Annotated in this window: 51 protein-coding genes (2 of these 51 running past the window's edge); 33 read left to right on the plus strand and 18 right to left on the minus strand. The window is 49.8% G+C overall.

Annotation, left to right across the window (positions count from 1 at the left end):
* Window positions 1-502 carry the 3' portion of a sensor histidine kinase gene (locus tag FAES_RS25290; protein ID WP_015334047.1) on the plus strand. It extends 290 nt beyond the left edge of the window, so 502 of the gene's 792 nt are visible here — the last part of the coding sequence; its start codon lies beyond the left edge, outside the window; the stop codon is at window positions 500-502.
* Between the two features lie 36 nt (window positions 503-538).
* A complete protein-coding gene (locus FAES_RS25295) occupies window positions 539-1,219 on the plus strand; it encodes a response regulator transcription factor (RefSeq protein ID WP_015334048.1) in 681 nt (226 codons plus the stop codon).
* Window positions 1,220-1,277: 58 nt separating this feature from the next.
* Here the strand turns inward: FAES_RS25295 and FAES_RS25300 are convergent, their stop codons facing one another.
* Window positions 1,278-2,267: a T9SS type A sorting domain-containing protein gene (locus tag FAES_RS25300; RefSeq protein ID WP_015334049.1), complete on the minus strand. Its 990-nt coding sequence runs from the start codon at window positions 2,265-2,267 to the stop codon at window positions 1,278-1,280.
* 311 nt (window positions 2,268-2,578) lie between these two features.
* On the opposite strand from FAES_RS25300, the gene FAES_RS25305 reads away from it, so the two are divergent.
* The 4 genes from FAES_RS25305 (at window position 2,579) to FAES_RS25320 (ending at window position 7,866) form a co-directional block, all read left to right on the plus strand.
* Window positions 2,579-4,576, plus strand: a complete 1,998-nt coding sequence (locus tag FAES_RS25305) for a sensor histidine kinase (protein WP_015334050.1) — start codon at window positions 2,579-2,581, stop codon at window positions 4,574-4,576.
* A 61-nt stretch (window positions 4,577-4,637) separates the two neighbouring features.
* On the plus strand, window positions 4,638-5,324 hold the full coding sequence (locus FAES_RS25310; RefSeq protein ID WP_015334051.1) for a response regulator transcription factor: 687 nt from the start codon (window positions 4,638-4,640) through the stop codon (window positions 5,322-5,324).
* A gap of 133 nt (window positions 5,325-5,457) precedes the next feature.
* Window positions 5,458-6,447 carry a porphobilinogen synthase gene (gene hemB, locus FAES_RS25315; protein WP_041258390.1) on the plus strand — a complete coding sequence of 330 codons (990 nt, stop codon included), beginning with the start codon at window positions 5,458-5,460 and terminating at the stop codon, window positions 6,445-6,447.
* 69 nt (window positions 6,448-6,516) lie between these two features.
* Window positions 6,517-7,866 (plus strand): dihydroorotase, encoded by a 1,350-nt coding sequence (locus FAES_RS25320; RefSeq protein ID WP_015334053.1) that lies wholly within the window; start codon window positions 6,517-6,519, stop codon window positions 7,864-7,866.
* A 53-nt stretch (window positions 7,867-7,919) separates the two neighbouring features.
* On the opposite strand, the gene FAES_RS25325 is transcribed toward FAES_RS25320, so the two are convergent.
* From FAES_RS25325 to hisH, 6 genes are all read right to left on the minus strand, one after another.
* The gene (locus tag FAES_RS25325; RefSeq protein ID WP_015334054.1) at window positions 7,920-8,255 is read right to left on the minus strand and encodes a phage holin family protein; all 336 of its coding nucleotides are present in this window, start codon (window positions 8,253-8,255) and stop codon (window positions 7,920-7,922) included.
* An 84-nt stretch (window positions 8,256-8,339) separates the two neighbouring features.
* Window positions 8,340-8,939 carry a bifunctional phosphoribosyl-AMP cyclohydrolase/phosphoribosyl-ATP diphosphatase HisIE gene (gene hisIE, locus FAES_RS25330; protein WP_041258391.1) on the minus strand — a complete coding sequence of 200 codons (600 nt, stop codon included), beginning with the start codon at window positions 8,937-8,939 and terminating at the stop codon, window positions 8,340-8,342.
* 98 nt (window positions 8,940-9,037) lie between these two features.
* Window positions 9,038-9,799 carry an imidazole glycerol phosphate synthase subunit HisF gene (gene hisF / locus FAES_RS25335; protein WP_015334056.1) on the minus strand — a complete coding sequence of 254 codons (762 nt, stop codon included), beginning with the start codon at window positions 9,797-9,799 and terminating at the stop codon, window positions 9,038-9,040.
* Complete coding sequence (locus tag FAES_RS25340; protein WP_015334057.1) at window positions 9,799-10,218, minus strand: GNAT family N-acetyltransferase; 420 nt, start codon at window positions 10,216-10,218, stop codon at window positions 9,799-9,801. The genes hisF and FAES_RS25340 overlap by 1 nt, the downstream gene beginning before the upstream one ends.
* Complete coding sequence (gene hisA / locus FAES_RS25345) at window positions 10,215-10,946, minus strand: 1-(5-phosphoribosyl)-5-[(5-phosphoribosylamino)methylideneamino]imidazole-4-carboxamide isomerase (protein ID WP_015334058.1); 732 nt, start codon at window positions 10,944-10,946, stop codon at window positions 10,215-10,217. Before hisA ends, FAES_RS25340 begins: the two co-directional genes overlap by 4 nt.
* A 114-nt stretch (window positions 10,947-11,060) precedes the next feature.
* On the minus strand, window positions 11,061-11,645 hold the full coding sequence (gene hisH, locus FAES_RS25350) for an imidazole glycerol phosphate synthase subunit HisH (RefSeq protein WP_041259476.1): 585 nt from the start codon (window positions 11,643-11,645) through the stop codon (window positions 11,061-11,063).
* Between the two features lie 283 nt (window positions 11,646-11,928).
* Between hisH and FAES_RS25355 the strand changes: the two genes are divergently transcribed.
* From FAES_RS25355 to FAES_RS29790, 4 genes are all read left to right on the plus strand, one after another.
* A complete protein-coding gene (locus tag FAES_RS25355; protein ID WP_015334060.1) occupies window positions 11,929-12,903 on the plus strand; it encodes a GDP-mannose 4,6-dehydratase in 975 nt (324 codons plus the stop codon).
* Window positions 12,904-12,975: 72 nt separating this feature from the next.
* Window positions 12,976-15,360 (plus strand): SLBB domain-containing protein, encoded by a 2,385-nt coding sequence (locus FAES_RS25360; protein WP_015334061.1) that lies wholly within the window; start codon window positions 12,976-12,978, stop codon window positions 15,358-15,360.
* 7 nt (window positions 15,361-15,367) lie between these two features.
* Entirely contained in the window at window positions 15,368-16,432 is a 1,065-nt protein-coding gene (locus FAES_RS25365) for a Wzz/FepE/Etk N-terminal domain-containing protein (RefSeq protein WP_015334062.1), read from the plus strand.
* A gap of 219 nt (window positions 16,433-16,651) precedes the next feature.
* Window positions 16,652-18,100 (plus strand): lipopolysaccharide biosynthesis protein, encoded by a 1,449-nt coding sequence (locus tag FAES_RS29790; protein ID WP_229364533.1) that lies wholly within the window; start codon window positions 16,652-16,654, stop codon window positions 18,098-18,100.
* 207 nt (window positions 18,101-18,307) lie between these two features.
* Here FAES_RS29790 and FAES_RS25370 read toward each other — a convergent pair whose 3' ends face one another.
* Window positions 18,308-18,994, minus strand: a complete 687-nt coding sequence (locus tag FAES_RS25370; protein WP_148289447.1) for a hypothetical protein — start codon at window positions 18,992-18,994, stop codon at window positions 18,308-18,310.
* Window positions 18,995-19,777: 783 nt separating this feature from the next.
* On the opposite strand from FAES_RS25370, the gene FAES_RS25375 reads away from it, so the two are divergent.
* From FAES_RS25375 to FAES_RS25395, 7 genes are all read left to right on the plus strand, one after another.
* Window positions 19,778-20,503: a glycosyltransferase family 2 protein gene (locus FAES_RS25375; protein WP_041258392.1), complete on the plus strand. Its 726-nt coding sequence runs from the start codon at window positions 19,778-19,780 to the stop codon at window positions 20,501-20,503.
* A gap of 20 nt (window positions 20,504-20,523) precedes the next feature.
* Entirely contained in the window at window positions 20,524-21,456 is a 933-nt protein-coding gene (locus FAES_RS30240; protein ID WP_015334064.1) for a glycosyltransferase family protein, read from the plus strand.
* Window positions 21,457-21,938: 482 nt separating this feature from the next.
* Window positions 21,939-22,673, plus strand: coding sequence for a hypothetical protein (locus tag FAES_RS25380; RefSeq protein ID WP_041258393.1), 735 nt, complete (start codon window positions 21,939-21,941; stop codon window positions 22,671-22,673).
* On the plus strand, window positions 22,661-23,356 hold the full coding sequence (locus FAES_RS29795) for a glycosyltransferase family 2 protein (protein ID WP_083891510.1): 696 nt from the start codon (window positions 22,661-22,663) through the stop codon (window positions 23,354-23,356). The genes FAES_RS25380 and FAES_RS29795 overlap by 13 nt, the downstream gene beginning before the upstream one ends.
* Before the next feature lie 19 nt (window positions 23,357-23,375).
* Window positions 23,376-24,305 (plus strand): glycosyltransferase family 2 protein, encoded by a 930-nt coding sequence (locus FAES_RS25385; protein ID WP_015334066.1) that lies wholly within the window; start codon window positions 23,376-23,378, stop codon window positions 24,303-24,305.
* A 501-nt stretch (window positions 24,306-24,806) separates the two neighbouring features.
* On the plus strand, window positions 24,807-26,468 hold the full coding sequence (locus FAES_RS29800; RefSeq protein ID WP_015334067.1) for a tail fiber domain-containing protein: 1,662 nt from the start codon (window positions 24,807-24,809) through the stop codon (window positions 26,466-26,468).
* A 131-nt stretch (window positions 26,469-26,599) separates the two neighbouring features.
* Window positions 26,600-27,886: an autotransporter outer membrane beta-barrel domain-containing protein gene (locus tag FAES_RS25395; RefSeq protein ID WP_193790488.1), complete on the plus strand. Its 1,287-nt coding sequence runs from the start codon at window positions 26,600-26,602 to the stop codon at window positions 27,884-27,886.
* 99 nt (window positions 27,887-27,985) lie between these two features.
* On the opposite strand, the gene FAES_RS25400 is transcribed toward FAES_RS25395, so the two are convergent.
* Window positions 27,986-29,362 carry a right-handed parallel beta-helix repeat-containing protein gene (locus FAES_RS25400; RefSeq protein ID WP_148289448.1) on the minus strand — a complete coding sequence of 459 codons (1,377 nt, stop codon included), beginning with the start codon at window positions 29,360-29,362 and terminating at the stop codon, window positions 27,986-27,988.
* 1,435 nt (window positions 29,363-30,797) lie between these two features.
* Here FAES_RS25400 and FAES_RS25405 point away from each other — a divergent pair.
* The 7 genes from FAES_RS25405 to FAES_RS25435 all read left to right on the plus strand — a co-directional run bounded on the left by FAES_RS25405 (window position 30,798) and on the right by FAES_RS25435 (window position 39,734).
* Window positions 30,798-31,985: a bZIP transcription factor gene (locus tag FAES_RS25405; RefSeq protein ID WP_229364534.1), complete on the plus strand. Its 1,188-nt coding sequence runs from the start codon at window positions 30,798-30,800 to the stop codon at window positions 31,983-31,985.
* Between the two features lie 130 nt (window positions 31,986-32,115).
* Window positions 32,116-33,645: a capsule assembly Wzi family protein gene (locus FAES_RS25410; RefSeq protein WP_015334071.1), complete on the plus strand. Its 1,530-nt coding sequence runs from the start codon at window positions 32,116-32,118 to the stop codon at window positions 33,643-33,645.
* A gap of 186 nt (window positions 33,646-33,831) precedes the next feature.
* A complete protein-coding gene (locus tag FAES_RS25415) occupies window positions 33,832-35,178 on the plus strand; it encodes a sugar transferase (RefSeq protein ID WP_229364535.1) in 1,347 nt (448 codons plus the stop codon).
* 187 nt (window positions 35,179-35,365) lie between these two features.
* Window positions 35,366-36,619 (plus strand): serine hydrolase domain-containing protein, encoded by a 1,254-nt coding sequence (locus tag FAES_RS25420; protein WP_015334073.1) that lies wholly within the window; start codon window positions 35,366-35,368, stop codon window positions 36,617-36,619.
* A 36-nt stretch (window positions 36,620-36,655) separates the two neighbouring features.
* A complete protein-coding gene (locus FAES_RS25425) occupies window positions 36,656-37,573 on the plus strand; it encodes an alpha/beta hydrolase (protein WP_015334074.1) in 918 nt (305 codons plus the stop codon).
* A 341-nt stretch (window positions 37,574-37,914) separates the two neighbouring features.
* On the plus strand, window positions 37,915-38,736 hold the full coding sequence (locus tag FAES_RS25430) for a M57 family metalloprotease (RefSeq protein WP_015334075.1): 822 nt from the start codon (window positions 37,915-37,917) through the stop codon (window positions 38,734-38,736).
* A 179-nt stretch (window positions 38,737-38,915) separates the two neighbouring features.
* Complete coding sequence (locus tag FAES_RS25435) at window positions 38,916-39,734, plus strand: M57 family metalloprotease (protein ID WP_015334076.1); 819 nt, start codon at window positions 38,916-38,918, stop codon at window positions 39,732-39,734.
* Window positions 39,735-39,817: 83 nt separating this feature from the next.
* On the opposite strand, the gene FAES_RS25440 is transcribed toward FAES_RS25435, so the two are convergent.
* On the minus strand, window positions 39,818-42,166 hold the full coding sequence (locus tag FAES_RS25440) for a S8 family serine peptidase (protein WP_041258395.1): 2,349 nt from the start codon (window positions 42,164-42,166) through the stop codon (window positions 39,818-39,820).
* Window positions 42,167-42,260: 94 nt separating this feature from the next.
* Here FAES_RS25440 and FAES_RS25445 point away from each other — a divergent pair, with 94 nt between their 5' ends.
* Window positions 42,261-43,055, plus strand: coding sequence for a DUF547 domain-containing protein (locus FAES_RS25445; protein WP_015334078.1), 795 nt, complete (start codon window positions 42,261-42,263; stop codon window positions 43,053-43,055).
* A gap of 80 nt (window positions 43,056-43,135) precedes the next feature.
* Here the strand turns inward: FAES_RS25445 and FAES_RS25450 are convergent, their stop codons facing one another.
* Window positions 43,136-45,106 carry a sensor histidine kinase gene (locus FAES_RS25450; protein ID WP_148289449.1) on the minus strand — a complete coding sequence of 657 codons (1,971 nt, stop codon included), beginning with the start codon at window positions 45,104-45,106 and terminating at the stop codon, window positions 43,136-43,138.
* A 199-nt stretch (window positions 45,107-45,305) separates the two neighbouring features.
* Between FAES_RS25450 and FAES_RS25455 the strand changes: the two genes are divergently transcribed.
* Together FAES_RS25455 and FAES_RS25460 are read left to right on the plus strand one after the other, a co-directional pair.
* Complete coding sequence (locus FAES_RS25455; RefSeq protein WP_015334080.1) at window positions 45,306-45,887, plus strand: thioredoxin family protein; 582 nt, start codon at window positions 45,306-45,308, stop codon at window positions 45,885-45,887.
* A 156-nt stretch (window positions 45,888-46,043) separates the two neighbouring features.
* Window positions 46,044-47,234: a glycosyltransferase family 87 protein gene (locus FAES_RS25460; protein ID WP_015334081.1), complete on the plus strand. Its 1,191-nt coding sequence runs from the start codon at window positions 46,044-46,046 to the stop codon at window positions 47,232-47,234.
* 47 nt (window positions 47,235-47,281) lie between these two features.
* Here the strand turns inward: FAES_RS25460 and FAES_RS25465 are convergent, their stop codons facing one another.
* Window positions 47,282-47,959 carry a GNAT family N-acetyltransferase gene (locus FAES_RS25465; RefSeq protein ID WP_015334082.1) on the minus strand — a complete coding sequence of 226 codons (678 nt, stop codon included), beginning with the start codon at window positions 47,957-47,959 and terminating at the stop codon, window positions 47,282-47,284.
* Window positions 47,960-48,007: 48 nt separating this feature from the next.
* Window positions 48,008-49,216 carry a hypothetical protein gene (locus FAES_RS25470; protein WP_015334083.1) on the minus strand — a complete coding sequence of 403 codons (1,209 nt, stop codon included), beginning with the start codon at window positions 49,214-49,216 and terminating at the stop codon, window positions 48,008-48,010.
* Window positions 49,217-49,337: 121 nt separating this feature from the next.
* On the opposite strand from FAES_RS25470, the gene cysS reads away from it, so the two are divergent.
* From cysS to FAES_RS25495, 5 genes are all read left to right on the plus strand, one after another.
* A complete protein-coding gene (gene cysS / locus FAES_RS25475; RefSeq protein WP_015334084.1) occupies window positions 49,338-50,843 on the plus strand; it encodes a cysteine--tRNA ligase in 1,506 nt (501 codons plus the stop codon).
* Between the two features lie 5 nt (window positions 50,844-50,848).
* Window positions 50,849-51,277, plus strand: coding sequence for an element excision factor XisH family protein (locus tag FAES_RS25480; RefSeq protein ID WP_041258396.1), 429 nt, complete (start codon window positions 50,849-50,851; stop codon window positions 51,275-51,277).
* On the plus strand, window positions 51,256-51,606 hold the full coding sequence (locus tag FAES_RS25485) for an element excision factor XisI family protein (RefSeq protein ID WP_041258397.1): 351 nt from the start codon (window positions 51,256-51,258) through the stop codon (window positions 51,604-51,606). Before FAES_RS25480 ends, FAES_RS25485 begins: the two co-directional genes overlap by 22 nt.
* A 114-nt stretch (window positions 51,607-51,720) precedes the next feature.
* Entirely contained in the window at window positions 51,721-52,773 is a 1,053-nt protein-coding gene (locus FAES_RS25490; protein WP_015334085.1) for a M28 family peptidase, read from the plus strand.
* Window positions 52,763-53,158 carry a hypothetical protein gene (locus FAES_RS25495; RefSeq protein ID WP_015334086.1) on the plus strand — a complete coding sequence of 132 codons (396 nt, stop codon included), beginning with the start codon at window positions 52,763-52,765 and terminating at the stop codon, window positions 53,156-53,158. Before FAES_RS25490 ends, FAES_RS25495 begins: the two co-directional genes overlap by 11 nt.
* A 100-nt stretch (window positions 53,159-53,258) precedes the next feature.
* On the opposite strand, the gene nadD is transcribed toward FAES_RS25495, so the two are convergent.
* Both nadD and gmk read right to left on the minus strand, forming a co-directional pair.
* Window positions 53,259-53,846: a nicotinate (nicotinamide) nucleotide adenylyltransferase gene (nadD, locus tag FAES_RS25500; protein WP_015334087.1), complete on the minus strand. Its 588-nt coding sequence runs from the start codon at window positions 53,844-53,846 to the stop codon at window positions 53,259-53,261.
* Between the two features lie 21 nt (window positions 53,847-53,867).
* Window positions 53,868-54,467 carry a guanylate kinase gene (gmk, locus tag FAES_RS25505; protein ID WP_015334088.1) on the minus strand — a complete coding sequence of 200 codons (600 nt, stop codon included), beginning with the start codon at window positions 54,465-54,467 and terminating at the stop codon, window positions 53,868-53,870.
* Window positions 54,468-54,811: 344 nt separating this feature from the next.
* On the opposite strand from gmk, the gene FAES_RS25510 reads away from it, so the two are divergent.
* Window positions 54,812-55,108: a hypothetical protein gene (locus FAES_RS25510; protein WP_148289450.1), complete on the plus strand. Its 297-nt coding sequence runs from the start codon at window positions 54,812-54,814 to the stop codon at window positions 55,106-55,108.
* A 454-nt stretch (window positions 55,109-55,562) separates the two neighbouring features.
* On the opposite strand, the gene FAES_RS25520 is transcribed toward FAES_RS25510, so the two are convergent.
* From FAES_RS25520 to mreC, 3 genes are all read right to left on the minus strand, one after another.
* Window positions 55,563-56,186: a sigma-70 family RNA polymerase sigma factor gene (locus FAES_RS25520; RefSeq protein ID WP_015334090.1), complete on the minus strand. Its 624-nt coding sequence runs from the start codon at window positions 56,184-56,186 to the stop codon at window positions 55,563-55,565.
* Between the two features lie 235 nt (window positions 56,187-56,421).
* Window positions 56,422-56,928 carry a hypothetical protein gene (locus tag FAES_RS25525; RefSeq protein WP_015334091.1) on the minus strand — a complete coding sequence of 169 codons (507 nt, stop codon included), beginning with the start codon at window positions 56,926-56,928 and terminating at the stop codon, window positions 56,422-56,424.
* 72 nt (window positions 56,929-57,000) lie between these two features.
* A protein-coding gene (mreC, locus tag FAES_RS25530; protein ID WP_041258399.1) for a rod shape-determining protein MreC crosses the window boundary here: on the minus strand, window positions 57,001-57,671 show its 3' portion. Its footprint extends 166 nt past the window's final position; only the last 671 of its 837 coding nucleotides appear in the window; its start codon lies off the right edge, out of view; its stop codon occupies window positions 57,001-57,003.

Genomic DNA, 57,671 nt, shown 5'->3' on the forward strand with positions numbered 1-57,671 from the left:
TGCGCCGCCTTCCGATGCGTCGCGCCACCTCACCAGCCAGTTTAAATACGTCATCGACAGCACCATCGACAACGTACGGCGGATTTCGAACGACCTGCTGCCACAAGGACTCGACGAACTCGGCCTGACCTATGCGATAGAAGGCCTCTGTGAAAGCGTGATGGCGCTGGCCGATGTAAACGTGGAACTGACGGTGGCGCCCGACCTGACTCTACCCACCCGCGCTAACCTCATTGTGTACCGGCTGGTGCAGGAGTTGCTTAACAACGCCCTCAAGCACGCCGACGCCACCGACATCCGGCTGTCGCTGCTGCGCGAAGCCGATACGCTCGTGCTGCGCTACGCCGACGACGGCAAAGGCTTTGATTTTGAGCAGGCCTATCAGCAGCGCAGCTTCGGCCTGAAAAACATTGAAACCCGCGCGCAGATGCTGCAGGGTCTGGTTGCGTTCGACACCAGCCCCGGCGAAGGGCTTCGGGTTGAGGTGACGTTCCGCCCCTAGACGCTATCTTCCACTCCCTATTGCCCGAACGCTGTTATGTCCAACCCCATCCACGTAGCCATTGCCGACGATCAGGTTTTGTTCCGAAAGGGCATGATCGGGATCGTCGATAGCTTCGATGGCATGCACATCAGCCTCGAAGCCGATAACGGCCGCAGCCTGCTCGACGGCCTTGCCACGGCTTCGCCCCTGCCCGACGTAGTGCTGCTCGACCTCTCGATGCCCGAGTTGAACGGCGTTGAAACTACCAAGCTGATTCACAAACAGTATTCAGGTGTCAAAATCATCATCCTGTCGGTATACAGTGAAGACCGGTTTGTGACCCACCTGATGGACCTGGGCGTGAATGCCTACCTGTTCAAGAACGTAGAACCCGAGGAAGTGGAGCGCGCCATCCGCGATGTCGTGGAGAAAGAGTTTTATTTCAACGAAGCGTTCCTGCGGGCCATGAAAAACCGGATGGCCACCCGCAAGCCCCGCCGCGTGCTGACCGAAGCGGCCCCCGCCACCCTGACCCCGCGCGAAATCGACGTGCTGGGTCTAATCTGCAAGCAACTAACGGCCCCCGAAATTGCCGATCAGCTGTGCCTGAGCATTCGCACCGTGGATGGGCACCGGGCTAACCTGCTCGAAAAGACGGGGTCGCGCAACACCGCCGGTTTGGTCCTGTACGCCATTAAAAACAGCCTGATCGACCCATCAGAACTACTGAGCTAGCCTACAGCGCACAAAAAAGGGGTGGATCAGTTGCCACCCCTTTTTCTGCACATTAACCTCACTTTGAATTTTCTTCGGTTTTCAGGACAACCCGGCGAACAGCGCCATCGTCGTTTTGGGTGACCGTGACGAAAAAGACGTCCTCGGCTTTGCGGCCAACATCGACCTGCCCCACAAACTCACCGCTGAAGTCTTTCAACTCGCGCCGGGCCACCTCTTTGCCTTTGGTGTTGGTCACCACAATCTGCACGTCACCCTTCTTGGGGGCGCTGAAGCGCACATTGAGCAGGTTGCGGTCGGGGTTATTCGGGTACACGTCAAGGCCGCGCACGGTCGAGGGTTGCGCGCCCCCATCAACCCAGACGTTGAACGGGCGGGCAAACTCCCGCTGCCAGTCACGGCTTTGGAAAGCCCGGTTCATGCGGTCGGCCATCGGCGCCAACTGACGGCGCAGGGTAACGTCCATATCACGGCCCAACCGGCGCATGTTGCGCGACAGCGAATCCAGCTGCCGCCGCTGAAGCCGGAATTCCCGCGTGCGGCGTCCACCGCGCGTAGTATCGTCATCGTCGGCGTCGTACCGGAAGTGCAGATCAAAATCGGCATCCCCCGGTGCCATCGGCGCGATTACTACGTTCGGCGCAGCAGGCGGCATGGGCGGTGTTGGCGCCATAGCCAGTGCTTCACCATCCAGAAACCGGTCTTCGACCACCCGGTTCCGGCGGCTCGTGCGGCTACCACCCGAGGCCGGCCCCCGGTACGAATCTTCGATAATGACCGAAATATTGCTGTCGCCCTTGCCTTTCCGGGCTGCCCGCAACGAGTCGATGAGCCGATTGACGAGCGCATCCCGCTTTTCGTCGGTCATGCCGTCATTGCGGTAGGTACGTTCGATGGTGCGCGTGTCTTTGCCGTTGCGTTCGGTAATTTTTACGCGCATCTGACCCGGTTCATCGAGTTCACGTTGCGCCATCGTAACCGATGAGAGGCCGCCCAGCAAGCCAAGGCACAGGGCGAACCGGAGAGCGGTGGTGGTTGTTTTTTTCATAGGAGTCAGTCAGGAATTTATCGTACGTAACGGAGCGACGGCCATTGCTACACGTTAAAAGTTGTTAAGCAGGCAATGTCTTTTTCGTCTGGTTGGTTGTTTGTGTACCTTACCTCTCCCCCGGCCCCTCTCCTTAAACCAAGGAGAGGGGAGTCTTACGGTCAGGCTTCTGATTGTCGTACGTGGTCAACCAGAAATAAGCAAGACGTTAAGGTCCCCCTCTCTTTGGTTTAAGGAGAGGGGCTGGGGGTGAGGTAATCAAACAGATAAAGAACCCGTTCGCTCCGTTGCATCGAACGCCAAAAAAATAAATGTCAACGAAACGCATCCGCTGGATTGTTCTTTCGATGGCCATCGGGCTGCTGGGTTTAGTTGGGTTTCAGCTATACTGGATCAGCACGGCCCTGCATTTGCAGAAAGAACAGTTCGATTATAAAGTTACTGACGCGCTACAGGAGGTTGTCCGCAGCCTGGAGCGCCAGGAAATTCAGTATCAGGCCCGGCAGCAATTGCAGCTTCAGCACCAGCAGCAGCAGTTGATGGCTATTGGGCGGAAAAATGGCAAAGCCAACACACCCCAGACCACGGCTCCTTCCAATGCGCTCGATGCCAGCCCGGACCGGATCGCTGCCAACCAAACCCAGCCCCGGCAACGTACCCAAGGAGCTACCCAGCGAGCCACCCAACCCCATTCGGGTCAGGCAGGTACGTCGGTAGCGGGGCGCGATATGCCCGGCCCGATCGTGGTGCAATCCGACGCTCTGCATCCACGCACGCAAACGCTGACCCTGGAACAAGCCCAGGTGGTCGAAGCCTTCTTCCGGCAGCAGGAAGAGCTTATGGCTATGGGTGACTGGCAAACACAACTGGCTCAGCAACAGCGCTTCGAACGCTGGATCAACGAAATTGCGGCCAACCCGCTAAATCAGTTTCACGATGGCGAGCTCACGCTGGTCATGCCCGATTCGGGTACGCACCGCAGCGGACCCACCCGCCCGCGCAAAACACGTACCTACAAGGCCGCACCGCTCGCCAAAACCGCGCCGACCAACGTACCCAAACCAAGCCAGGAACAGGGCATTACGGCCGTTAATTCCATGACCCACGCCGAGCAGGCGCAGATGATCAAAGATGTGCTGAAGGGTCTGCTCATGTCGGATCGGCCACTGGAAGAGCGCGTCGACCGGTTTACGCTCGATACGTTGCTACGTCAGGCCTTGCAGGAGCGCGGCATCACCATTCCGTACAACTTCGCCGTTCGGAGCAAAGGGCAATCGCGGTTTCTGTTTGCGTCGATGCTGGCCAGCCAGGCGTCGATGAACCGACAGTTTGATGATTACGGCTACAAGGCGGCGCTATTTCCGAACAACATTCTCGAAACGGGCAATTATGTCTACCTCTTTTTTCCCGACCAACGCTCGTTTATCCTGAGCCGCATGACCGCCACGCTGGCGGGGTCGGCGTTGCTCATTCTGGTCATCATGGGTTGTTTCTATGTCGCCATCACGACCATTCTTCGGCAGAAGAAAATGGCCGATATCAAGAACGACTTCATCAACAACATGACCCACGAGTTCAAAACGCCCATTTCGACCATCTCGCTGGCGGTGGATATGGCCCGCGAACAGCTCCGGTCGGCGCAGATGCCCTCGTTGGTGGGTGCTGCTGGCAGCCCTCCCCCCACCAACGAGCTCCCCGAACGACTGGGCCGCTACATGGGCATTATCCGCGACGAAAATCAGCGGCTGGGTTCACACGTAGAGAAGGTGTTACAAATGGCTTTACTCGACAAGGGCGAGGTCAAACTCAAGCTCAGTTCGGTCAATGTGCACGACGTGATCGAGAAAGTGCTCAACACAATGAGCCTGTCGATCGAGCAGCGACAGGGCGACATTGAGCTGGAATTCGACGCCACTGACGAGATTGTGCAGGCCGATGAGGTACACCTCACCAATATGCTCTACAACCTCATCGACAACGCCATCAAATACTCGCCCGAGCGGGTGGCGATCCGTATACGTACCCGCAACACGACCCTGCCCGACCCCAAAACCGGTGCCCCGCGCCCATCGGTGGCCATCTCGGTAGCCGACCAGGGGCTAGGCCTGACCAAGGAGCAGCAAAGCCGCATCTTCGACACCTTTTACCGCGTCCCGACGGGCAACCGCCACGACGTAAAGGGCTTCGGGCTGGGTCTGAGCTACGTGAAAAAGATGGCTGAAGAGCACCACGGTCAAGTCACCGTGAGCAGTACCCCCGGCCAGGGAAGTGAATTTGAAATCGTTATACCAACGTCTACTAATGAGTGAAAGAGATAAAGAGTGAATCGTTCGACTTATCACTCTTTATCTCTTTCACTCTTTACCACCTATGCCCTCAATCCTACTCGTTGAAGACGACCCTAACCTGGGCCAGCTTACACAGGAATACCTAACGCTGAAAGGATACCCGACCGACCGCGCGACCGACGGCAACGCGGGCCTGCAACAGTTCATGGCCAACACGTATGACCTGTGCATTCTCGACGTGATGATGCCGAAAAAAGACGGGTTCACCCTGGCCAAAGAGCTGCGCATGGCCAACCGCGACGTACCCATCATTTTCCTGACGGCCAAGTCGATGCAGGACGATGCCATTCAGGGTCTGCGCCTCGGGGCTGATGACTACATCACGAAGCCGTTCAGCATGGAGGAATTGCTGTTGCGGATTCAGGCCATTTTACGGCGGTATCAGCGCACCGAGAACGTACCTGAAACGGGCATTTACCAGATCGGCACGTTCCAGTTCGACTACCCGCGCCAGACCCTCACCCGCAACGGCGATGGAGCCGGCCAACGCCTGACGAGCAAAGAATCGGAATTGCTGAAGTTGCTGGCGCAGAACCTCAACCAGCCGCTTGGCCGCAGCTTTGCTCTGAAAATGGTCTGGGGCGACGACTCGTATTTCAACGCCCGCAGCATGGACGTGTACATTACCAAGTTGCGCAAATACCTCAAAGACGACGAGCAGGTGCAGCTCGTAAACGTGCACGGCGAGGGATTTAAATTAGTGGCGTAGGGGAATTGTCGGTTAGTGTCATTGGTTGTCATGGGTAGTCATTAGCCTTCAGCGTCATTGATGCGGTCCGCCGCTGCGAATCTCTCACAATGAATGACGCCGAAGGATAATGACTACCCATGACGCGAAGCAAATGACTACTTCTTTTCAACCTCGTCGGCCGCGCCGGAACCGGCAGTCGGCGGCTATTCGGGAGATGGTGCAGGAAACTCGCCTGCACGTCTCTGACTTCATTTTTCCCGTTTTCGTGATGGAGGGCGCTGGCCAGCGAACCGAAGTCGCGTCGATGCCCGGCATTTTCCGCTACTCGCCCGATCTGCTGCTCGACGAAATCGGCCGCTGCCTCGACCTGGGCATCACCACCTTCGACCTGTTTCCGAATCTGCCCGAGGCGAAGAAAGACAAGTACGCTACCGAGAGCCAGAACACGGAGGGCCTGTACCTGCAGACCATTCAGCGGATCAAAGCCAAATACCCGGAAGCCTGCATCATGACCGATGTAGCAATGGACCCCTACAGCTCTGACGGTCACGACGGGCTGGTGGATGACGGCCAGATCCTAAACGACGAAACGCTTGAGATTCTGAGCAAGATGGCCGTAGCACAAGCGCAGGCCGGTGCCGACATGCTCGGCCCTTCCGACATGATGGACGGCCGCGTGGGCTACATGCGTCAGGCGCTCGACAACGCTGGCCATAAGAACGTGGCGATCATGTCGTACACGGCCAAGTATGCCAGTGCCTTTTACGGCCCGTTCCGTGACGCGCTCGATTCGGCCCCGAAGTTTGGCGACAAGAAAACGTATCAGATGAACCCGGCTAACCGCCGCGAAGCCCTCATCGAAGCCGAACTCGACACCGCCGAGGGCGCCGATATCCTGATGGTGAAGCCTGCGCTGGCCTACCTGGACATCATCAGTCTGTTGCGGCAGAACAGCCAGTTGCCCATTGCCGCCTATAACGTGTCGGGCGAATATGCCATGATCAAAGCCGCCGCCCAAAACGGCTGGCTCGACGGCGAACGCGCCATGATGGAGTCGCTGATGGCCATCAAACGCGCCGGTGCCGACGTCATTCTTACCTATTTTGCCAAAGAAGCCGCTCAGTTGCTAGCCAACGCATAACCGTCAGGTACGTTCCCAACCGTACCTTTGCTGACCCGCCCAACCCTTGCGTTGGGTGGGCCAACTTGTATGGCAACTTATGTAATTCGGAATGCCCGCGTCGTGAATGAGGGGCAGATTCAGGAACGCGACGTTCGAATCGAAAACGGTTTTATTGCTGAGCTGGGTACGTCCGTAACGGCAAAGGCGGGCGATGAGGTTATCGATGCGACGGGCCACTACCTGATGCCCGGCGTAATCGACGATCAGGTGCATTTTCGGGAGCCGGGCCTGACCCACAAGGCCACCATCCGCAGCGAATCGCGGGCGGGCGTGGCCGGGGGCGTCACCACGTTTATGGAAATGCCCAACACCGTGCCTAACGCGCTGACGCAGGCGCTGTTGCAGGACAAATACGACATTGCCGCCCGCACCGCTTTTGCCAATTACTCGTTTTTCATGGGCGCCTCCAACGACAACCTCGACGAGGTACTGCGCACCGATCCACAGTCGGTATGTGGGGTGAAAGCGTTCATGGGTTCATCAACGGGTAACATGCTGGTCGATAATGAGCAGACGTTGAACGCACTCTTCTCGCAATGCCCCATGCTGATTGCCACGCACTGCGAAGACGAAGCTACCGTTCGGGCCAACACAGCCCGCTACCGCGCCGAATATCCCACCGATGCACCGGCTCACATTCACCCGCTGGTGCGCGACGAATTGGCCTGCCTGCGGTCGTCTAGCCTGGCGGTTGAGTTGGCCAAGCAGCACAATACCCGGCTGCATATTCTGCATCTGACGACCGCCGATGAGCTGAATCTGTTCCGCAATGATATTCCGCTGACCGAAAAGCGCATTACGGCGGAGGTGTGCGTGCATCACCTCTGGTTTTCGGCTGACGATTACGAGACACTCGGCAACCAGATCAAGTGCAATCCGGCCATTAAAGCGCCGCACCACCGTGCCGCCCTCTGGGAAGCCCTGCTTGACGACCGGCTCGACATCATCGCGACCGACCACGCGCCGCATACCTGGGAGGAAAAGCAACAGCCCTACTGGCAGGCGCCGTCGGGTTTGCCGCTGGTGCAACACCCGCTGCTGCTGATGCTGGAAGCGAGCCTTCAGGGAAAAATCTCGCTCGAAAAAGTAGTACAGAAAATGGCCCACGCCCCCGCCGATTGTTTTCAGATCGATCGCCGTGGGTACGTTCGGGAAGGCTACTGGGCCGACCTGGTGCTGGTCGATCCGGGGCAGGCGACCGAGGTAACGCCTGACTCCATTTTGTATCAGTGCGGTTGGTCGCCGCTGACGGGGAAAACGTTCGGTCACCGCATTACGCACACCTTTGTATCGGGTGAGCTAGCCTACAAAAACGCAGATTCTGGAAGCGCGTTCCTGGTGGAACGCGCCGGGCAACGGATCAGCTTTGACCGTTGATTGATCATCAGACCTTATAGGTTTTAGAAACCTATAAGGTCTAGCAGTATTCACTAATTTATAATCGTGTCGATCAGCCAGCTGACGATAGCCACCACCAAGCTGAACAGCAGCGCTGAAATGAAGCCGCTGACGCCGAAGCCTGCGATGAGGTAGTCGGCCAAGTAGACCATCAGCACGTTGATCACGATCAGGAACAGCCCGAGCGTCAGGATGGTGATGGGGATGGTCAGGAACGTCAATACCGGTTTAACGAAGGCATTGAGCAGACCCAACACGATAGACACGATCAGGGCGGTGGTGAAGCTGTCGACCGATACGCCCGTGATGATGCGGCTGGCGACAAAAACCGCCACTGCGTTGATTAGGATACGAATGATGAGACCCATAGAAGCAAGTTTAATGGTCAATGGTTAACGTTTGATCGGCCCGGAATCACAGACCGATTGAACCTTAAACAGTGAACGTTGCACTTAGTTTGCGTGTCGCTTCTGTAGAACGGCAATTATATCGTCGAGCGACAAATTTCGCTGTTCGAGCAACACCAGGTAGTGAAACAGCAGATCGGCCGCTTCGCCTTTGAAGAGATCGTCGTTACTGTCTTTGGCTTCGATCACCAGTTCGACCGCCTCCTCGCCCACTTTCTGGGCAATCTTGTTGACACCTTTGTTGAATAGGCTTGTCGTGTACGACCTATCGGAGGGGTTGACCTTCCGGTCGTGGATAATACCTTGTAGGTAGTTCAGAAACTGCCCGCGGCCCTGGTTCACCTCCTCGAAACACGTGTCGGCTCCGGTATGGCAGGTGGGTCCGTCGGGACTGGCCTTGATCAGCAGCGTGTCGCCGTCGCAATCGACCAGGATTTGCTTCACGTGCAGGAAATTACTGGATGTTTCGCCCTTAGTCCAGAGGCGTTGTTTGCTGCGGCTAAAAAAAGTAACGATGCCTTCGGCCTGCGTTTTTTCGAAGGCTTCCTGGTTCATGTAACCCAGCATCAGCACCTTCCCGGTCTGATCGTCCTGAATAACGGCGGGCAGCAGCCCATCGGGCGATTTGTCGAAATGAATAGTCATGGGTATTGGGTGGTCATTGGTTGTCATTTATGGTCATTCAGTAGTCATTCATAGATCAACGAGTAATGACCACTGAATGACCATAAATGACAGTAAAATCAATTCGTTAAACGCATGGGTATGCCCTGAGCCGCCAGGTACGTCTTCAGGTCGGGAATACCAATTTCTTTGAAGTGAAAAATACTGGCCGCCAGGCCCGCATCGGCTTTGCCCGTCGTGAACACGTCGGCAAAGTGGCCCATCGTGCCTGCGCCACCCGACGCGATGACCGGGATGTTGGCGGCACCGGATACCGCCGCCGTCAGCTCGAGGGCAAAACCAGCTTTGGTACCGTCGGTGTCCATCGACGTTAGTAAGAGTTCACCCGCCCCACGGTCTTCAACTTCCTTCGCCCAGGCCAGCGTTCGCAGTTCAGTTGGCCGCCGACCGCCGTGCGTGTGCACGATGTGTTCGCCGTCGACGTACCGTGTATCGATCGCTACGACGATGCACTGACTCCCAAACTCAAGGGCCAGTTCATTGATCAAATCGGGTCGCCGCACGGCCGACGAGTTGATCGACACCTTATCGGCACCAGCATTGAGCAACGCCGATACATCGGCCACCGACGAGATTCCGCCCCCAACGGTGAACGGGATGTTTACGGCATGCGCCACGCGCCGCACCAGTTCAATCAGCGTTTTACGCTCGTCGACGGTGGCCGTGATGTCCAGAAATACCAATTCATCGGCCCCCTGTCGGGCGTAGATAGCGCCCAGTTCGACCGGGTCGCCGGCATCGCGCAGGTTCACGAAATTGGTGCCTTTCACGGTGCGCCCATCTTTAATGTCAAGACAGGGAATGATTCGTTTTGTCAGCATCAGTAGGCGGTAAAAAATTTAATAGCCATCGTATTTTCCGGGTTTTCGATGGGCGTAAATCCGAATTGGCGGTAGAGCCTGTGGGCGTCCTGCGTTACCAGCATCATCCGCCGGATGCCCTGTAAGGCATCGTGGTTCATGATGGTTTGCATAAGCTGTTTGGAATAGCCTTTGCCGCGCTGTTCGGGAACAATAAATACGTCGGCCAGATACCCAAACGTAGCGTAATCGGTAACGACGCGGGCGAAACCGACCTGCTGCCCGTCTAAATAAACGCCAAAGCAAAGGGAATGCTCAATCGACCGCTGCACCACGTCGAGCGGAATATTCCGGCACCAATAGGCTTCCTGACGGAGAAATCGGTGGATCAACCCCACGTCGAGCCGGGTTTTGTCTGTGCTGATTTCGACGGTGTTCATGCGTTGATTGCCGACAGCTGTTTCAAGGTCACGCGCCCTTCGTAGATCGCCTTCCCGACGATTACGCCGAACAGATTCATCTCGGCCAGCTTTTCGAGGTCGTCCATGTTACTCACACCGCCACTGGCAATAATGTTCAGCGATTGGTTGTTCTGCTGGGTACGTTCCTGCAGGTTCCGGTACAGGTCAAACGAGGGGCCCTGCAACAGCCCGTCTTTGGCCACGTCGGTGCTGATCACATGCGAAATGCCCTTCTCGACCCATTCAGCAACAAAATCATATACCCAGAGGGTGGTTGACTCTTCCCAGCCGCCAACAGCAATCTTTTCGTTTTTGGCATCGGCGCCCAGAATCACCACGTCGGCCCCATGCCGCGACAGCCACCGCTCGACCAGATCGGGCTCGCGCACGGCTACGCTACCGGCAGTAATCTGCTTCGCGCCACATTCGAGCGCAATCCGTAAGTCGTCGTCCGACTGAATGCCACCGCCGAAATCGATGTGCAGTTTGGTTTTGGTGGCGATCAGCTCGAGCACTTTGTAGTTGATGACCCGTTTGGCTTTGGCCCCATCGAGGTCAACCAGATGCAGTCGACTAAGACCGGCATCTTCAAACTGCATCGCCACGTCGAGCGGGCGGGCGTTGTATTCGGTCTTTTGGGCGTAGTCGCCCTGCGTCAGCCGGACGGCTTTGCCCTCAATTAAGTCAATGGCAGGAATAATATGCATAGTTACTATTGAACGCAAAGGCGCTACGAAAAACGCGAAGTATAGGTTATAGACGCCATACTGGTCTACACCACGTTGCGTCCTTTACGTTACCCTTAGCGTCTCTGCGTTCGATTATAGTTTCAGGAAGTTTTCGAGAATGCGCTGTCCCACGTTGCCGCTGATTTCGGCGTGGAATTGGGCGGCGTAGAAGTTATCGCGTTGCAACATGGCGCTAAACGGTCGGCCGTAGTTACAAACGGCGGTGGTGCTGGGGCACACGTCGGCCGCATAGCTGTGCACAAAGTATACGTATGCCTCCGGCGGCAGGCCTTCCGTCAGCGGTCCCGTCAGGCTATGGATGCTATTCCAACCTGTATGCGGTACCTTCCCCGCACTCGCCGGAAAGCGTCGGACGTCGATATCGAAAATCCCCATGCAGGTCGTGTCGTTCTCTTCAGAATGGCGGCACATCAACTGCATTCCCACACACGTACCCAGCACGGGCTGTTTCAGGCTAGGAATAAGCAGGTCGAGTCCTCGCTCGCGCAGGTAGGCCATGGCCGTACTCGCTTCGCCCACACCGGGGAAAATCACCTTATCGGCAGCACGGATCGTGGCCTCATCGTCGGTCAGTTCGTAACTGACGCCAATTCGGTCCAGCGCATACATCACCGATTGCACATTGCCAGCGTTGTATTTAATGATAACGGTCTTCATGAGGGCCAATAAAAAACCCGGCTCTGGGCAGAACCGGGCTACGTAGTTTCGTGAATCAGACAGGTCAGTCACAAAGCATACAGCGGTCTGCATCAGCAGGCGAGCCGATGATGGACAGCATAGTGAGCGATGTGAGTTGCTGAGCAGTGATTCATGCCGCAAAATTACAACAGCTTGCCGGGAAGTGCAATGTAACGGGCCACCTGCCGCCTTCTTTTGACGAAATGGTAGCAAGCAACCCCGTTTTGTCGCTTACTTTTGTGCCCACTCGTAACTAAAGGATATGAAGACGGCGTTGATTTGTGGCATTTCGGGACAAGATGGGGCTTACTTAGCCAAATTATTGCTTGAGAAAGGCTATCAGGTTTACGGTGGGTCACGCGATGCCCAGATGTCATCCTTCCGAAACCTGGAGCGCTTGGGCATCCGAGAGGCTATTCAGGTCGTTTCGGTCAGCATCAATGACTTTCGCAGTGTGCTGCAAACGCTGCAAAAGGTACAGCCCGACGAAGTCTATAATCTGGCTGGCCAGAGTTCGGTTGGGCTGTCCTTCGAGCAGCCTGTTGAGACGTTAGAGAGTATCAGTATTGGCACGTTGAACCTGCTTGAGTCAATTCGATTCACCAACCGCCCCATCCGGTTTTACAATGCGGGTTCCAGTGAATGCTTCGGCGACACAGGTACGTTGGCGGCCGACGAACATACACCGTTCCGGCCGCGAAGTCCTTACGGCGTGGCGAAGGCGGCGGCGTTCTGGCAGGTAGCCAACTACCGCGAAGCCTACCAACTTCACGCGAGTACCGGTATTCTGTTCAACCACGAGTCGCCTCTTCGGCCCGAGCGCTTTGTCACCCAGAAAATCGTGTCAGCCGCCTGCCGGATTGCCAATGGCAGCAACGAGAAGTTGACGCTTGGTAATGTGGATATTGCCCGCGACTGGGGCTGGGCTCCTGACTACGTGGAGGCAATGTGGCGCATGCTGCAACAGGAGCAGGCCGACGATTTTGTTATTGCCACTGGTCAAACGCACACGCTGAAAGAATTCATCGCCGTTGTTTTCGAGCAGGTCGGCCTGAAATACGAAGAGCACGTCGTATCAGATTCGCAACTGTTCCGCCCAACTGATATTGCGGAGGGGCACGCCAACCCAGCCAAAGCAAAACAATTACTTGGCTGGCAAGCCCGCCATTCGATGGAGACGGTGGCCAAGATGATGGTCGACGCCGCGTTGATTCGGTCTCGCCCACAACTGGCTTAACTAGAATGACATAACATTTAGGCAATCCATTGTACCTTTGCCGACTTATTGACGGCTTACGGGCCACGTTTTATGACCGTAACTCACTTGCTAATTCCTTCGCTTCTTCGACAATGCTTGTCATATTGCCTGCTCGGGCTACTTTTCCTCTTTACCTCAACCGTTGACGGCCTTGCTCAGTCCCGAGTTGACCAGTTATCGGATGAGCAGGTGCAGGAATTTTATCGCCGGGCCCAGTCGAGCGGCTTAAGTGAGCTTCAGATTGAACAGGCGGCCATGTCGCAGGGCTACACACTCGATGACATCACCAAGATGCGCCGCCGCATCACAGAAATTAGAGGTAAATCGCCCCGTAGCTACCGTGGCAGCGGCGAAGCCGACACCAGCATCGTACGCACATTGCCTTCAGGATTATCACGCCGCCGCGCTGACTCGCTGGGTTTACCACGTATTGATTCAACGAGTCTGCGCAGCCGCGTTTTTGGCGCCTCTCTGTTCCAGAATGCGGGGCTTTCGTTTGAACCCGACATTCGAATCGCTACCCCGAAAAACTACATCGTTGGTCCCGATGATGAGATTCTGTTAGATATCTACGGCGCTTCGTCCGATAATTTTCGGTTACGCGTTACGCCTGAAGGCACCGTGAAAATTCCCAACCTGGCGCCTGTCCTGGTTAGCGGACTAACGGTCGAGCAGGCTGAGCAACGTATCATCGCCCGGCTGCGCCAAGGTGGTTTTCAAGGATTAGGTACAGCGGGTAGCGGTACGTATGCATCGGCTTCACTCGGCAAAATCCGCAGCATTCGGGTTACGCTCGTCGGCGAAGTTGTACACCCAGGTACGTATACCATTTCGTCGCTAGGCTCGGCGTTCAATGCACTGTATTTGGCTGGGGGGCCTAACCCCGAGACGGGTTCATTTCGGCGCATCCAGGTCATTCGGGGAAACAGGATAGTACGTACTATCGACCTGTACGATTTTTTGCTGCGCGCCGATCAGCGCGATAACATTCGGCTTCAGGATCAGGACGTCATTCGAGTAGCCGAGTACCAGACACGTGTCGATGTGCAAGGCGAGGTGCGTCGGCCTTATCTGTTTGAACTTTTACCAGGCGAAAACTTTCAAACGCTACTGGCTTTTGCTGGTGGGTTCAACGAAGAGGCTTACACCGCTTCTATATCCGTTCGCCGCAACACGCCCCGTGAACGAAAAGTGATTACGCTCACACCAGATGAGTTTACCTCGTTTATGCCCCAACGTGGTGATCGTTTCACCATTGGCCGTATTCTGAATCGGTACGAGAATCGGGTACAGATCGTTGGTGCGGTAATGCGGCCGGGCGATTACGCCCTTGAGAACGGACTGGTTACTGTTGGGGACCTCATCCGGCGAGCCGATGGTCTTCGGAAGGATGCGTCAACGACCCGGGCCAATATCTTTCGGGAAAGCGACAATATGGATGTGCAAAACATCACTTTTGACGTGAGTCGTTTGCTCAAGGGTGAGGTGGCTGATATTCCCCTTCAACGCCAGGATAGCGTGGTCATCCAGTCAATTCGTGATCTAAGAGAAGCGTATAACGTCACTATCGAAGGAGCCGTCAACAAGCCTAGTACATTCAGCTACGTAAGCAATATGACCGTGGCGGATTTGATTACTCTGGCAGGTGGTTTCCAGGAAGGAGCTACAGCGAACCGGATCGAGATCGCCCGTCGGATACGTAGCGACTCAACTAATAGCCAGACCAACACGGAGATTTACCGATTTAATATTGATCGGTCTTTGAGACTTACAGAGGAGGATGCCCGCTTTTTGCTCCAGCCGTTCGATGTCGTCTATATACGTACCCAGCCTTATTACGAAACGCAGCAACAAGTGTTCGTTAATGGAGAAGTCCTCCACCCAGGCGTATATGCTATTTTAAGTCGTACTGAACGTATTTCTGATTTGATTCAACGGGCAGGTGGCCTCAAACCGGATGCTTATCTAGCTGGCTCACAGTTTTACAGAAGCCGTAAATTGATCGGGACAGATATCCGAGCAATTCTTGATAATCCCAGCGCTGACGGAAATCTCCTCCTACAAGATCGGGATACGTTGTACATTCCCCGCCGTTCAGACCTTGTAGAGGTGCAGGGGGCGGTGTTGAATCCGTCAACCGTCAGTTATGGCCAGCGCCTGACGTTGCGTGACTATGTCACGCAAGCGGGTGGATACACGGAAAACGCCCGAGTGAGTCGGTCCTATGTTATTTATCCAAATGGACGCAAAGACCGAACAAAGCGATTTTTTGGTATTAAATCATACCCTAAAATTCAGCCGGGTTCGGTCGTGGTAATTCCGTTTAAACCACTTGACAATGATCGACTCACCCCTACTGAACGATTTGGTATTTTTTCGCTAATCGGCACGCTAGCTGCGACGGCGACAACCATCATCATTAATCTGAGCAAGTAATAGTCGTATGTCAGTAATAGAAAGGGGGGAAGATACTGCAAACGACCAGGTCATCGAGATCCGTCTGAGCGATGTGACGACTTTTCTGAAGAAGAGTCGACGCATTATGCTTATAGGTGCTCTGATAGGCGCGCTAATCGGGGGCATCTATGCCTTTTCGAAACCAAACGAATATACTTCCCAGATAACAGTGTTACCGGAAATTCAGGCTAAGGGATCTTCTGGTTTAGGCGGCTTAGGTTCTTTAGCAGGTTTAGCAGGTATTGATATCAGCAGTATGACTTCAGCTACAGATGCCATCCGTCCTGAGTTGTACCCTGATGTATTACAGAGCGTCCCTTTCGCGTTAAATATGCTCAAACGTCCTGTTTATGTAAAGGAATTCAAACGTACCCAATCATTAGAAACGTACCTAGCAGAGAAGTCAAGATCTCGTTTTTCTGACTTACTGAGCTTCGGCAATGCTAGCACCGAGAGCGATGACATACCAGGCGATACAAGTCAGGTATTGCGTATGAATAGAGAGCAAGAGGTATTGGTTAAGGCTTTACACAAACAAATAACCGGTACATACGAGAAGAAATCAGGCGTGCTAACGATTACGACGATTATGAATGACCCGGTTGTAGCAGCCGATGTCGTGCGTCATTCATTAGCTTACTTAACCGATTACATAACGACCTATCGTACAGAGAAAGCCCGCCGTGAAGTTGACTTTCTGAACCGGCAGGTGGCAACGGCAAAACAACGCTATCAAACGGCAGAGTACGCGCTTTCTGCCTATCGCGATCAGAACCGTAGTGTATTTCTGAATACAGCCAAAATTGAAGAGCAACGTATACAGGCAGAATTCTTGCTAGCTCAGGATTTATACAATACGCTCTCCAAACAGTCAGAAATGGCAAAAATTAAGGTGCAGGAGAACACGCCTGTTTTTAAGGTTCTAGAACCCGCCCGTATTCCCTTAAAGAAAAGTGGTCCAGGGCGTATTGGTATCATATTGATATTTATAACATTAGGTTTGTTCCTTTCCTTATTTATTAAGGCGTACAATACGTGGCGGTCAATATAGCAACTTAGCCTTATTTTTGCATTTCTGCTCATTAACCTTCACATTCAGTCTATCAATGGCTTGCAAACTCGAATTCTTTTCAAATAGCCTTACTAAATTCAGCTTAAAGTATATTCAAAAATATTGAAACAGTCTAATTAGGTGCTTTCATTCTTCTTTAAAAGCCTTTACTAAAGAAGCTGTCATGATCCCTGATCGAAAATAGATAATCCAAGTATGATGAAAAGCAGCGTGTTTAATATAATTGGAGGTGGCTTAAGGATTATCATTACGCTGATATCGGTCCCTATTCTGATAAAATTATTAGGAACAAAACAATTTGGCATTTATTCAATCGCTAATGCTGTAATTAATATTGTCTCGCTAGCTGAATGGAGTATCGCTTTATCAACAACAGTTTTAACAACCAAAGACAATAATAAGAACATTTCAAGTGCGTGCTTCTATTCATCAATTATACTCGGGTTATTTGTATTTAGCGTAACAATTCTCATATCTACAGCTATAAGTGAGTTTTACTCTTCCTTATCACCAGATGATGTTCAATCCTTACAGCGAATAATACAAATTGGAAGTATAACTATGTGCTTACGCGTTATACAACAATATTTCGTAGGGATAGAGCAGGCAAATAACAGATACGATGCACAAAATATTATCAACACAGTTTCTAATACACTTTTTTATTGTGGATCCATAGCATTTGCTTACACATCCAAATCGTTACTAACGATATTTGCTTGGCAACTAATAATAACCTTTTTTTCAGTAATTACTCATGTCTTATTCAGTATTAGGATAAAGTTGATAACCGGCATAAAACAACTTCTTACATGGTCTAACACGGATATAAAAAAAGTATTAACGTACTCATCTAAAATTTGGCCTAGTGCTTTCGGTAGTGTCTTGTTTTCACAAGGTGATAGACTGATTGTAGGTAAGCTATTAGGTTTGGAGGCTACTGGCATTTACACAGCTCTTACTTCAATTGTGAATCAAATAAACATCTTATCCGCACTACCAGCCCAACCACTAGTGTCTTACGTAAAAAGTTATCTAGGTACTGCAGAAGAAACAAAACTCAAAAAATTTGTTGAAAACTCATCGTCTTTGAATGTTCTTCTTTCAATTGGGATTGGCATTATACTTATTTGCTTTTCTCCAGAAATAATAAATCTATTATTAGGAAAATGGACAGGCACTCTTAATATGAGAAAAAGTTTTATTCTGCTAACAATAATCTATTCAGTGTATTCTTTAAATGCATCTGGATACTATATTCTTTTTGCTGTAAGTAAAGAAAAACTGAACACAGCAATTTCGTTAACTGCGGGTCTAATCACATTGACAAGCATATTTATACTTTCTAATGAATTTGGGTTGATCGGAGCAGTGGTCGGTAATGCAGGCTACTGGATCACACTCCTTTTAGCATATTATGGTCTAAGATATATTCCAAATTCCTTTAATTACCTCATAAAAAGCTACATAATTTGCACAGGTATATTATTTTTATCAATGATATCTACTCTAATAAGTAATTTGTTAGGTAGGGGGATGATTTGTATTGTATGCATACTATTGCTATGCCTCGTTCTAAACATCAATATCAAGTCGTTAAGTCAAAAAATACTCAATAAAATTAGGCCTCATAATAATCTGCTATAAATTAATTAAGGTTAAAAGGCAACTTGATAAGTACATTTTTTTACACTAAAAAGGTTTTCAAAAATCAAAAACTTTTCTATCTACAATGAACTCTATAACACGGTTATAAGTATATAAACTTTTGCAAAAAAGTGATTTTTAAGAATATGTGACAGCTTTCTATTGCTTTCCAGCAAAGCTTATCAGAATAAAGGCCAAACAATTATATCATATCCCTAGGCAATTATTATCCTTATAAAAGAACCCAGTCGATGTTTCATATTTAATACCAGCCGACAGGCCTCTAAACTCAATCTTACGAAAATTATTATCTTTCAATTTTTGAAGCCCTTCCTCATATTCTTTTCTATACTCACAATTATCAAATATGATTACACCACCTAATGCTAGATTATTAATAGCTGGTTCAACACAATTATTCCTGTCAATTCCATCTATAATTACTATATCAAATTTTCGATTAAATTCATAAATTTTATCAGAATATAAACTTATGCCTTCATTCATAGGGTAAAAAGCAGCTAGCTCATAGGGTATGTTGCCCGTCTCAACATAAACATAGTTGACGTTTTGAGGAATGTTCTTCGATACTAAATCAAACCATACCTTATCATTTTCTATGGATGTCACAGACGCAACGCGATCGGATAGCCACAAAGTTGACCCACCAGATCCATACTCGAATACTGTTAAGCTTTTATTTAATTTTTCTTCTAAAAAATGAATTGCGCTATAAGTAAACCAAGGTATTGGTTTACCCTCAACACTTAAGGGTCTTTTTTGCCAGAAGCTTTTCAACCATCCAGTTTCTCTCAGGTAACCATTTGTTGATGAAACCATAAAAAGAAAATCCACTCTCATTAGATGCATCATCTGCCGAATTACCTTTTTCATAATAAAAAGCTTACTGTAAGTCTTATCATGCAAATATATCTCAAGAAAGATTCTATGCAAATTATAGTCTATCTAACGAAACACATTAGCCAGCTAATGTACGGATGTATTACAAAAGAGAGTTAACGAGCTGATAAAGTCTAGAATACTTATTAACGGTGCATGATGGCAATATCATATTAAAATAATTATCTTGCTTTTTCTATAACAACTAAGTCAATAAAGAATACCTATTCAGGGTTCACAACCCTATACCCATTGGCAGATCGTTTTTCTAGCTATCAAATATAGATGTAAACATAACTTTTCGCCACAAAGAACTGATTTCATGGTTAAGAGGGTAGGCATTCTGATACGATAATACAAAGGTTGAATTAGTGGCATTACTAAGATAACACAACCTATCTATCGATTGTGTAACTAATTCGGTAACTTATATATGTATACTAGTATTTTAGTTTTTACAAAGTAAATCGCTGAATCAAAGTTTAATAAGGCTTAAACCAAAACAACTATTCATAGATTAAAGTAAAATAACAACACATCTGTGTATACGCTACAAATGATAAAGCACCCAATATTCCTTCTTTGAAGTAAATTGTAGTAAACTGCCATTCAGATCATAATATATCTACGATGTCTATGAGCAGAATCCCTTCCAGAGGCATTTCATGAGTGTCCGTCAATAGTTTATCAACTGACAATCAGCAAATTACAATTATTTAGTAAATATATATTTTTTACTATAAATTTGGTATTTCATAGAGATCATAAAACTTCATTATGAATGGTCCTTTAATTACAGTTATCACGGTAACGTACCAAGCGGAGAAAAGTCTTGAGGAAACAATCAAGAGTGTCATAAATCAAGCACCTATTTATGAGTATCTCATTATAGATGGGGGAAGCACAGATGGCACAGTTGACATAATTAAGAAATACAACAGTCAAATAAAGTATTGGTTGTCTGAAAAAGATAACGGAATTTATGAAGCAATGAATAAAGGAATAGATAAAGCAAGTGGTCAATGGATTTATTTTCTTGGGAGTGATGATCAGCTATGTAAAAACTCGCTGACTTCAATCAGTAAATACCTTACAGATGAGAACGACATGGTATTTGGAGATGTTAAAAGCAGCAACCAAAAACGCATCAAATCTTTCTTGAATAAAAGAATAATCTTTCAAAATACACTTCATCATCAGGGCGCTTTTTATTCTTCAAAGCTATTTGACACTTTCAGATATGATTCAAAATTAAAAATACTATCTGATTATGAATTGAACCTATATATATACATCCACAAACTTCCAGTTAAGAAGGTGAACCTTGTAATAGCCGAATGTGGCGATGGAGGGGCTAGTAGCAACATCGCTTTATCAATTAACGAAACTAACATAGTGAGATCAAAGTTAATCAAGAGTAACTTCCTAAACACTGTAGCATCATTTGCTTTAAAAGTCTACTACAACCAAAAAGAGTTTAGAAATAAATTCAATTTCTTATAACTACTTTAAAGTAAGTCTTTGTGGAAAAATTTATTCGAATACCGAATACTGGGCAAAACGAGTTTGCCAATATTAGAAACGAGAACAGTTTCCTCGATGATGTTTTATTCGTTATAACACTATACAAGACTGAATTGCCAAACAGCATTACTTTTAACTCATTGAAAAAATTCATACATACACAATCAATAGAAAGCCCACGAGCAGATTTAGCCCTGATGGATAATAGTCCTATAAGTGATTTTAGTAGTATTGAGCAGTTGAATATAAATTGGCTAAATATATATTACTTCCATGATCCATCCAACCCAGGTGTTAGCAAATCTTATAATCGCGCCGCCGATTTAGCCACAACATTGAAAAAAAAGTGGCTATTATTATTAGATCAAGATTCTCTTCTACCTGATAATGGCTTAGAAAAATATCAAATAGCAACTAGTCTCTGGAAAGGACATTCAGTGTATGCACCCATATTAAGGTCTCAGAAAATTATATTATCACCATGTGCTTATCATTTTTTCAGGGCATCTCATCTCAAAAAAATAGGTATAGGTATAAATACAACACACAATAGAAATGTATTAAACAGTGGTCTATTAATAGATATTGAGAGCTTTGACATGGTAGGGAGATATGATGAGAATGTCTGGCTATATTTTAGCGATTTTGTCTTCTTTAATAGATTAAAAAAACATTATAAACATTTTGTTATAGTAGATATACACATTGAGCATGATTTATCCAGTGCAGATTACGTTGATATAAACATCGCTAAAGAAAGGTTCGAGTTGTATTGTGATGGTGCTTTTTTAGCATATAAATCTGAGAGAAGTTCTTACTCACTAATATGTTATACCGCCACTATCGGATTAAGAAGCTTGCTTATGAGTTTAAGATTAAGAAAAATAACTTTTCTGTCAATTTTTTATAAAAAGTTCTTATCAAGAAAATGAATACTAAAATTCTGTTTAATCCATTCTATCTATACGCAATAAGCTTTGGCTTATCTTTATTTATTTATTCATGGCAATGGTCAGATCTATATCCTCCTCTAAGCACTAATGTAACAACTTTTTTGTGCTTAACATTTATAGTCTCTACTTATTTAGGAATTAAAGTGGCAAAGAAAATTGAATTTAAACCTGTTAAGAAAAGTAGAAAAAATTTGTTGATTTGCTTACTTATAATACTATCATATAGTGTAGAGTTTTTATATAATAGAGGCATACCTTTATTATTATTATTTAAAGGAGTAGACATTTCGTATATGGAATTTGGCATTCCAACTTTCCACGTATTCTTACATACCTTTACAAGTTTTTATACAATCTACCTATATCATCAATATCGAAGTAATAAAGAATTTAAACTGTTGTTACTTACACTTCTGTTATTGATTCCTAATATACTAATCATAAACCGAGGGGCATTAATAATGACGATGACCGCCTGTCTATTGATCTACCTCCTTTCAATCCGTAAGGTAATAGTTAAGACCCTGCTTTTACTTGTTACTTCTGCAGCATTATTCTTTTTTGGTTTCGGCTATTTGGGCAATCAGCGCTCCTTTAACGGAGATCCAGTCGCTTTTTTAAGTCTTACAGAAGCATCTCCTAGTTTTGTAGACAGTAACATACCTAAGGAATATTATTGGTTCTATATATATGCTTCGTCACCATTCGCGAATTTCCAAAATTCGACTTTGACCAGTAAAAATCACCGATATGATATTCTATCTTTCATTTCTTGGGAATTGTTACCAGATTTTCTTTCTAAAAGAATCGTACCGATTGAGGAAGATTATGACGGAAAAAACCGTTTAGACTATTCCATTAATCCTATTCTGACCGTAGGTTCAATTTATTTTGAGCCTTTTATAAGGCTTGGTTGGCTGGGCCCAATAATTGTTTTTTGCTTCTACTGCATGCTATTATTTTTGTATGCATATTTTTTTGACATAAGAAGCGATTATTTCTTGACAGGAATATCTATACTATGCGTTATTTCCATTTTCAACATATTTGAGAACATGATAAACTTCTCTGGATTAAGTTTACAATTATTATACCCAATATTATTTACATTCATAAAAAAGAATTTTCGTTTATTTATTCCAAGTGTAAATATTATCGTTCCAAGTACTAAATTTAGAATACTATGGAGAAAGTAAGCGTATGTATGGCCACTTTCAATGGCGCTAAATTTGTAAAAAGGCAACTTTTATCAATATTGCCACAACTTGAGCCGTTAGATGAAATTATAATTTCTGATGATAACTCTACTGATGATACAGTATCTGTTATCAACTCCATACATGATAAGAGGATTAAAGTGCATTTGAATAAGATTGGCTCAGGGCCTACAGCTAATTTTCAAAACGCTTTATACTTATGCTCTGGAGATATAATTGTTCTATGTGATCAAGATGACATATGGCTACCAACGAAACTTTCGGATATCCGCCATGCACTAAGCACTAGTGATCTCGTCATTACTGATTGCATTGTTGTTGATGAAAAAGAACAAATAATACATGAGTCATTTTTTGCTTTAAGGAATAGCCGGAAAGGATTTTGGAGAAACTTATACAAAAATTCTTATGTTGGATGTTGCATGGCATTTAAGAAAGAAGTTTTGTCATACAGTCTGCCTTTTCCTCGCCATATACACATGCATGACTGGTGGATTGGATTATGTGTTGAGAAGCTAGGAAAAGTCTATTTTCTGGATAAACCATTAATAAAATATGTCAGACATGGTAATAATGCGTCCCCAACTGGTGAAGCAGGTTACAATTTATTGACAAAACTAATTAACAGATTGCAACTATTATTTTACATAATTTTTCGCTAACATTAGAAATCCTGATTCTATGTCAAATGGTGTTGCGGTTATCATTCCGACATACAATGCGGAGTTTTATCTACCCGATTTACTACGTGCCCTGAAACAGCAGTCATTGTCGCACGAATTGATTGTAATAGATTCGGAATCTGAGGATACCACTCAAGATATTCTGCACGATAATAACGTAAGAACTGTATCAATAAAGAAATCTACTTTTAACCATGGTTCTACCAGAAATCTGGGCTTAACTCTGACCGATGCTGATATAGTAATATACATGACACAAGATGCCATACCTTACAATAATGACACATTACTCAATATCGTTACTTTTCTGGAGAGTTCAGATTCAATAGCGATGGCGTATGGTCGTCAAGTGCCTTACCCCCATACAGGTATATTGGGTCAACTAGCTAGATTAGCTAATTATCCAGGAGAAAGTATCATAAAAAGCAAGGAAGACATTCCGTTGCTGGGTATAAAAACGTGTTCTTGTTCAAACTCGTTTGCTGCTTATAAACGAAAAGAATTAATTAATATAGGGTCCTTTCCAGATGACATTATTTTAGGCGAGGATGTAACAGTAGGTGCTAAATTGATTCTTGAAGGGAAATCTATTGCATATGTAGCAGATTCAGTTGTGTATCATTCACATGACTATACGCTAATGGAAGAATTCAAACGTTATTTTGATATAGGCGTTTTCCATAAAGATGAGCATTATCTGTTGAAAGAATTCAAGGCTGCTGAGTCAGAAGGCATCAAGTATGTAGCTTACGAAATAAAGTATCTTGTTAAGAATAGCCATTTCTTATTATTACCTTCCCAATTAACAAGAACATTACTTAAATACTTAGGATATAAACTAGGCTACTACTATAAATATCTTCCAGCCAATTTAATACTAAATTTGAGCATGCATAACCGATTCTGGAAGAGCAAAAAAATACCATAATTAATTTTTACCCTTTTACTATGTTTTAAAGATTTCAAAAAGCGTTTAGTCTAACCAACTAATTACACTAATCGAACATAATATGTATTGAGGTTCATTAATTAGAAGTTACCTTTTGCTGCGTAATCAAGAAAATCCTTTTATAATAAGTATTTATACTAGAAAATTGATAAATTATGGCATTTGAGTAAGTATTTTATCTTGACTGGAAAAAATAGCTGTGTCACTATTATCGTTTAAAGGAACTAAGCGTGTATTCAGGCCTTTGTCAGATCACTGCTGATTAAGCAAAAGTATCTTTTTAATATGGTGGCTGTGCTTATAAGCGATTCGGATACTATCTAGATTAATAATACGTTTAGCAAGGCAATTATTTAAGACGGTCTGAATCTAGCCAATATGATGCCTTTTTGAACTTACACTAACTATAGCATAACTTCTAAAACACTTATCCATTGTGAGGGTTTGCCTTTTAAATCCTCATAAATTTTACTCATCCATATGGCATCGAATCGTGTACTTATCGTCATCAGCATATATTTGGTGACAACGCTCAATGGCGTATACGGACAACTCCGAGTTGGTTTACCAACTGGTACTGTTAACCCTTCCGCTTCGCTTGAGGTCGGTCCGGGTCCTTACCCAACAGGAAGCCCTTTCAGAGGGATCATAGCTCCCAATATGACTATTTCCCAAAGAAATCAGATACAAAATCCAAGTACTGGTATCTTCCTTTACAACACTGATAATAAACAAATTGAGGTAAACGTAGGTACTCCGAGTGCTCCTGTTTGGGGGCCTGCTGTTGGCAGTGGAACAGCTTGGAGCATTAATGGTAACAGTGGCACAAATGATAAGACGAACTTTATCGGTACCCCCGATAATGTTCCGCTCAGCTTCAGGGTATTTAACCAGCCAGCAGGTCGGATTGATCATATACTGTTTAATCTAGGTCTGGGCTTTTTCTCAATCAACCCATCAACAACAGGTACGTATAACACCGCTGTTGGAAGTTACACACTCCGCAATAATACAAGTGGCATTGCCAATACCGCAGTTGGAGCCGGTGCTCTGACCACCAACACTTCAGGAACGGGTAACACTGGTATAGGTCACGATGCCATGATTGGCAACATCAACGGCCGAGAAAATACAGGTATAGGGCAGAATGCTTTGCGAAGTAACACCTCAGGTATATCCAACACTGCATTAGGAGCTGATGCAATGAACGATGGAACTTCTGCTAGTGATAATACAGCATTAGGTGCATCCGCTCTTTACAGCATCAATACAGGCAATCAAAATACAGCCGCAGGAGCACTTGCATTATTCTCTAATACTACAGGTTATAATAATTCCGCATTAGGCAATTATGCTCTTCAGAATAATGTCGGGGGTTACTTAAATATTGGAGTTGGTCATAATGCCGGGCCCTCAAGTAGAAATGTCTCAGTTAATAATTCGACAGCAATTGGTGCAGGGTCAGTCATCGACGCGGTGTTCTCAGTTGCCATTGGCGCTAATGCTACCATCAACGCAGGTAGTGGACTTAATACATTAGTCGGCGCAAATTCAAGTACTGGCAACAATGTAACCAATTCCACCGCTATAGGCGCAAGAAGTGCCGTCAACAGTAGTAATACGATAGTATTGGGTGATGCCAATATCTCTTCACTTCGATGTAATGTTCAGTCTATATCTTCATTATCTGATGCCCGGATAAAAGAGAATATCAAAACTAACGTACCTGGCTTGGCTTTCATAACCAAGTTGCGTCCCGTTACTTATACCGTTAATAAGACCAAAGAAGCGGCATTGGTTGGCTACAAAAATGACAATATCGTATCTGACACAACTACGCATAGTGGATTTATTGCGCAGGAAGTTGAAAGAGCAGCCTTCTCAGCAGGTTACAACTTTGAAGGAGTAAAATCAGAAGAAGGTGGTCGGTACTACACCGTCGGTTATTCTTTATTTGTCGTGCCTCTTGTTCAGGCAGTTAAAGAGCTAAACGATGAAGTAAAGCTTCTGAAAGAGAAGCTGAAGAAAAGTGAAAATGCATACGATCAGTTGTCGGTACAGCTCTCACGTCTCCAAGAAACAGTTAATTCTATTGTCACGCCTCAAGCTGATGCCCGTAGCATAAACCAACACTCTAAATAACCAGCTTGATGAAAACTCTACTTCTTCTCACTGTGTCGCTCGTATCGTTTCACACAACTTTTGCCCAGCAGATTTTCTCGCCTAATTCCCAACCGTTCGGTGTCAAAACGGACGCGAATAATAACATGCTAATGGTTGGACTAGACCCTTCGGTTAGTAACGGTGGAAATGCCAATACGCTACTCGGCTATCAGGCAGGCCAAAGAGTAAACACAGTACGAGAGAATACAATTGTTGGTTTTCAGGCTGGCTACAACAGCCTGGGCGACGCCAACCTGTTCCTGGGCGCCTACGCCGGCTTCAGCCAGCAAAACGCCACCGGCTACAACAACACCTTCATCGGACAGCGCACGGGCTTCAACAACTCATCGGGCTTCGCCAACATCTTCCTGGGCAGCAACGCGGGCTACTCCAACCAGTCGGGCAACTACAACACCTTCATCGGCAACTCGGCGGGTCAGCAAAGCCAGTTCGGCAGCTTCAACACCTTCATCGGCAACGGCGCGGGCTACAACGCCGGCAACGCCAACTACAACCTGATGATGGGCGCTCAGGCGGGCTTCTACACCACCTCCGGCAGCTACAACGTAATCCTGGGTCAGGATGCAGGCATCAACAACCGAGGCGGCAACAACAACACGTTCGTGGGCAAAGGCGCGGGCGGCGACCAGAACAGCCCCAACCTGGAGAACTCAACGGCTATCGGGGCCAACGCCGTTGTCTCAGCGAATAACGCGCTGGTGCTGGGCAGCAACGTCAATGTGGGCATCGGCACATCAGCACCGGCGCGCAAGCTGGAAGTCGTGTCGGGAACAGCCGGCAGCAGCGGGCTGCGGCTGACCAACCTGACAACGGCTAACCCCGGTACGATTGCCACGGCCACGCGCTTTTTGACCGTCAATGCCCAGGGGGACGTGGTGCTGGGCAGCACTACCGGAGCTCGGATGGGGGCTGACGAGGCCAACTGGACTGCTGAAGGCAGCAACCTGATCAATGCCAATGCAGGGGCGGTGATCATCGGCTCAGGCATTGCCAAAACGCCGGCTGGCTACCGGCTCTTTGTGAAGGAGGGCATCTTGACGGAGAAGGTGAAGGTAGCAGTCGCCAACACGAACGAGTGGTCCGATAAAGTATTCGAGGCGGGTTACAACCTACGTTCGCTTAATCAGGTTGAGGCCCACATCAAGCAGCATGGTCACCTGCCCGGCGTCCCCTCAGCCACTGAGGTGGTCAAGGAAGGCATTGACGTTGGCAAAATGGATGCCAAGCTCTTGGAAAAAATTGAAGAGCTGACCCTATACGTGATTGACCTTGAGAAGAAACTTGCAGCACAACAACAGGAGATTAATGTTCTAAAAGTCAAAGAAATACGTAATCGTTATAAAAAATCAATAACGACTAGATATCAAATTAAATAACTTTAAACAGTTCTTTTCAGAAAAAGAATTTCATAAATCTGAAAACCAGAAGGTGCATATAGGTTGTCCATCAATAATCTATATGCACCTTCTGGTTAACTAGTAAGCTTTCTTTAACGAAGGACTATTATCAATTAATCCATCTTCGACAGTTCTGTTAATGACAGTCCACTTTTTCACCGTTCCTTGAAGGCCCGAAAAGTTATAAGCCCTTTGATGTTGTATTCTATTACGCGTGTCTATAACTTTATTCGTTTTTCCTTCTGCGTATTTGGTGCACTCCCAAATCTCAACTACCGCCCCGCCTAGAGTATTACCAGTTACTATACAGTCTTTGAATGTATTACCAGACAAAACAATATTATCTGTACTATATATACCTAGACCTATAGCCCCAGAAGAAGACACATAATTATTTATTAATTTAATATTCGATTGCCTTTTTGGCTCTGTTAAACCGATTTGATTGTTATCACCTAGACTTGCGCAGATAATCGCAGCTCTTCCCGAAGATGCTTGTCCACCATTAATAAATACTTTTTTATTGATAATAGTCTTAGAACAATTACTGACGCATTTATTATTCAGAACCTGAACATTTTTAAGGCGGGTCACCCCATCTGGGTATAATAACTTTTGATTCATGAGCGCAATACCTGCAAGAACAGTATTACTAAACATACTATTCTTGATTACCATATCAGCACCTGCCACAGAACCAAATCCTTGATAACAATTTTTAACCTGACATTTATCAATTACCAATCCAGAAGCTTGGTGGATTCCTCGTCTCATAAGATATTGACGTTCAGCATCTCTCCCGTAGTCATGAAAACTCATTGCATCATCTTTACAATCGCTATACTTGTTATTAATGTATTTAATTTTTGCTGAATAATGAGCATAGGTACCGTCACGCCAAGTATGTTCAATCCAAGAGTTTTCAATTGTAATACCGTAACATTGCGTAATGGCTATTCCAATCTCTGGACTATTTCGTATGTGAGATTTCGATAGCAATATATTTTCGCATTGATCGAATTGTAAGGTATGCTGGTTATTACCGCCGTTGGTTACGGGCATTTTTACATAGCCCCATTCACCACCTGTGAGGACAACATCTTTACATTTCTGAAATAGCCAAGCCGGTTTACTTAAATCATTACATAAAATTATGGCTTTATCTGCTCTTACACTCAGATTGGTGACATTAGCTATCAAAATCTGACCAGAAACTAAATAAAACTTTGGCGCCTTTGGAACCACAACCTTGCTATTAGATCTAAAACAGCGCAAAAAAGCCTGTGTGTCATCGTGCTTGCCATCGCCCTTTGCTCCATATTGCTGTGGGGTAATACTCTTTTCACGCAAATCACTATCCTTAACGCGCGATTGTAGCACGGGGCTATGGCTATATTTCACGAACAATACCAACATAAAGTGAGCCAAATTTGAAGGAGTAATCAACGTGAGCATGTTCTTTAGATTTATAGCCAGATCAATATCAAAAAGCAAACGATATATTCTTCTTTACAGAATGTTCTCGAGTCATGAGTTAGTTCTTGAAAATACGATAATTTTTGAATAGGCTTGCTTTACGCTCTGGTAGTGATAATACGTCAGTAAATAGATGCATAGCTATTCAGATTGAAAATTACTCTCTGCTGCTATGCTCAGCTAGTATATAGCAGCTAAAAACATATTCGTATATTTAGATTACTAGCAGGCCAGCCTTGCTAAAGGTATAAGGAGAGCCACTCAGGCAATACACTGGTCTGATCCACTTGACAATGAGCCAACCATGCTGTTGTCTATTATACGATCAAAAGTGTACCTTCATAGTTATAGCATCACTTTTAAAGCATTATACTATAGATGTGAAGTAAAGTGGCAAAGGGTTATCAGACATTGTAAGACGATTTTGTTAAAGACAAACTGGTTGGGGTAGATGTTGATTTCAGCCGTCCAGAACTATAGGTACTAGTAGACTACCTTTAGAGAGCGGTAAGGATTACCGCCCACCTATTAAGTCACCTGACAATCAACCGATTAAGTATAAACTACAAATAGTCAATGTTCTAATTGTTACCTTTTGCCACTGTTACAGATAAATAGTCTCCATTGACCAGTTAAATTAAAAACCTAATCGTTATTGGATACTGGTACACTTTCTGCTAATGGATACCATTGTAGGCTTCATAAATACTCCCCCTTTGCTTGTTAGGTCAAAAGTGCTCACCTCGCTTTGATTCCATGCACGCTTGCAATTAACTTATGCCCTTTTACACAGACTTTGAACTGAACCGATTTTAGCATGAAACAATTCGTCTACTTGACCATAGCTTCCATTGGGGTATGGACATCTTCACTTGCACAAACAAACTACGTGGCAACAGGCCCGGGCACAGCGGCGCCTGGAGCCGATAATACACTAGTAGGCGTTGGTGCAGGTAACCTCAACATGAGCGGCGCCAGTAATCTCTTTATTGGTCGAGGTACTGGAATGCAAAATATGTCCGGCACTCAAAACGTCTTTCTGGGTGCATCCGCGGGGAACTTGAACACTTCAGGTCAAGGCAACTCGTTTGTCGGTTATCAGGCGGGCTACAGTAACGTTGGCGGCAACAACAACACGTTCTTCGGGTCTGGAGCAGGTTTCAAAAACGATGCAGGCTTTAGTAATGTTTTCGTTGGTCAACGGTCTGGCTACTTTAATGCTGGTGGCGCTTATAACGCTTTTGTGGGTACAGGAGCTGGTTACAATAATACGAGTGGAGCTAACAATTCGTTTATCGGTTCGGATGCAGGCTCTACCAATACTACAGGAAGTGATAACATCTTTATCGGATCACTAGCTGGCTCAGCGAATGATGTAGGTAGTTCTAACGTCTTCATTGGCAGCAAAGCTTCCTTGAACAACAAAGCAGGTAAAGAAAGTGTATCGGTTGGTTTTCAGGCTGGCTACAACAGCCTGGGCGACGCCAACCTGTTCCTGGGCGCCTACGCCGGCTTCAGCCAGCAAAACGCCACCGGCTACAACAACACCTTCATCGGACAGCGCACGGGCTTCAACAACTCATCGGGCTTCGCCAACATCTTCCTGGGCAGCAACGCGGGCTACTCCAACCAGTCGGGCAACTACAACACCTTCATCGGCAACTCGGCGGGTCAGCAAAGCCAGTTCGGCAGCTTCAACACCTTCATCGGCAACGGCGCGGGCTACAACGCCGGCAACGCCAACTACAACCTGATGATGGGCGCTCAGGCGGGCTTCTACACCACCTCCGGCAGCTACAACGTAATCCTGGGTCAGGATGCAGGCATCAACAACCGAGGCGGCAACAACAACACGTTCGTGGGCAAAGGCGCGGGCGGCGACCAGAACAGCCCCAACCTGGAGAACTCAACGGCTATCGGGGCCAACGCCGTTGTCTCAGCGAATAACGCGCTGGTGCTGGGCAGCAACGTCAATGTGGGCATCGGCACATCAGCACCGGCGCGCAAGCTGGAAGTCGTGTCGGGAACAGCCGGCAGCAGCGGGCTGCGGCTGACCAACCTGACAACGGCTAACCCCGGTACGATTGCCACGGCCACGCGCTTTTTGACCGTCAATGCCCAGGGGGACGTGGTGCTGGGCAGCACTACCGGAGCTCGGATGGGGGCTGACGAGGCCAACTGGACTGCTGAAGGCAGCAACCTGATCAATGCCAATGCAGGGGCGGTGATCATCGGCTCAGGCATTGCCAAAACGCCGGCTGGCTACCGGCTCTTTGTGAAGGAGGGCATCTTGACGGAGAAGGTGAAGGTAGCAGTCGCCAACACGAACGAGTGGTCCGATAAAGTATTCGAGGCGGGTTACAACCTACGTTCGCTTAATCAGGTTGAGGCCCACATCAAGCAGCATGGTCACCTGCCCGGCGTCCCCTCAGCCACTGAGGTGGTCAAGGAAGGCATTGACGTTGGCAAAATGGATGCCAAGCTCTTGGAAAAAATTGAAGAGCTGACCCTATACGTGATTGAATTGAAGAAAGAAACACAAGCATTGAAGGTTGAAAATGCTCGCATCAAACAGCAGCTTCGTCGCCCCACCCGCCGCTAAGCTATTTTTGCGAATCGGTTAAATTAATGCTGATTGGCAAAAGCCACCTTCTCGAGAAGGTGGCTTTTGTTTTTGTAACCCTGCCTATCTTTGAGCCGCTTTCCAGTACGCGTCAACTCTTTTACCTCTAGTGAAACAACAGCTCTTTTCTTATTTGTTTCTGCTCAACGTTCTCGTCAACGTAGCCGAGACCAGCGCCCAATCGACCTTATTTCGATTGCCAACCCACTATCAGGTAGAAGTAGGTACGTACCTGTCTGGTACAGGCGATAATCCGTACTGGTTACGGGCCAATCAGTATGGATCAGTGCCGTACAATACACCGGCTGGCTCAGCAAAAATTGGTTTCGCGGCCCCCTATGATACGAGTCGAAGAAAGTTTGATGTCGGCTATGGTATTGATATCGTCGCCAACGCCGCCGGTACCACGAATCTACCTCCTGACCAACCCATTATTCTACAACAGGCTTATGTAAAAGCCCGCCTCGGCGTTTTTGAAGCTTATGCAGGTCGGCGGCGTGAAGTTTTTGGACTTGTCGACACATTGCTTACATCTGGTTCTTACGTCTGGTCGGGCAATGCACTTCCCGTCCCTAAAATACAGATTGGTATTCCCAACTACGTACCCATTGGTTTCACTAAAGGCTGGTTATCTGTCATGGGTACGTTCGCACATGGCTGGTTAGGGGGGCGTTACGTTCGGCATACATTCCTGCATCAAAAGTCTTTATTTTTCCGGCTAGGCAAGCCTCAGAGTACATTCCGCGCTTATGGGGGTATCAATCATGCAGTCGTGTGGGGTGGCATCAGCCCAGACCTGTTAGGAACCGGACTGGTTACATCGGAGCGCCTTCCGGCTAGTTTTACGGACTATTTGCTGGTTGTGACTGGATTGCGTACTGGCGACCAGTCCCTGATTCCATTCGATAATAATCTCACCGATTTCGATTTAACCAATCGAATTGGCAATCATTTGGGTTCAGTTGATCTGGCACTCGAAATAGATCTGCGGCGTCACTCCTTGTATGTATATAGGCAAAATCCGTTCGACTCTGGTGCACTTTTTTACTTTACAAGCATAGCCGACGGCCTCAATGGAATCAGACTGCGTAACCACGATTCGAAAGCCATATTTCAAACACTGTTATTCGAATTTTTGAATACGACGAGTCAGGGAGGACCTGAGTTTGTTATCGACGATCCCCAGCGCCGCGGCAAAGTCAATTATTTTAATAATGCTCAATTCAGAGATGGCTGGTCATATCAGCGGCTAGGTCTGGGGACACCACTCATCACTCCCAGATATAACCCTGATGGCACATCAACTTACGGCGCCTTTACGGGGAATAACCGAATTCTCGCCTGGCACTTAGCCGCGTCAGGTACGTTACCAATAAAGGCAAAATGGCTAAAACAAAGTCCCTCTTACTTAACTAAATTGACATTGAGCCGTAATCTGGGTACGTATGATAGCCCCTATGTTGTACCGTTAACTCAGTTTAGCGCGTTTGGTCAACTCGCCGTTCCTCTGCAATTCCGTGGTAATGAACAAATAGTTAATAGTACTGAAATCATAGGTCGAGTTGGTTTTGACATAGGAAGTTTATATTCTACAAACTTAGGCGTATACCTCGGTGTACGTAAAACTTGGGGCCGCTAACGGTCGAAGCCCCGTATATACTTAGGCTTTACTAACGTTCAGACCGGTTTCCTTATCTTTGCGAAGGCCCGATTATTGCCATTGCCTAATACCTGTCATTGAATTAGCTTGTTGTGAGCTACCTTGCAGTGACTGCTGCTCTTACAAGTTGCTATGAGACATCGTTATTCCATCTTACTTTTTCCATTGCACGTCTTCTTCGATTTCGCGTGTCTAAACGCGTCGTTCGTTGGTGCTTATTGGTTAAAGTTTGATACACTCGATGCCATTGCTCAGCCTCCTTATCAACTGCTTTGGGTAGCATTCAATGTCTGCTGGGCCGTTATTGTTGCCATAACACAGCCTTACATTTTCCCAAGGCAACTATTTAAGGCCGGCCCCCTTTTAGGGAAGTTACTTTATCTCGTTGTACTACATGCCGCAGTTATTTCTTTGTTTTGGGTATTTGTACAAGGGGTTTATTTCTCCAGAGGCCAGCTTCTGTACACGTACCTGCTCTTTGTCTTAAGCGGTGGCCTGTTTCGGATTGGCGGACTGTTGTTTCTGCAGGAGTACCGGGCCAGAGGATATAACAGCCGGCGGTTCATTGTCGTTGGCTATGGTAAGTTAGCCCACACCATCACCCGCTTTTATGAGGTCCATCCTGAAATGGGCTTTCGCTTTCAGGGTTATTTTGATTGGTACACAGCTGATAATGAGGCTCAACTGGCAGGGTCATACAACGATATTGTTGACTTTGTTAAGCGCGAACAGATCGACTGTGTCTACTGCTGCCTTCCTTACGTCGATAATACGCAACTCAAGCAATTGGTCGACAAATCTGAAATACTTGACATCCAGGTCAAGCTGCTCGTTGATTTCCGGGGCTTTCTTACAAAAGGGGCATCAGTTGAATACCACGACTTTCTACCCGTACTGAATCTCTCGACGCAGGAAATCGATAATTTCCGAGTCGCTTTTTTGAAGCGTTGCTTCGACGTGAGCTTTTCCTTATTGGTTCTGCTACTTGGCTCCCCCATTTTTCTTCTGGTCGCTGCCATTACACGTTTCTCGTCTAAGGGACCAATCTTTTACGCACAGGAACGCGTTGGGCATCGGGGGCATCCTTTCATGATCTACAAGTTTCGAAGCATGTACGTCGATGCCGAAAAAGCGGGACCCTCACTTTCACAGGGCTCGGCTGATAACCGCATCACCCCCTGGGGGCGATTCATGCGCCAGACCCGGATCGATGAGCTACCTCAATTTTTCAATGTACTGAGGGGGGATATGTCAGTGGTAGGCCCCCGCCCCGAGCGGCAGTACTTTATCGATAAGATTACAGAGGTCGCCCCTGAGTATACCAACCTCCTGAAAGTAAAGCCGGGCATTACATCAATCGGTCAGGTCCGGTTTGGCTATGCTGCCAGCGTCGATGAAATGGTGCAACGTCTCCGGTTTGACTTGCTGTACCCCGATCGTCGATCGCTGCTCCTTGACCTTTGGATCATTGCCCAGACACTGCGTGTGATGGTGCAGGGACGTGGTCGATAGCAAGGCGTCCATCCTAGCTTGCCTAGCCCATTGGTAAGCAATCACTGATCATTTACACAATTTTGACGCTTTGGTCGTTGACTGGCTGTGGGGTAACTTCTATTTTTACACCATCGGTCTGCTATACTGGTAGGCCAACCGATCTTATTTTATCACAACTACTGATTAAGCGACCGCGTTTGTGCTGATGATTGTGTTGTTTCGTCGCTGGGTTACGTTTGCCTGGGTATCATTGCTTATTACGGTTGGCGTCTCCTGTGGCCAGTCTACACAGAACCAACTAAACCGGTCGGCAGCCGAAGTTCGCAATTGTGCCGAAGATCAGGTCGTTTCTCCGAAAGAAGAAGCCGACCTAAGGCGGGCCATCCGAGCCGACGAAAAACGGCAGCGCATTGAAGCGATCATGCAGCAAAAGGTGCGTGAGGGGCTGAATGGTAACGTGCTTATTGCCCAGAAGGGTATCGTGCTCTACAAGCACTGTTTCGGCTTCTCCCATTTTGAGAAAAACGCCCGCGACTCGCTGGTCGCGCAGTCAAAGTTTCAGTTGGCCTCGCTCTCAAAGACCTTTACGGCGGTAGCTGTTCTTAAACTGCAGGAGTTGGGCAAAATCAATTTTACCGATTCTATCCAGCAGTTTTACCCGGATTTCCCGTATCACGGCATCACGGTTCGTGACCTGCTGAGCCATCGGAGTGGTTTACCCAACTATGTGTATTCCTTCGATGATAGCATGAAGGTGAATTACTACCGGAAAAACCCAAAAATTCCGACCAATGCCGATATCATGCACTGGTTCGCGACGGTGAAGCCGACCCCGAAACGGTACAACGTACCTGGCCGCGGTTTCTCCTACAACAACACCAATTACATGGTGCTGGCGGCCATTGTCGAGAAGGTTACCAAGCAGCCTTTCGAGGAGTACCTGCGTCGAAGCATCTTTCTCCCATTGGGTATGCATGATACCTACGTCGCTACGACCAAAAATGATTCGATCAATCAGTATCGGACGGCGGGTTATCAGTGGAACCGACGTATTCCGAAGGATTACTTCGATGATGTTGTAGGCGATAAAGGCGTCTATTCAACCATCGATGATCTGTTCCGATGGTATCGCGCTTTGAACGGCGACTGCCTGCTCTCGCGCAAGACCTTGGCCGAGGCATTTGTGCCGAGAAGTTTTGAAAAGAAAGGAGCCAAGAATTATGGGTACGGCTTCCGCATGCAGTTGAATGCGCTCAATCAGCCCGAATTCATCTATCATACAGGCTGGTGGAAAGGCTATAACACGATGTTCTGGTTCAGCCCGAAAGATGAGTATGTTATTATCATCCTGGGCAACCGATTTAACCGAACCGTCTACGGCATTAAGGAATTGATCAATGTGCTTCACGACAACGACAAGCCAATTACAGAGGATGTCAGCGGTGAGGTAGAGATCTAATTGCAAGGGCTTTGTTGTTCAACAAAGCCCTTTTTTATGGTCTCATCTCTGCTTCGCCTGGCGGCAACCTGCTGCCTACTACCCCTCACTACGATGGCGCAGGAAGTACTTCCACTATGGCCCGCCAATGCCATTCCAAATAACAAGCCCAACATTACGCTCACCGAAACCAGCGCCACGGAAGGCGGTATTCTTCGGATCAGCAACGTGACAGTGCCTACATTGGCGGTTTATCGCCCTGCTAAACAGGCCTCGCCGGTGTCGGTGCTGGTTTGCCCGGGGGGCGGGTATTCTATTCTGGCGGCTAGTCACGAAGGAGCCGACATCGCGCGCTGGTTTACCGATCGGGGCATCACGGCCTTTGTGCTCAAGTATCGGCTCCCCGACGAACGTACCCAGACCAACCCCCACGAAGTGCCCCTGAACGACGCCGTTCAGGCAATGCGATTGATTCGGCAGCGGGCTGGCCAGTATAGCATTGATCCGAACCAGATCGGGGTTATGGGCTTTTCGGCCGGGGGACATCTGGCTTCTACCCTTGCTACTCATACCGTTCAGGGCCCACATGCAGCGCCCGACGCCAAGCCTAATTTTGCCATTCTGATGTACCCGGTCGTTACTTTTGGCGAGAAGGCGCATGGCGGTTCGCGGGATAAGCTGCTGGGTACGTTGAAAGCCGACCCGGCCATGATCGAGTTGTATTCCAACGAAAAGCAGGTCTCGGCCCAAACACCACCCACGTTTCTGGTACATTCGATGGACGACAAGGCCGTGCCTGTCGAAAATAGCATCGGTTTCTACCTCGCTTGCCTGAAACAGAACGTACCTGCCGAGATGCACCTCTACCCTACCGGCGGCCACGGGTACGCTCTCCGCACCAAACCCGGCGAATCGGTGTCAGGTTGGCCCGTCGCGCTGGAAAACTGGTTGAAAACAATTGGGACTAAGCGTTAAGCCCCAACCCACCTACAAAACGCTTATCGTTACCGCATTTCCATCGGTAAGCCTCCGGCTTCAAAGCCCGTATGCCAGCCACAACGTCCTCGTGGCTAGCCTACGGGCTTTGTGTTATTGTGCCCCTGCTTATTAACTAACTATCCCCTTACAATTGAATATATAAACATATTTCACTGTTTGTAACTCAGCCTTTACACAATATAACCTATTTCTCTAGCTCATAGATACCGTTAAAAATTTCTTAAAAATGATTTTGACAACATATGTTGAATTTATTACTTGTTGGGGTCATTGTTCAGCGAATTCCTTACTACTCTTACTACTAACGACCCCATTTTATGACCAGATCAACTATTTACATTTCATCAATCTTACTGGGCGCATTTGCCTTTGCGTGCCAGCCCACCGCCCAAAATGATCTCGCCGCGACCAAAGCCGAAGAGATTCCGTCGGCGGTAGTTGCCAAAGTAAAAGAGCTGGGATTTAGTACTCAGAATATGAAACGTATCCCCGAAGGCTATCTGGTCGAAGGTGATATCATTCTGGATGACCACGCCCTGGAACAAGGTCATGGCAAACAGGCGAGTCTGCTACGGGTGGGCGACGAAGAGCAATACCGGACAACAGCCCTGGTAGGCAGTTTGCCGCGCACGATCACGATTAGTGTGTCGAGCAGCCTGCCCTCAGTGTATGTAACGGCGGTCGACGAGATGATCCGTCGGTACAATGCAGAAGGCCTTCGTATTGCGTTCACGCGCGTGTCGTCGGGTGGAGCCATTCGGTTTACGGCGGCACCGTCTGGCTCGGGGTATCTGGCATCGAGCGGTTTCCCCAGCGGTGGTAACCCGTACAATCAGGTGCTGGTCAACGTGGGGGCTCTGGGTACCACAACAGGCACAACGCGGGTCAACTATTACGCTACCGTCTTTGCGCACGAGGTGGGCCACTGCATCGGTTTCCGCCACACCGACTATTACGACCGCTCGATCAGCTGCGGTGGCGCTTATGCCAACGAGGGGGCCAGCAGCGTGGGCGCTATCCTGATTCCGGGAACGCCATCGTCGGCCGACCTGAGTTCGTGGATGCTGGCTTGCGTAGCTGGCGGACAGAATCGGCCATTCAGCACGAATGACCGCACCGCCTTGAATTACCTCTACTAACGTATTACTGCGCTGGACAATGCAACTTAACCCCGACCGTTTGGTCGGGGTTTTTAGTTAATTTTTATCCTAAATGTCGCACTCAGTAAATAGTCATTTAACCATTATGAAGAACCCGTTAAAAAGTGTTGCTTTGTTATGTTACTGCATGAACAAACAACACTTTTCTCCCTTACTCTATGAAACGTTTATCGTTTTACCTTTCCGCGCTGGTAGCAGGCAGCGTCCTCTATGCCTGCCAGCCGGCGGCACCCGAAACCGCTAAACCAGCCAATAGCCAGGACATACCTGAGGCCGTGACCGCTAAAGTTAGAGCCATGGGCTTCAGTACGTACAACATCCAGCGTGTCGATGATGGCTATGTGGTTGAAAACGACATTTTTCTGGGCGAAAAAGAGCTCGACCGCGGTTCGCAGCAGCAGCTGATGCGGATTGGTGGCGAAGAGCAGTACCGGACAACGCAGATTGTGAACAACCTGCCCCGTACGATTACGGTAAGCGTGGCCAGCAACTTGGCCGACGTATACGATGCTGCCGTTCAGGAAGCCGTTGACCGTTACAACGCCGAAAACCTGTCGGTTCGGTTCAAGAAAGTAAACTCTGGCGGGATGATCCATTTCCTGGCCTCACCGGCCAATGCCCAGTACCTGGCTTCTGCCGGTTTCCCAAGCGGTGGGCAACCTCACAACTTTGTCCGGATCAATGACACCTTCCTGGGCGACGAGAATAATGCCACGCGTGTTGCCTATATCGGGTCAATTTGCGCGCACGAGATGGGCCACTGCATTGGTTTCCGCCACACCGATTACATGGACCGTTCGTATAGCTGCGGCGGTGCCGTGGCCAACGAAGGAGCCAGCACGGTTGGTGCCGTTTTGATTCCCGGAACGCCCGCAACGGCCGATCCTAATTCATGGATGCTGGCCTGCATTGGCAACAACGTGAACCGGCCATTCAACGCTAATGACAGAACTGCGCTGAAGGCACTCTATCCTTAGTCTTTAGCTTTATCAACTACGGCAGTAACATCCGTTGATTCAGTAGAAACCCCGGCATTTGTCAAATGTCGGGGTTTTTATTGCTAGCGTACCAGCACCGGGATTACATGTCGGCCAGTTTTGGCCCCATCGAGCCGTAGCAAATGCAGACCGGGAGGCAGGCCGTCGGTTGGTATTTCTTTCAGGATACCCGATAGCGGTGCTGGCCGTAACACACGCCCATCCAGCGATACCCAGATGCCAGTCACTTCTTCATCAAGCAGGGCCAGCGATACCGGTTGCCCAACGGCCACCGGATTCGGAAAGACGAGCGGAGTGCTGGTCCGGGTGCCATACACCGTTTCTTCGCCGGTTACCACGGTCTCGCCGGTTTGTGTCGTCAGCCTGACGCGATACCGGGCCGCCCCAACCGTTGGTGGCCGGTCCTGAAACGCGTACGTCAGCTGGTTTGGCTGGATGGGCAGCGTTTGTAAGGGTGTGAAGGCAGCAGTAGTGGTCGCCCGCTCGAGGGTCAGCGTACGCAGGTTCCAGGTGGTACTCAGGCTCAGGTTCAGCTGGGCTGTATCGGCCACGAGCCGGGCCGCTAGCCAGCTGGCTACGTAACAACCTACGCCCTGTTGCTGGTAATTGATTGTGTAACCCGCCTGTATGGGTTTACCCCCAACCAGGGGCCAGACAGCCACATACGCGCCATCAGAAGGGGTCAGGAAAGCAACGGTGTCGGTTGTCTGGCGCGTGGGCTCCAGGTACTGATTACCCAGCCTATAGAGTTGATACGTGGTTACGCCTGGCTGACGTGCCCAGGTAATGGCCGCCCGCTCGGGACAATTGAGCAAGACCTGCGGGCGCATCGAACGTACCAGCGTGAATACTTCCGATAGGTACGTTCGGGTACGTGTCACCAGCCGCAGACGAGCCGTCAGATTCCGGTCAGGCGTTGTCCACCAAACGGCCTGATCGGCCAGCCGGACGCTATCGGCCAGCGTTTGCCAGGTAGTTTCGCCAGTCAGTTGCACCGACAACGTACCCCGCTGCGTAGCCTCGCCCTGCCAGAGCCAGCGAATGGGTTGAAGTTCGCCTGCCTGCAGCGTGGCATCGGCTACGGGGTTGAACCAGGTAAAGGCCGAGTCGACGCTATAGGCTACCGCGTAAGGCTGGGGGCCATCGGGCAAGCGGTTGGCCTTGACCCACACCCGATACGTACCTGGCGTTGGCTGCGCGACAGACACCTGCTCCACGTTGTTGACCCGATCAATGCCGCGCCGCGCGGGTAGACGCACCGAATCGGGATGCAACACGGCAGACAGCACCCAGGGACGTACCTGACCGCCCCCCCCGCCCATGGGTTCGAGCCAAAGATCGAGATCCTGTCGCAGGGTGCCACTGCCCGTTACTGGTGTATCATTCCAGGCCAGCGCCACAGCCAAACGGGCCATCCCCGGCGGCACTGTTACCGTAAACGATTGGGCAACATCCGTTGTCGAGAGCGTGCCGGTCTGGTAGTGCCGGTTTTGGGCCAGCGAAACGGCGCCTAACGCATTCAGACTACCAAACCCGGCTTCGTGGTCGGGGCCCGGCAGGCCAATATCCTGGCAGGAAGCCAGCAGGCAGGCTTTTACCCAGGCTACCGATGGCAACTGCCCTTGCTGACTGCGATAGGTTTGCTGCAACAAGGCCCCTACCCCCGACACCAGCGCCGCCGATTCCGACGTACCGTTGTTACCATAGGCGACCAATTCGGGCCTGATGCGACCGTCGGCGGTGGGGCCACGCGAGCTACGGGCCTCCAGCGCCCCCCGGCTGCCAATTCCGCCCACCACCAGCACGTTTTTTGCCTGTTTAAACTCACCCGTCAGGGTCATAAACGGGCTAGGTAACACGGCCGTTGTCGACTCAGTACCGCTATTGCCCGCCGAAAACACGTGGAGTAGGGTTGGCTCCTGCTGCACCTGCCGATCGTAGGCCAACGCTTCTGGGCCATAAAACGATTCGATTCCGACGCCATACGAATGATTCTGTACCGATACCCCCAACCGACGTAGCTCAGGCAGGGTGTCGGGTAGGAGCCGATCGAACGACGAAGCCGCCAGCCGAACACCGGCTGCCACGCCCCGCCCCGTGCTGATCAGATTACCCGCGCCGCCCAGCAGGGTGGTCATGGTGGTGGCGTGGTCAGAGAACAGGCGGGTAAGGGCCGGGGTCGGTACAACGCGGCCTCTGAAGTCGATATCCGACGTGTCGAATGATTGCTCCTTGATGGAGATCGTTAGGCCGGCGCCCGTCAGGCTGGGGTAGCGCAGGTACGTTGCTCGTAGCCCGTGCAGGCCAAAATCATAGTCACCAACGGCTTTTCGGGCGGTTGGCTGCGCTGTTGCCACCCACGTACCCAGCATCACGTTCACCCAAAAAACAAGCAATAGCCGTCGCCACATACACTGTCTGCCAGTAACTCCTTCCTCAAAGCTACCGATTCGTTTTCAAACCTTTTGGGTTGCTTCGCCGTATATCTTAGAAACATAGAGCACCATGAAACTACTATTTTCAACCAGTGTAGCCGTCTGCTTATTGATAAGCCTGTCGGGTAGCTACCTGGCTCACCATTCGAGCGTAACACTGCCGAACGTAACGGCCCCCACGGCGGCCCCCAGCCACGCCATTTTCGACAAACTGCTGAAAGAGCACGTCAACGGCACCGGCATGGTCGATTATAAAGGCTTTGCCAAAGACAAGGCGCAGCTCAAATCGTACCTGGATCTGCTGAGCAAAAATGCCCCGGCCAGCAATTGGAGCAAAGATGAGAAGCTGACCTACTGGATCAACGCTTATAACGCCTACACCATCCAGCTGATCCTCGACCACTACCCCGTGAAGAGCATCAAAGACATTGGCGCCAAAATCAAGATTCCGTTCGTGAACACGCCCTGGGATGTCAAATTCATCAAAATCGGTGGCGAAACCTATGATCTGAACAACCTGGAGCACGGCATTATCCGGAAGCAGTTTGATGAGCCCCGGATTCACTTTGCGCTGGTGTGTGCGGCCAAATCGTGCCCCCGTCTCCGCAACGAAGCCTACGAACCCAGCCGACTGGACGCCCAGCTCGACGACCAAGCTTCTGACTTCATCAACAATCCCGGCAAAAACTCGATTACCGCCAAGCAGGCCAGCCTGTCGAAGATCTTCGACTGGTACGGTGGCGATTTCAAGAAAATGAAGAACATGACCGTTCCGCAGGTCATCAATAAATATTCAAAGACCAAGATTACCGACGATACCAAGATTTCGTATCAGACGTACGATTGGGGCCTCAACGAGCAGTAGGCCAACGAATTATACACGGGCTGGGCCCACCGCGTTGCGCTTATACAGGCCAACGCGGTGGGCCCAGCCCGTTTTGCCGATCAATTGCCCCGCACGGCTTCCACTACCGTGCCTTCGTGGGTGTAGATCCTGAACTGCCCGCCCAGTTCTTCGGCGCGGCGTTTCATGTTGCGGATGCCGTAGTGTCGCTCCAGCGTCTCGTCGCTACCGGGCAGGCTCAGCCCGCGCCCGTTATCGTGAATGGTCAGGTGAAAGGTGCCGTTGGCGCGGGTGGTTAAAAAGACGCTCGCCCGGGTTGCCTGCGCATGTTTGACTACGTTGCTCAGCGCCTCCTGCACAATCCGAAACAGATTCAACACCTGCACCGACGTTAAAGGCTGGTTCATGTCGCCGTCGATTTGCACGTCGACTTCCAGGCCGTTGGTTTGCTGCACATAGCGGTTCACATACTGGTTCAGCCGGTCTTCAAACTCGGTCAATGTGAAGCGCTCCTGATGAATGGCCCAGATGGTTTCGCGTAGGGTTCGGATGGCATCGCGCGCGTAGCCAACCACCGCCCGGAGTTCATTGGCCTGCTGCTTCCCATCGATAACGGGTTGCTGCTCGACCTGCCGACTGATGTGCAGCAGCGTGGTAATCATAAACGCCAGTTGAGCGCCCACGTTGTCGTGCAAATCGCGGGCGATACGTTCCTTTTCCTCAAGCATGGCGTTGCGAAGCGCCAGCGTTTCGACCTCTGTCGTATAAGTAATCCGTTCCTGCTCACGCTGACTGGTCAGCAGGCGGTCGTTATGGTCGCGCATAAGCTTGTACCGGAAGGCCAGCCCAAACGCCAGTACCAATACTTCCAACAGGGCGGTGATGGCATAATAATCGAAGTTGACCAGCGCCCGGTACGTCGGTATAAGTCCGAAATTGGCCAATACCTGCCCAAAGTTCAACACGTAGAACGGCGTAACGGCGACTACGTATAGCCAGGTGGCGCGGATGTAATACCGCCGGTAAAAACTGGTCGCGACAAACGCCACAATGATCGGAATGGGAAGCCAGTAAAGCACCGTAAAGAGCCTTAGCAAAGCCACTTCCAGCCAGGCTGGGTACGTTACGACGGCCTCGATCAGCAGCATCAGTACGCAGCCAAAACCAGCGACCAGCGCCCATGAGCTCAGGTTGTGGAGCCATCGGCTGGGCGTTTGCCACATCGGCAAAAACGTCCTGACAAACACAAGCTGGGAATAGAACAACAGCAGCGGAAACAGAAAGTAGATATTCTGCCGGGGTAACCAGAATTGAGCCTCAAAGGCATACTGATTGAGGAAGCCGTCGTTGATGACGAAGAAGCCGATCAGGCACCAGACGCAAAGCATGTAGCTGACATAGATGCCATCGCTGGATGTGATGTAAAAAAACAGGCTCATCACCGACACACACAGCAACGACAGCAATACACCACCCCAAAAGAGGTAATCGCGCTGCATGCGCTCTTCGTAGGCCTGCTGCCGGATGAGGGTCATGGGCACAAGCTGCGTGCCGCGCGCTTTATTGACGCGCAGATAAATCATGTAATCGCCACCGGGCGGCACCGAAAAGGGAAAATAATAGTACCGATTGTGGACGGGCCGCACTGACACCGCCGTACGCCAGCCCATCGGAATGGAGCTTGTTAGTAGCGAATCGTTTTTCCGGTCCACCACAAACAGTTGAAGCGATTCGTAACACCAAAAGTTAACGGCGGCGTACAGCCGGGCGGGGCGTTGGGTGGCGTTCTGCACCTGAAACCGCAGCCAGAACGGCACGACGCTTTGTTGATTACCCGTATATCCAATGTTGGGCACGCCCGTACCTACCGGCCGAAACGGCATGAGTTGTACATCGGGCAGGGCCTGCCGTCGGGTGGTATCGATATACAGGCTCAGTGCGCCATCAATCGGTAGCGCCTCCGTGGGGTCATCGCTGCTGGTCAGCACGACGGCGGCCGGTGCCTGCGCCCGCAGTTGCGCGCCGCCAAGCATAGTCAGCAAAACCCAGCCAATAAACCAGCAGAGACGCATTACGAGGAATGGTAAATGGGGTATTTATCAAAAATAAGTAGCCGTAGGCGCCAATCAAGTGCTTACTGTGTCAGCGGAGGGAGCTATTGGTTCGGATTGACTAAAAGTTGGTTGGCAAGCGTTTATGTTACGTTGACTACGGCCTGCTTTTTGCCGTTATTTTTGTATTTCTGTTTATCGGCTTTGCGGCCCCTGACTTATGCGCTATCGATTGCCTATTCTGCTTTTCATCGCGGCCTTACTGGGGGTTGCCTTCCGCCCGGCGATGAACGTACCCACGCCGGCTACCAAAACAGCCGAAGGGAAAAAAATTAACTGGATGAGCTTCAAACAAGCCTACGAACTCAACCAGAAAGCACCCCGTAAAATGGTCATCGACGTCTACACGAGTTGGTGTGGTTGGTGTAAGGTGATGGATCAGCGCACGTTTAGCCAGGCGGCCATCATCGACTACGTCAACGAGCATTACTACGCCGTGAAGCTCGACGCCGAGATGAAAGAAGACGTTACCATCGGCGACAAAACGTTCAAAAACCAGGGACAGGCACATGAACTGGCCATCAGCCTGTTGCAAGGCAAGATGGGGTATCCCACCACCGTTTTTCTGAACGAAAAGATGGAGATGATCCAACCGATTTCGGGCTACCTGGAACCACGGACCTTCCACCAGATCATTACGTATTTCGGCGGCAACTACCAGCAGAAGGAACAATTCGACGCCTACAAAGCCGGTACGTATGTAAAGGAGCATCAGGCCGCTATGCCGGTACCCGGTCGCTAGCGGCTGCCTATAGCGGAGCAACCGCCCCTTTCGTCTAGCCATCAGCCGGTCTGGTAATCGGTTGCGGCTTAAAAGCGCGGTTCTTGCCAACAAAAATGGTTGCTGTCGCGGGGGAGACGCAAGGAATTGCGTCGCTACGTGGGTTACTTTTGCGCCATGCTATCGTTCTTTAAGAAGCCGCTCTTCAGCGATTTCCGTTTTATCTTCGGTGTCTTTGCCGTTCTGGCGTTGTTTGTTAGTATCCGTACGGTATTCATTACCCAGTCGAACAACTACCTAATTTTTTACCATACGCTCGATCACCTCATCGAAGGAACCGACCTGTATGCCAAATACCCGGCCGAGTATGAAGACCGCAACCACTACGCGCCGAGTTTTGGGGCGCTCTTCTCACCGATTTTCCTGCTTCCTTATTCGGTAGGGCTGTTTCTGTGGCATTTCCTGTTTACGGGCATCTGGGTCTATGCCGTCTATCGTCTGCCCCTCTCCCACCGGCAGAAGGTAGTGATGTACTGGTTTTGCATGCAGGAGCTGTTTACGGCCGTGGCCAATAGCCAGACCAATCCACTCATTACTGCCATTCCGATCTTCACGTTTCTGGCTTTTGAAAAGCGGCAACCCGTTTGGGCGGCGTTTTTTCTGCTGTTGGGTTTCAACATTAAAATCTACAGCCTGGTTGGCGGAGCCCTGTTTCTGCTCTATCCGCAGAAGGGCAAATTCCTGCTCAGTATGGTGGGATGGGGCGTGGCGATGGCGCTGTTTCCCCTCCTGTTCACCACACCCGATAGCCTGCTTTGGCAATACCAAAACTGGCTGACGGAGCTGCTCAACAAGTCGGATGGCGACAAGTGGCTTAACCTGTCCATTCACCGCCTTATCCACCAGACCATTTCGCCCGACATTTCCAACACGGCCATTATCGCCATGGGGGTGGTGGTGTTCTGTTCGGTGCTGGTCTACGTGCAGCGCTACAAGGAGCTATGGTTCCGGATGATGCTGCTGGCTTCGATCCTGATCTTCCAGGTCATTTTCAACCCCATTGCCGAGTCGCCGGTATTTATCGTGGCCGTCACGGGCGTCATGATCTGGTGGTTTTATAGCCCCAAAACCTGGTACGACCGCGCCATGCTGATCGGCTGTTTCATCTTCACGGTAATGTCGCCCTCCGACCTGTTCCCCAAGGTGTGGCGCGACGAGTTTGTGAAGCCCTACGTGCTCAAAGGCCTGCCCTGTGTGCTCATCTGGTTCCGGCTTATCTACCTGATGCACCGCTACGCGCTGGGCAAAGCCCCCGTCCCCAACTATGACGACGACCAACCACTATCGGTGTCGCCGCAATTAAGCTGAACGCACCGGCTCCAGGTACGTTGCTTTGGCGGCGACTGGGTACGTTATCAGCGTGCCTGTCCGCTGCTGCGTAGCATCTCGTCGGCAATGGTTCGGGTGGTTTCCCACGAAAACGGAATCCAGTCGTCGTAGGCGGCGTCGAGCAGTTCGGTGGCCGACTCCGCTGCCGTTACCTTGTAATCGAACTTGGGCATGCCGCTGACGATGTAGCCGGGGTAATAATAAACCAGGCCCTGCTGACGGGCGAATTCGATCTTTTGCAGCATAAGCACTTTGCCGAGGCTGTAGCGCCGATAGTCGGGGTCATAGACGTTCATGATGCCCGCAATGGTCTGGTTACCCCGGTCAAAGATGCCCACGGCGATCAGGCGCTCCTGATCCCGAATCTCAAGCCCCCAGGTGTCAAACTCCGTAAACAGCGGGCCGCTGTAGAGGCTTTCTTCGATGCTCGCCGGTGCGTCGAAGTCGATGTGTTGCCGGTAGCGGGCATGCAGTTCCTTTATCTCATCGGTCAGCAGGAAGGGTTTGGCCTCGAAGCGAAACCGCGCCGTTCGGCTCAGTAGCTGCCGCTGGGTTTTGCCAAACTGCACCCGCTCCAGGTCGATCCGTAGCCAATGCACGGGATACAGTTTCTCCTCTAAGACCAGAAAGTTGCACGTAAACACGTTCTGGTGCATTCGGAAATAACCCATACTCAGAAACAGATCGAGATCCTGCCCCTTCATGCTGCGATGTGGTCGGTTGGGCGCCGGTTGTGGGGGCACCCGTATGCGTTAGATAACCCGGTGCCGTTTGAATTCCTTCGTGCGGTCAAACAGATACCGGTAGGTGATGTGGCGTTTGCTGATTTTACCGCCCAGCATCTTGGAGAACCGGATCATCCGAACGTTGAAATCGCCGATCCAGTTCAGTTCTAACGCGCTGAATTGATGCTTTTTACCGCCCCACACTTCGCGCGACGGATAGGCAATGGCGATGGCCGACTCGATACCTTTCCCCTGAAAATCAGGCACAACGCCGAAGATCAGGCCGAAGGCTTTGTTGGTCGGCTTAAACAGTTTGTGGTACAGGAACGTGAGTTTGCCGCGCAGGTCCATCTTGCCGTTTACGTGCTTGAAATACTGGTTCAGTTCGGGCAGCATGATGAAAAAAGCCACCGGCTGACGTGACTCCCCCGTGCCGTGGTAGCCAAACCAGATCAGGTTTTCTTCCATCACCGGCTTCATCTTGTTCATCAGCGACAGCGCTTTGTCGGCCGTCATGTCGGGCGTACCCAGAATTTTTGCCCAGGCTTTCGTGTAGATCTCGGCAAAGTCGGCGGCGTATTGGGGCAGCTTATTTTTCTGAATGTGCTCGAAGGTGTATTCGGGGTTGTCGAGGATAGCCTGCGCCCGGTCGAGCACTTTCTGCTGCATGCCGTTGGCCATCAGTTCGTCGTAGTGGATTGCCAATGAAAACGTATGCTGCTGGAAGTAATCCCGGAAACCGTAGTTCTCGAAAAAGGGCACGTAATAGGCCTTCGTGTAGGGCATGCCATAGTTGGGCTCTTTATCAAACCCTTCCACCAAAAGCCCCCACCAGCGGTCGCGGTCGCCGAAATTGATGGGGCCTTCCATGGCCTCCATGCCCCGTTGGGCAAGCCAGTCGCGACAGGCATCCAGCAGTTGGAAAGCCGCAGCCTGGTCGTCAATGCATTCAAAAAAGCCCATGCCGCCCGTCGGTTGGTCTTTCTCGGCTTTGAGCGTCTTCTGGTTCACAAAGGCAGCAACCCGACCCACAGTCTGCCCGGCCTCATCCTTCAGGAGCCAACGAATGCACTCACCGCCCGCTTCAAACAGCTTGTTGCGTTTGGGGTCAAAGACAATCTCGATGTCATCATCCAGGGGCCTGATCCAGCAGGGGTCATTTTTGTAAAGCCGAACCGGCAATTGTAGAAACTCGGTACGAAGAGCCGCATCCTGGCCCACTTCTATCAGTTGCATACCGCAAAGGTAGTTTGTAGTTTGTGGTTTAGCGTTTGACGGTCGTTACTTACCCGGCCGGGTCGGCAACAGCAACAAAATCACAAACCGCAAACTACGAACTACAAACTACCTTTGCAGCATGCAACCCCTCTCGCTTTACAATACGCTCTCCCGCCAGAAAGAACGGTTTGAACCCATTAGCGCGCCGCACGTCGGCCTATATGTGTGTGGACCTACCGTTTATAACTACGTACACCTCGGCAATCTGCGGACGTTCCTGACGTTCGACACGCTCTTCCGCTACCTGACGTTTGTTGGCTATAAGGTCAGGTACGTTCGGAACATCACCGACGTGGGGCACCTGGTCGGCGACGGCGACGAGGGCGAAGACAAAATCGGGCGCATGGCCAAGCTGGAAAAGCTGGAGCCGATGGAGATTGTGCAGCGGTATACTAATAATTTCCACGACGTACTGCTTCAGTTCAACCTGCTGCCGCCGAGCATCGAGCCCACTGCTACGGGCCACATGATCGAGCAGATCGAAGCGGTCAAGGAATTGATTGACAAAGGGCTGGCTTACGAATCGAACGGGTCGGTGTATTTCGACATCGAGGCCTATAACCGCAACGGGGGGCAATACGGGAAGCTGTCAGGCCGGATTCTGGACGATCTGCTGAACGAAACCCGCGAACTCGACGGGCAGAGCGAGAAGCGGAACCCGCTCGATTTTGCGATCTGGAAAAACGCCGCGCCGGAGCACCTGATGCGGTGGCCCTCGCCCTGGGGCATGGGTTTCCCCGGCTGGCACTTAGAGTGCACCTGCATGAGTACCAAGTACCTGGGCACCCAGTTTGATATTCACGGTGGCGGTATGGACCTGAAGTTCCCGCACCACGAATGCGAAATTGCGCAGGGCCACGGCCTCAACGACCACGACCCGGTGCGCTATTGGATGCACTCCAACATGCTGACCGTCAACGGGCAGAAGATGAGTAAGTCGCTGGGCAATTCGTTTCTGCCGTCGGAGTTGGTTTCGGGCAATCACCCGCTGCTCGACCAAGGCTACAGCCCGATGACGGTTCGGTTTTTTATGCTCCAATCGCACTACCGCAGCACGCTCGACTTCTCGAACGAAGCGCTGAAAGCCGCCCAGAAAGGGTATCGGCGGCTCATCAACGGCCTGCGGTTACTGAAAGCCATGACGTTTGAGGCCGACGCCGACGTGCCCATCGACCCGAAACACAGCGAGGAAATTGCTAACTACAGGCAGGCGCTGTACGATGCGCTTAACGACGACCTGAACACGGCCGTCGCCATTGGGCATCTCTTCAGCTTGCTAAAGAAAATCAATCAACTCGACACCCGGCAGCTCACGATGGGGCAGTTGGGCGAGGAGGCGTTCGATCTACTCAAAAACACCTTCGTGCAGTTTATCGAAGACGTGCTGGGCTTGCAGGAAGAACCCATCGGATCGCCGCACCGCCCCACCCCGGCTGCGATGATCACGGGCATGCTCGACCTGTATCGCGAGTACAAAACTCAACGTCTCTACGACAAAGTGGATCAGGTACGTACCTACTTCAAAGCACAGGGGCTGGTGATCCGCGACATGAAACACCGCATCGACTGGGCCTACGAAGAATAGCGGGTATGGCAAAAGATATGTTCCATGAGGCGGTGCGGGTTGCATTGGAAGCAGATGGCTGGCGCATTACCCATGACGGCTATCGCCTCGTTACCGACTTATTGAAAGATGCTCTTACGGTTGACCTAGGCGCAGAAAAGTTGATAACCGCAGAGAAAGGACTTCACAAAATAGCCGTTGAGGTAAAGAGTTTCCTTGGCGATTCACTTGTTTATGATTTTCACAGCGCCTTGGGCCAAATGTTAATGTATCAGGTCAACATCGAATTACAGGAACCGGATCGACTATTGTACCTGGCGATTCCTGAACCGGCCTATGAACGAATGAACCGGCAGCGTGTTTTTGCAGTAGTCGCCGCGCGTTACAAAATCAATTTTGTTATTTACGAGCCGATTAGCAGGCAAATTGTCAAATGGATAGCGCACAACGAATAGGCCATTATGCCGCCATCGTGAGTCAGTATTTGGCGGAGCATGAGGATCAGGAAATTGAGGGTGAGTCATACCGTCGGGTGGTGATCGTAGACCGGGACCACCACCACTATCAATTAGTTGCTACGGGTTGGGTGACGCCCAGCCGCTTTGTTGATGCCTTATTAATCCATCTACAAATAAAAGCTGATGGTAAAACGTGGCTGTTGGAAAACAGCACTGAATTGCACGTAGCTCAGGATTTAGCAGATCGCGGCATCGCTAAAGAAGACATCGTCCTGGGCTTTCATCCGCCCCAGTACAGAGCGTTGACAGGATATGCAATTGCCTAGCGATGGGTACGTCCCGGCCTCGTTGCTTACCTCTATAGTGAGTAAGACTACACCGTTGGTGTAGGTGTAAGCGTTAAGTAATCAGCCAGCATTCGGTTGGCTACTTCTACCTTTATGAAAAAAGCCTTTCCGGCCATAATGGCCTGTGCGTTATTCGTTGCCGCCTGCGACGATAAGAAAAACCAGTCGTCAGAAGCGACCGAATCAGGATCAACCATGGTAGCCGCTCCGGCCTTCTCGAGTGACTCAGCTTATGCCTTTATTGAGCAGCAACTGGCGTTTGGCCCGCGTGTACCCAACACGCCTGCTCACGTGCGCGGCGGCGACTACATCGCGGCGAAGCTGAAAGCCTACGGCTGTGAGGTTACCGAGCAGCCGTTTACGGCAAAAGCCTGGGATGGCACCATCATCAAAGGCCGCAACATCATCGGCAGTATCAATCCGGCGGCAGCCAAACGCATCCTGTTTTCGTCGCACTGGGACAGCCGCCCCCGCGCCGACAACGATAGCCTCGCGGCCAACCACACTAAGCCCGTGGCGGCGGCCAACGACGGCGCCAGTGGCGTAGCGGTCCTGCTCGAAATGGCCCGTACCATTCAGCAGGCGAAAACCAAACCAACCGTAGGCATCGATCTGGTCTTTTTTGATGCCGAAGACTGGGGCGACGGCGATGAAGCGGGGAACGATAAAGAAAAGGTTGGTGGTAAGGTCGATCAGGCAGCCTCCGAGATTGATTATATCGGCTTTTGCTTGGGCTCGCGTTACTGGGCTAAAAACCCGCACAAGCCCGGCTATACCGCTTATTACGGGGTTTTACTCGATATGGTAGGCGCTAAAGGGGCTACTTTCCCCAAAGAAGGCTATTCATTGCAGTTTGCGCCAAGTGTTGTGCAAACTATCTGGAACACGGCTAGCCAATTAGGTTATAGCCAGTTCTTCACCGATACCAATGGGGCACCCATTCTTGATGATCACATCGCCCCCAATACCATTGCCAAAATCCCGGTTGTCGATATAATTCATCAGCAAAGCAACGGCTTAAGTACTTTCTTCCCCGATTGGCACACTACCGAAGATGATATGCGTAACATCGACCGGAATACGCTCAAGGCCGTTGGGCAGACGCTGATTCAGGTTGCCTACAACGAACAGCCCGATGCTGCCTAACATGAACCGGATCCTTTCTGCCACCGCCCTTTTGGCGGTTTGCCTAAGTTGCTCAGGCCCCGACAGCCTTGGCAAGCTCAACCTGAAAGCCTGGCGCGACGATCGTGGCGCCTGCAACGGGGTACGTCCCGGTCTGCTTGATGACTTCATGGCGGTCCGCGATCAGATCAAAGGCATTCATTCCAATGATCTGGGCAAAATGCTCGGCCGCCCCGACATCAACCAGATTACCGACCGCAACCAGAAACTGTACATCTATTACGTCGAGAAAGGACCGCAATGCGATGGCAACGTCGGGGCCAAATCGAATGCCAAGAGCGTCGCCCTGCGCGTCAATGCCGTTGGCCTGGTTTCAGAGGTAACGATTCAAAACGGAATCCCATGAGGAGCACCTCGCTGGGCTAACAAAAAAGCGTCCCTGGTCGTTGAAGTCGTTTGCTGATGACTTCCAGACCAGGGACGCTTTTTGTTGGACTTCTAAGCGGCTAGAGGTAAAACTTCTTCCGGCTGATCATCTCCTCGACGACATCAGGCACCATGTAGCGAATCGGCCGGTTAGCCCGCACGGCATCGCGGATAAACGTCGCCGAAATATCGAGCAACGGAGCCGACACAAGCCGCACGTTGGGGTGTTCCCGAAACAGGCTCGCTGTGGCCACGATTCCATTACGCAGGGGGCGTGGGTACACATACAGCCCGAATTCATCCAAGATACGCTCGTAGGCCTTCCAGTTGGCAAATTGGTCGAGGTTGTCTTCGCCCATGATTAGCCGAAAGGTGTGCTGCGGAAACTTCTCACGCAACCGATCCAGCGTATCGATCGTGTAGCTGGGTTTGGGCATCGAGAACTCAATGTCGGTCGCCTTCAGCCGACTGTTATCAGCAATAGCCCGTTCCACCATATCGAGCCGGTCAAACTCGTGCAGCAGACTTTTCGTCTTTTTGAACGGGTTCTGCGGCGACACCACAAACCAGACCTGTTCCAAGTCGGTTGTGTGAGCCATTGTGTTGGCGATAATCAGGTGGCCAACGTGAATGGGATTAAACGAGCCAAAGAAAAGTCCGATTGTCATATCGAAGCGGAAAAGGCGCAGCTAGATTTCAGCCCCTTTGGCAGGTACCACATTCTTCTGCAGAAAATCGTCGATCAGCTTCTGGGATTTCTGGTAGGAATCCTCGAGCTCATCGTTCACCAGAATCACGTCGAACTGATTTTGAAATGACATCTCGAAGTGCACCTTGAACAGACGCTTCGAGAGGCTGTCTTCGGTCTCGGTGTTTCGGCCAATAAGCCGTTGCCGTAGCGTTTCTTCGTCGGGGACTTTTACAAAAACAGCCAACGCACGGTCGCCGTAGTATTTCTTCAGCTTCAGTCCGCCCTGCACGTCGACGTCGAACAAAACGTGTTTACCACTCGCCCATACCCGCTCGATTTCCGACTTAAGCGTGCCGTAGAACGCCCCTACGTAGACTTCTTCCCACTCGACAAACTCATCGTTATCGATCTTCTCTTTAAACTCGTCTGGAGTCAGGAAGTAATAATCCTTGCCATTCTGTTCGGCACGGCCGCGGCGGTCGCGGGTACAGGCTGAAATTGAGAAGCCTAAATTGTCATTGGTATTGAGCAAGTGCCGGACGATGGTTGTCTTACCGGAGCCGGATGGTGCCGAAAAAATAATGAGTTTGCCTTCCAAAGGGATTGCTGTTTTGAGTGATCACTGATTTACTCAGGGTGGTCAGTCAGACAAAAGTACAAAAATCCGGGCAGCCGGGCTTCACCCCCGCTGTCTGTCAGGTACGTTGTAACGCAACTACCCTATCCGGTTCGTTGGAAGCGACAACGCGCGAATGGCCGAATACGCTAAATCAAAACTCGACGCTTACAAGGAGGCTTTTGAGCGAAAGGCATCCGCTCAGGGGTACCGCGCCGTAACGTTGTCGCCGCGTCATACGGGTTGCCGCCTTTGTTTACAACACGTGCAACCAGTTGACGATCAACACATCCTTCACCGTTAAACGCTGCTATGCCATGCTGCACATGCGCCCCCTTCTCCTGTCAACGGCTCTGCTACTAAGCCTGATTTTTGGTTGCAAAAAATCGAGTGATCCCGCCGCCAATTCGTCCTGTACGCAGGCCAACATTACCGAAAAAGCCAACGCCTATTCAGCAGCTATCCAGACGTATTCCAACGCCCCAACAAACGCAAATTGCAAAGCTGTAGTGGTCGCCTACGATAATTACCTGGCCGTAGCTCAGAACTGTTCTTCCGTCACGCAGGCTAGTGTCACTGCCATTCAGCAAGCTCGCGCCGATTTAGCTAAAACTTGCCAATGAGTAAGCTACATACGTTTAAAAAAGGAACGGGGTACATTAAACGTAATGGTTTAATGTACCCCGTTTTGGTAATGTCTTTCTCCCGACTTAGCTGAACGCAGCGATACGGGTGCGGATGTTTTCGATAATCTTCTCGGGACAGCACCGCTTCTCCATCCGATTTTGTAAAAGTGCCTTTACCTCTTGTTCAAGATGATACATCTGAATGCAGGGTTGGCACGATTCTAAGTTACGTTGCAGACGGTCGAGGTCCTGTTCGTTTCCCGCTCCATCAAGTACCATCTGAATAAACTTCAAACAGTCGGCCTGGTGCTCGCACTCATGCTTCATACTCCTCGGGGCCTCCGACGGTGATTTGGGCAAAGACGTTTGCATTGGAAAAATTTTATTTATTCCAAGATTAGTTATATTGTCGTTGTTAGTCTAACCAAACTATGTATCGAAAAAGTTCTTATCAGTCGTCAAGATTTTCGTTGTATCCCATCGAAGCCGCATAATCGCGCAGTTTTTCTTTCAACAGGTTACGGGCCCGGTGCAACCGCGACCGAACCGTACCGATGGGAATGTCTAGAATCTTGGCCATCTCCTCATACGTAAATCCTTCGATGTCGCAGAGAATAATGACCGTCCGAAAATCGACGGGTAATGAGTTTAGGGCTGTAGCTACTTCATCGCCGATCAGGTCCGACACCGTCTCGGCCCGCAGGTCGACCGTGTGTTCGGTTTCCGAGTCTTCCGAATTGTAGGTCGTCTCAACGTCGTGGTAGTCGACTTTGGCCGGTTCCTTACTTTTCTTCCGATAATCGTTGATGAAGCTATTCTTCAGGATTCTGAACAGCCATGCTTTGGCGTTGGTTCCCTGTTCAAATGAAGAGATGAACCGGAACGCCTTCAGGTACGTGTCCTGCACAAGGTCGTTGGCGTCGTCCTCGTCTGTGGTCAGGCGAAAGGCAAAATTGTACATGGAGTCGATGTGGGGCATGAACTCCTTGTTGAAGATTTGGTACTTCTGCTCTTCAGTGTATCCGCGAGTAGGCGAAGGTGTCGAGTCTGACATAGTTTCGGGCATTGTCGACATAAATGTAGGCGTTAAAGTCGGTTAGCCTCAACTGCCGCCAGTAAATTAACTATACCTTGGGGAGCGAGCTACACTGGCAGTTGCCAGTACTAGTGTACTGCAAAAACCAAACCTTTGTTCAAGAAAAAGCTTTATCGGCCAAAATGGCAGAACTAAACAATTTTCAGTTGTGTTTACTTCACCCTTTGGTGTCAGGTACGTAGGTTGGCATGGCTTCTGCTTGCCGGGTCCGCACTCAGTTTCGGGTAAAAAACTGAATCAGTACGATGCTCAGCGTGGTGAACAGCGCGCTCGCCAACGTCCGTAACAAGCTGGGTACTAACAGCGATATACTGCCCGCTTCGATCAGGAAAAGCACGCCGTGGTGGATTAGCACCAGCACAATGACATACTTGAAAAAGTCGGCGAAACCCAACTCCTGCAACGTAAAAACCACCCTCGATTCGAGCATGCGCTGCCCCATCTGCACGCGCACAATCAGCGGCCGCAGGTAGGCCATCAGCACCGTAGCGGCGGCGTGCATGCCTAACGTGTTATAAAATGTATCAACGATAATGCCGGTGGCGAAGGCCAGCAGCAGCAGCACCGTCTGGCTTATTTCGTTGGGCAACAATAAGATACAGGCTACGTAGAGAAAACAGAAGCCATAGTCGAAGATGACCAGGTTCCGGACAATCAGAATCTGAAGGGTTAGGTAAAGCAGGAATAAGATGCTGATCGTGATGATTTCGCGGAGCGTCATAGAGAATGGCAGTGGGCGGGGCCGCCAAGTATCCGCGAAGGTAATGCAGATAGCCGACAGCTATTTTATTCGTTACTTCTCGCTATCGATTTGCTTCTCGACCTGCGACTGCTGCTCAGCCTGTTTGTTATCGACGACATAGACGTAGAGCAGGCTGCTAAAATTCGTCGACAAAGCTACGCTGAGGTCGTGGAAAGGCTGCGCTGGCTGGGTACGTACCTCACTGATACGCCCAATGAGGATACCCGGCGGGAACACAGAGTTGTATTCTGAGGTCATCACCGAATCACCCTTGCTAACTGGCTTATTCCGTGAGATATCCACCAGCGTCATGCGCGTTGGGTCGATACCGGGCCAGCGGGCCGTACCGATTTCTTCGGCCTTTACCAGCCGAGCCGATACCCGAAACTCGGAATGCAGGATTGAGGTGACAACGGAATAGTGCTCATTACAGAAACGTACCCGGCCCACAATACCCGTTGGCGAGATTACGCCCATGCCGGGCCGAATGCCATCGGCAGTACCCTTATCAATGGTCAGGGTATTATTGGCCAGTGTCGTGGTGTTATTGATCACCTTAGCCACAGTAAATTGGAACCGGTTGGCAAATAACGAGTCGGCTTTGTAAGCAGTCGGGGCAGCCGGGCTGCCTTGCTGACGTTGTGTCAGTTGGGTTGTCAAGCGCTTATTCTCGGCTGCCAGATCCGCGTTGACCTGCCGTAGGTTGGTGTATTCGCGCGCCG

Source organism: Fibrella aestuarina BUZ 2 (assembly GCF_000331105.1).
In the GTDB taxonomy this organism is placed as follows: domain Bacteria; phylum Bacteroidota; class Bacteroidia; order Cytophagales; family Spirosomataceae; genus Fibrella; species Fibrella aestuarina.

Excerpts from the sequence above, each read along its gene's own strand:
- FAES_RS25295 (WP_015334048.1), top strand. The coding sequence starts at position 539 with ATGTCCAACCCCATCCACGTAGCCATTGCCGACGATCAGGTTTTGTTC.
- FAES_RS25300 (WP_015334049.1), bottom strand. The coding sequence starts at position 2,267 with ATGAAAAAAACAACCACCACCGCTCTCCGGTTCGCCCTGTGCCTTGGC.
- FAES_RS25305 (WP_015334050.1), top strand. The coding sequence starts at position 2,579 with ATGTCAACGAAACGCATCCGCTGGATTGTTCTTTCGATGGCCATCGGG.
- FAES_RS25310 (WP_015334051.1), top strand. The coding sequence starts at position 4,638 with ATGCCCTCAATCCTACTCGTTGAAGACGACCCTAACCTGGGCCAGCTT.
- hemB (WP_041258390.1), top strand. The coding sequence starts at position 5,458 with ATGACTACTTCTTTTCAACCTCGTCGGCCGCGCCGGAACCGGCAGTCG.
- FAES_RS25320 (WP_015334053.1), top strand. The coding sequence starts at position 6,517 with ATGGCAACTTATGTAATTCGGAATGCCCGCGTCGTGAATGAGGGGCAG.
- FAES_RS25325 (WP_015334054.1), bottom strand. The coding sequence starts at position 8,255 with ATGGGTCTCATCATTCGTATCCTAATCAACGCAGTGGCGGTTTTTGTC.
- hisIE (WP_041258391.1), bottom strand. The coding sequence starts at position 8,939 with ATGACTATTCATTTCGACAAATCGCCCGATGGGCTGCTGCCCGCCGTT.
- hisF (WP_015334056.1), bottom strand. The coding sequence starts at position 9,799 with ATGCTGACAAAACGAATCATTCCCTGTCTTGACATTAAAGATGGGCGC.
- FAES_RS25340 (WP_015334057.1), bottom strand. The coding sequence starts at position 10,218 with ATGAACACCGTCGAAATCAGCACAGACAAAACCCGGCTCGACGTGGGG.
- hisA (WP_015334058.1), bottom strand. The coding sequence starts at position 10,946 with ATGCATATTATTCCTGCCATTGACTTAATTGAGGGCAAAGCCGTCCGG.
- hisH (WP_041259476.1), bottom strand. The coding sequence starts at position 11,645 with ATGAAGACCGTTATCATTAAATACAACGCTGGCAATGTGCAATCGGTG.
- FAES_RS25355 (WP_015334060.1), top strand. The coding sequence starts at position 11,929 with ATGAAGACGGCGTTGATTTGTGGCATTTCGGGACAAGATGGGGCTTAC.
- FAES_RS25360 (WP_015334061.1), top strand. The coding sequence starts at position 12,976 with ATGACCGTAACTCACTTGCTAATTCCTTCGCTTCTTCGACAATGCTTG.
- FAES_RS25365 (WP_015334062.1), top strand. The coding sequence starts at position 15,368 with ATGTCAGTAATAGAAAGGGGGGAAGATACTGCAAACGACCAGGTCATC.
- FAES_RS29790 (WP_229364533.1), top strand. The coding sequence starts at position 16,652 with ATGAAAAGCAGCGTGTTTAATATAATTGGAGGTGGCTTAAGGATTATC.
- FAES_RS25370 (WP_148289447.1), bottom strand. The coding sequence starts at position 18,994 with ATGAAAAAGGTAATTCGGCAGATGATGCATCTAATGAGAGTGGATTTT.
- FAES_RS25375 (WP_041258392.1), top strand. The coding sequence starts at position 19,778 with ATGAATGGTCCTTTAATTACAGTTATCACGGTAACGTACCAAGCGGAG.
- FAES_RS25380 (WP_041258393.1), top strand. The coding sequence starts at position 21,939 with ATGACGATGACCGCCTGTCTATTGATCTACCTCCTTTCAATCCGTAAG.
- FAES_RS29795 (WP_083891510.1), top strand. The coding sequence starts at position 22,661 with ATGGAGAAAGTAAGCGTATGTATGGCCACTTTCAATGGCGCTAAATTT.
- FAES_RS25385 (WP_015334066.1), top strand. The coding sequence starts at position 23,376 with ATGTCAAATGGTGTTGCGGTTATCATTCCGACATACAATGCGGAGTTT.
- FAES_RS29800 (WP_015334067.1), top strand. The coding sequence starts at position 24,807 with ATGGCATCGAATCGTGTACTTATCGTCATCAGCATATATTTGGTGACA.
- FAES_RS25395 (WP_193790488.1), top strand. The coding sequence starts at position 26,600 with ATGGTTGGACTAGACCCTTCGGTTAGTAACGGTGGAAATGCCAATACG.
- FAES_RS25400 (WP_148289448.1), bottom strand. The coding sequence starts at position 29,362 with ATGCTCACGTTGATTACTCCTTCAAATTTGGCTCACTTTATGTTGGTA.
- FAES_RS25420 (WP_015334073.1), top strand. The coding sequence starts at position 35,366 with ATGATTGTGTTGTTTCGTCGCTGGGTTACGTTTGCCTGGGTATCATTG.
- FAES_RS25425 (WP_015334074.1), top strand. The coding sequence starts at position 36,656 with ATGGTCTCATCTCTGCTTCGCCTGGCGGCAACCTGCTGCCTACTACCC.
- FAES_RS25430 (WP_015334075.1), top strand. The coding sequence starts at position 37,915 with ATGACCAGATCAACTATTTACATTTCATCAATCTTACTGGGCGCATTT.
- FAES_RS25435 (WP_015334076.1), top strand. The coding sequence starts at position 38,916 with ATGAAACGTTTATCGTTTTACCTTTCCGCGCTGGTAGCAGGCAGCGTC.
- FAES_RS25440 (WP_041258395.1), bottom strand. The coding sequence starts at position 42,166 with ATGTGGCGACGGCTATTGCTTGTTTTTTGGGTGAACGTGATGCTGGGT.
- FAES_RS25445 (WP_015334078.1), top strand. The coding sequence starts at position 42,261 with ATGAAACTACTATTTTCAACCAGTGTAGCCGTCTGCTTATTGATAAGC.
- FAES_RS25450 (WP_148289449.1), bottom strand. The coding sequence starts at position 45,106 with ATGCGTCTCTGCTGGTTTATTGGCTGGGTTTTGCTGACTATGCTTGGC.
- FAES_RS25455 (WP_015334080.1), top strand. The coding sequence starts at position 45,306 with ATGCGCTATCGATTGCCTATTCTGCTTTTCATCGCGGCCTTACTGGGG.
- FAES_RS25460 (WP_015334081.1), top strand. The coding sequence starts at position 46,044 with ATGCTATCGTTCTTTAAGAAGCCGCTCTTCAGCGATTTCCGTTTTATC.
- FAES_RS25465 (WP_015334082.1), bottom strand. The coding sequence starts at position 47,959 with ATGAAGGGGCAGGATCTCGATCTGTTTCTGAGTATGGGTTATTTCCGA.
- FAES_RS25470 (WP_015334083.1), bottom strand. The coding sequence starts at position 49,216 with ATGCAACTGATAGAAGTGGGCCAGGATGCGGCTCTTCGTACCGAGTTT.
- cysS (WP_015334084.1), top strand. The coding sequence starts at position 49,338 with ATGCAACCCCTCTCGCTTTACAATACGCTCTCCCGCCAGAAAGAACGG.
- FAES_RS25480 (WP_041258396.1), top strand. The coding sequence starts at position 50,849 with ATGGCAAAAGATATGTTCCATGAGGCGGTGCGGGTTGCATTGGAAGCA.
- FAES_RS25485 (WP_041258397.1), top strand. The coding sequence starts at position 51,256 with ATGGATAGCGCACAACGAATAGGCCATTATGCCGCCATCGTGAGTCAG.
- FAES_RS25490 (WP_015334085.1), top strand. The coding sequence starts at position 51,721 with ATGAAAAAAGCCTTTCCGGCCATAATGGCCTGTGCGTTATTCGTTGCC.
- FAES_RS25495 (WP_015334086.1), top strand. The coding sequence starts at position 52,763 with ATGCTGCCTAACATGAACCGGATCCTTTCTGCCACCGCCCTTTTGGCG.
- nadD (WP_015334087.1), bottom strand. The coding sequence starts at position 53,846 with ATGACAATCGGACTTTTCTTTGGCTCGTTTAATCCCATTCACGTTGGC.
- FAES_RS25510 (WP_148289450.1), top strand. The coding sequence starts at position 54,812 with ATGCGCCCCCTTCTCCTGTCAACGGCTCTGCTACTAAGCCTGATTTTT.
- FAES_RS25520 (WP_015334090.1), bottom strand. The coding sequence starts at position 56,186 with ATGTCGACAATGCCCGAAACTATGTCAGACTCGACACCTTCGCCTACT.
- FAES_RS25525 (WP_015334091.1), bottom strand. The coding sequence starts at position 56,928 with ATGACGCTCCGCGAAATCATCACGATCAGCATCTTATTCCTGCTTTAC.